Raw genomic sequence first — 57671 nt, 5'->3', positions numbered from 1 at the left:
TGCCCACGAGACTGGCGAGCGAAGCCATAGATCATTGACAGCCCCAGCCCGGTGCCCTGGCCGATGGGTTTGGTGGTGAAAAACGGATCGAACACACGGCCCATCAAGTGTTGCGGTATGCCGCAACCGTTGTCGCTGACACTCAGCTCTACGTAATCGCCCGGTGTCAGGGAGCCGTAGGCGGCGGTGAAGACACTGTCGAGGTGGCGATTGGTGGTTTCCACCCTGAGCGTGCCCCCCGTGGGCATCGCGTCGCGTGCATTGATTACCAGGTTGAGCAGGGCGCTTTCGAGTTGGTTCGGGTCGGCTTCGGCTGTCCACAACACCTCGCTCAAGCGCATGTCCAAGCTGATACTTTCGTTGATGCTGCGTTGCAGCAACTCGCCCATGGAAATGACCAACTGATTGATCTGCACGGGTTTGGAATCCAGCGATTGTCGACGGGAGAACGCCAACAGTCGGTGGGTAAGGCTGGCCGCACGGTTGGCGGAGGTCACGCCCAGGTCGATCAGGCTGTCCAGGTCATCCAGCTTGCCGCGGGACACGCGCCTGCGCAGCAATTCCAGGCTGCCGATAATTCCGGTGAGCATATTGTTGAAGTCATGGGCGATACCGCCGGTCAACTGGCCGACGGCTTCCATTTTCTGCGATTGGCGCAACGCTTCTTCGTTGTTGCGCAGTTGCGCAGTGCGTTCTTCCACTTGCTGTTCGAGGGTTTCCAGGGTGCGCTGCAAACGCAGTTCGCTCTGGCTCAAGTCGATCAGCCGGTCGCGCGCTTCGTATTGGCGTCGACGACCGCGCAGTGCAGTACTGACCAGACTGATAAGCGTCACAGGATGGAATGGGCGCTCAAGGAACGTGACGTTGCCCAGTAGCCCGCTCAAGTGTGAAGAGCCATTTTGTTCACTGCCGCCGTGATGGGTCATCAACACAATGGGCAGGTCCGACCAGGCCGGCTGTCGGTGCAGGAACTCCAGCAAAGGTTCCAGGTTCACGTCACGCAAGGCTTCAGCCGCAATGATGAGCAGGCCGGCACCCTCGTTCAGCGCTGCGCACAAATCCTCAAGACCGCCGGCAACCACACCTTGGTAACCGGCTTCATTGAGCATCATCAGCGCGAGTGAGCTGTCTCGCCCCAGGGGCGCAAGGATGATGGCTCGTTCGAAGGCAGAAGGAGGCGGGGTCACACGTCTTCTTCCTTGAGCAGGGGTGAACCGGCGCCCATGTAGGTCGGAATGCCGCGCAACACGCCCTGGAAATTATCCAGGGGTTGGCCTACGGTCATGCCGCGACTGCTGATACGGTATTCGCGTATGGTCGATTCGTGGGAACCGGTGCGTTTCTTGATAATGGAAATCGCGCGGCGGACCTTGCCCAGTGCTTCGAAATAACGCAGCAGGATAACGGTGTCGGCCAGGTAGGTGATGTCTACCGGGGTTTGCATATCGCCGACCAGGCCGTGCTGGGCAACGGTCATAAAGGTCGCAGCGCCGCGGCGGTTGAGATAGAGCAGCAGTTCGTGCATATGCAGGATCAGTGCATTTTCTTCCGGCATCGCCGCTTGATAACCATTGATGCTGTCAATTACCACCGTCTTGATGCCGCGTTCGTCCACACAACGTCGTACCCGATGGGAAAACTCACCCGGGGACAACTCGGCCGCGTCCACCTGTTCGATCAACAGATTGCCGGTCGCTTGCATAGCCTCCAGGTCAATACCCATGTTCCTCATGCGCTCGAACAGCAGACCCATCTCTTCGTCAAAGATGAACAGTGCCGCCTTTTCTCCGCGCTCTACGGCGGCGGCGGCAAAAATCATCGAGATCAAGGATTTGCCGGTACCGGCCGGACCGAGGATCAGACTGCTGGAGCCGGTCTCGACACCGCCGCCCATCAAGGCATCCAGTTCGGCAATGCCGCTGCTCATGGTTTGCCGTACATAGCCACCACGGTGCTCGGCCGCTACCAGACGCGGGAACACATGTACACCGTCTCCCATGATGGTGAAGTCGTGGAAGCCGCCCCGGTATTTCTGCCCGCGGTACTTCACGATTCGCACACGACGGCGTTCGGCGCCGTAGTCAGGGGTTAACTCTTCCAGGCGGATGACGCCGTGAGCCACGCTGTGCACGGTTTTGTCGAGAGACTCGGTGGTCAGGTCATCGAGCAGCAGTACCGTGGCGTCATAACGCACGAAGTAGTGCTTGATCGCCAGGATTTGCCGGCGATAGCGCAGCGAGCTTTGCGCCAGCAGACGGATCTCCGACAGGCTGTCGACTACCACGCGGGTCGGTTTGACGCGTTCCACCACTTCGAAAATCTGCCGGGTGGCTTCGCCCAGCTCCAGGTCGGAGGAATACAGCAAGCTCTGCTGATGCTCTGCATTGAGCAAGCTTTCGGGCGGGGTCAATTCGAAGATATGGATATTGTCGTCCAGGTCCCAACCGTGGGACTTGGCACCTTGGCGCAGTTCCCGCTCGGTTTCTGACAAGGTGATATACAGCGATTTTTCACCGTTTTTCGCCCCTGCCTGCAAGAAGTGCAGGGCGACGGTGGTTTTACCGGTGCCCGGCTCACCTTCAAGGAGAAACAAATGGCTACGTGATAGCCCGCCGGAAAGAATGTCATCAAGACCTTCGATGCCGGTGGCCGCCTTTTCACTTAAAAGCGCATTGGATGTAGACAAGAAGTGCCCTCAGGTCACGTACAAGTTGGGTGCACGCCGAAGGGGCGCGCCATATTCACTTGACCGTATCGGCATGTGGCGGTTCAACGTTTCTTAAGAATTGCAGTCGTGTAGGAGCGCGCAAGCTCGTTCCTACAGGCCTTGCTGTAAGGCTGGATCATCCGGGTTCTGCTGCTCCAACTGTGCCAGCAGCACCTGGACGTTCTGCAATTGGCCGCTCTCTTTCCAGTAATTGACCAGCAGTACACGTGCTTTGCGATTGGCCGGGTGGCGCTGAACGATCTCTTCCAACTGGCGCTGGGCCGCCTCCAGTTCATCCTGGTCGTGCAGTGTGGTGGCCAGGTCAAAGCGATAATCCTGGTTGTCCGGCTCAAGCTCCACCGCCTTGGACAGGCCGAGCAAGGCATAGGGGCGCTCGCCGTGGTGCAGCAACCACATGCCCAACGCGTGTTGCAGGTAGGCCGACTCCGGATGCGCCGCCAATTGCTGCGCCAGCAGTTGGCGCGACTCCTCGCTCTTGCCTTGCTTGTCCAGCAGTTCGATTTGCGCCACGCCTGCTTGCAGGTTGTCCGGTTCCAGGCGCATTGCCTGTTCCAGAGCGTCTTGCGCCGGTGCCAGCATCGCGCTGTGGATGTACAGGCGCGCCAGTTGGATCCAGCCTTCAGCGGTTTCGGGCTGGGCCTTGAGGGTTTTCACAAACTCGTCGAGTACCTGCTGCAAGGGGCCGAAATACAAGCCCAGGGTGTCCGGCGACAGACCGAGCAGGGCATTGGCCGCAGCAAAGCGCACAGCCTGTTCGGGATCATCCAGTACCGGACCGAGCAACAGGGTGCGCTGGCCGCTAGGTACCAGGCCGACGATGCTGTGGATCGCCGCTTCGCGAACCATTGCAGATTCATCGGCCAGGTCTTTATCCGCCAGCTTCAGCGCTTGGGGGCTGGGGTAATTGGGCAATTGGGCGTGCAGGGCGGCACGGCGCTCAGGCGACAGATCAGGCCGTCCCAACTGTTGGTACAACACGCGCGCAGCGCCCGGCTCACCGTTTTGGGCCTGTTTCAACGCCTTGGAATAACCGTGGGCAATGGCGGGCGCCACGGTGACTTGAGGGGGACGAGAGAAAAACCAAGTGATCGACACGATCAACAACAGGGCGCACAGGCCGATGATGGAGTTACGGCGTGACTTTGACATGCGGGCGTCCGAAAGCTGTGGTTGCTAGTGCAAAGCCATCAGCTTCGGTCAGTGCAGGGCCAGTGTCAAACCGGCGTCAGGTCAGCACGTACTCCACCGGTTGCGGCGCAGCAGGCAAGTCGACTTCACCGAGGGCCGCCAGGATCTCGCGCTCCAGGGTTCGCAGGATGGCATCGCACGGCAGGTCGTTTTCGTCAAAGCCAAACGGGTCTTCCAATTCATCGCCGATCGCATCCAGACCAAAGAAGGTGTAGCTGACGATTGCAGTGAACACCGGCGTCAACCAGCCCAGCGGTTCGGCCATGGCGAAGGGTAACAGGATGCAGAACAGGTAAATGGTGCGGTGTAGCAGCAAGGTGTAGGGGAAGGGCAGCGGGGTGGTCTTGATGCGCTCACAGGACGCCTGCACCTGGCTGAGGCCGACTAGCCGAGCTTCCAGCTGGGTGTAGCGCCATTCACTGATCACACCCTGCCGGGCCAGAACGCAAAACCGCGCACCGAGCATCTGCAGCACGCTGTCAGGCAAGTTGGGGTGGCTCGCGCGCACGGTAACCCAGGGCTGTATGGCGCGCACCTCATCTTCATGGCGCAAATGCGCGATCAAGCCATGGGCAAAACCGCATAGCTCACGCAACAGCCCGGCCCGCTCGGGGGTATCGCCGAGCACCTGGGTTTCACGAATCAGCGAGCGTACCTCGATGATCATTTGCCCCAGTTGCTTGCGGCCTTCCCACCAGCGGTCATAACAGGCGTTATTGCGAAAACTCATGAAAATCGACAACGACAAGCCCAGCAAGGTAAAGGGCGTAGCGTTGACCTTGGAAAAATAGGCGGGGTGCAGGGTTTCCACCAGCACGATGACTGAAGCCAGCAGCGTGACCAACAGGCTGCGCCAGGCAATGCGCTTGGCAATCGAGCCCTTGAGGGAAAACAGGATGCCCAGCAGGTTGGGCTTGGGGCGAACGATCATGGCAGGCTTCTGTGAGGGTGCAGGCATCAGGGTAGAAGCTGGCTTGCAGAGCGTCCAATCACTTGGATCGACCGTTTGATCGGTGGGACCAATGATCGGCGTAGCCGCCGATAGCAGGATTGGCCAAACCAGTCAGCCAAGTTGAAGGCTTTGACCATTGCCCCTGCAACGCTCTGGAGCGACTATTTCAGCCGATGTATCCAGTTAAAAAGTCCTGAAAATAAAAATACAGAAGGATTGAAACGATGCGTGAGTATTTGGCCGCCACCACCGATTTTGATTATCAGCGCACTGTCGATGCCGCACTGGCTGGCAACCTGCAGGCGCTCAATGCCTGCGTGGAGTGCTGTGACCGCCACGCGCTGCCAGGGCGCATCGCGTTGTTCTGGGAGGGTCGGGACGGGCGCAGCGCCACGTCGACCTTTACTGAATTGCAGGATCAGGCCGCACGCTTCGCCAATTTCCTCCTGGCCCAGGGCGTCAAGCGCGGCGACAAGGTGGCGGGCCTGCTGCCACGTACGGCCGAGTTGCTGGTGGTGGTGTTCGCAACCTGGCGCATCGGCGCGGTGTATCAGCCGCTGTTTACTGCCTTCGGCCCCAAGGCCATTGAACATCGCCTGACCAGCTCCGGCGCGGCGCTGGTGGTCACCGACGCGGTGAACCGCCCCAAGCTGGCCGAAGTCGCCGGCTGCCCGACCATTGTCACGGTCACCGGCGCCAAGGGCGAGGGCATCGTGCGTGGCGACTATAGCTTCTGGGCTGAGCTGCCCAACTACTCCAACGTCTGCGAGCCGGTGTTGCTGGGCGCGGAGGATCCGTTCCTGCTGATGTTCACTTCGGGCACCACCGGTCCCTCCAAAGCACTCTCGGTGCCGCTCAAAGCCATTGTCGCGTTCCAGGGCTATATGCGCGACGCCGTGGACTTGCGCCCTGAAGACGCGTTCTGGAACGTCGCCGACCCCGGTTGGGCCTATGGCATCTATTTCGGTGTGACCGGGCCGTTGTCCATGGGGCATCCGATTACCTTCTACGACGGCCCGTTCACCCTGGAAAGCACCTGCCGGGTCATCAATAAATACGCGATCACCAACCTGACCGGCTCGCCCACGGCGTATCGATTGCTGATTGCCGGCGGCGAGCAGTTCGCCCGTTCAATCAAGGGCAAGCTGCGCATCGTCAGCAGTGCCGGCGAGCCGTTGAACCCGGAGGTGATCCGCTGGTTCGCCGACAACCTGGAGGTGACCATCCACGACCACTACGGTCAGACCGAGCTGGGTATGGTCTTGTGCAATCACCACGGCCTGACGCATCCGGTGCATGTGGGCTCGGCGGGGTTCGCTTCGCCCGGGCACCGCATCGTGGTGCTGGATGACAACCACCAGGAACTGCCAGCCGGGCAGCCCGGCATTCTGGCCATCGACCGCGAGCAATCGCCGATGTGCTGGTTTGCCGGCTACGACGGTGTGAAGACCAAAGCCTTCGTCGGCAAGTACTACCTCAGTGGCGATACGGTGGAATTGAACCCCGACGGCAGTATCAGTTTTGTCGGGCGCAGCGATGACGTGATTACCACTTCCGGCTACCGCGTGGGGCCATTCGATGTCGAAAGCGCCCTGGTCGAACACCCGGCGGTGGTCGAGGCCGCCGTGGTCGGCAAACCATGCCCTGAGCGTACTGAACTGGTGAAAGCCTTCGTGGTGATCAGCGAGCAATACCGCGCCACCCCGGAACTGGCCGAAGAGCTGCGCCTGCATGTACGCCAGCGCCTGGCCGCCCATGCTTACCCACGGGAAATCGAATTTGTCAGCGACTTGCCCAAAACCCCGAGCGGCAAGCTGCAACGCTTCATTTTGCGCAATCAGGAAATAGCCAAGGCCCAGGCGGCCGTGGCTTGATCCCTTTCAAAGGAAACAACGATGCAGATTGAAAACAAGGTATTTCTGGTCAGCGGCGGTGCTTCTGGCCTCGGCGCGGCCACGGCTGACATGCTCATCGCGGCCGGCGCCAAAGTCATGCTGGTGGACTTGAACGCCGACGCCGTTGCCGCCAAGGCCACGCAACTGGGCGACAACGCTCGTAGCACCGTGGCAGATATCTGCCAGGAAGCCGCTGCCGAAACTGCCGTGAAGGCAGCGGTGGAGGCGTTTGGTGGTTTGCATGGCCTGATCAACTGCGCCGGTGTCGTGCGCGGCGAGAAAATCCTTGGCAAGAACGGCCCGCATGGGCTGGCCAGCTTTGCCCAGGTGATCAACGTCAATCTGATCGGCAGCTTCAACCTCTTGCGCCTGGCCGCTGCGGCGATCGCAGAAACCGAAGCGAATGCCGACGGCGAGCGCGGTGTGATCATCAATACCGCCTCGGTGGCGGCATTCGATGGGCAGATCGGCCAGGCCGCGTATGCCGCGTCCAAAGGTGCGATTGCCAGTTTGACCTTGCCCGCCGCTCGGGAACTGGCGCGTTTCGGCATCCGCGTGATGACCATCGCCCCGGGCATTTTCGAAACCCCGATGATGGCCGGCATGACTCCGGAAGTTCGCGACTCCCTGGCCGCTGGCGTGCCGTTTCCACCGCGCCTGGGCAAACCCGCCGAATATGCCGCGCTGGTGCGACATATCCTTGAAAACAGCATGCTCAATGGTGAGGTGATCCGTCTCGACGGTGCCTTGCGTATGGCCGCCAAGTAAGGAGTGCCTGTATGAACGACCCTATTGTGATTGTCAGCGCCGTGCGCACGCCCATGGGCGGGTTCCAGGGCGACCTCAAAAGCCTGACCGCACCGCAGCTGGGCGCCGCAGCGATTCGTGCCGCCGTTGAACGCGCCGGTATCGCCGCCGATGCGGTAGACGAGGTGCTGTTTGGCTGCGTACTGCCGGCCGGGCTCGGGCAGGCACCTGCACGCCAGGCGGCCCTGGGCGCCGGCCTGGACAAGTCCACCCGCTGCACCACCCTGAACAAGATGTGCGGCTCGGGCATGGAAGCAGCGATTCTCGCCCACGACTCATTGCGCGCCGGCAGCGTCGATGTGGTGATCGCCGGCGGCATGGAAAGCATGTCTAACGCACCGTACCTGCTGGATCGTGCGCGCAGCGGCTACCGCATGGGGCACGGCAAGGTGCTTGACCATATGTTTCTCGATGGCCTGGAGGATGCCTACGACAAGGGCCGCCTGATGGGCACCTTTGCCGAAGACTGCGCCGAGCACAACGGCTTTACCCGGGAAGCTCAGGATGCCTTCGCCATCGCGTCCCTGACGCGCGCGCAGGAGGCCATCATCCATGGCAGCTTCGCCAGCGAGATCGTCCCGGTGCAGGTCACCGTGGGTAAGGAACAAAAAACCATCCTGCACGATGAACAGCCGCCTAAAGCCAAGCTGGACAAGATCGCCAGCCTGAAGCCGGCGTTCCGTGAAGGCGGCACCGTCACCGCGGCCAATTCCAGCTCGATCTCCGACGGCGCCGCGGCATTGCTGCTGATGCGCGAGTCGGACGCCCTTAAACGTGGCCTCAAGCCGTTGGCGGTGATCCACGGGCACGCCGCGTTTGCCGATGAGCCGGGGCTGTTTCCGGTGGCGCCGGTGGGGGCGATACGCACGTTGATGAGCAAGACTGGCTGGCGCCTGGAAGACGTCGACCTGTTCGAAATCAACGAAGCCTTTGCCGTGGTCAGCCTGGTAACCATGAGCAAGCTTGCGATCCCTCACGACAAGGTCAACGTGCATGGTGGTGCCTGCGCCCTGGGCCATCCTATTGGTGCTTCGGGTGCGCGGATCCTGGTGACACTGCTCTCGGCCCTGCGCCAGAAGGGCCTCAAGCGTGGCGTCGCGGCCATTTGTATCGGCGGCGGTGAAGCCACGGCCATGGCCGTTGAATGCCTCTACTAAGGATGACTTATGCTGCCCAATGACGAACAACTGCAAATCAGCGACGCCGCCCGGCAATTTGCCCAGGAACGCTTGAAGCCGTTCGCCGCCGAATGGGATCGCGAGCATCGCTTTCCCAAGGAAGCCATCGCTGAAATGGCCGAACTGGGCTTTTTCGGCATGTTGGTGCCGGAACAGTGGGGCGGTTGCGACACCGGCTACCTGGCCTACGCCATGGCCCTGGAAGAAATCGCCGCAGGTGACGGCGCGTGCTCGACCATCATGAGTGTGCACAACTCGGTGGGCTGCGTGCCGATCCTCAAATTCGGCAATGACCAGCAAAAGGCCCAATTCCTCACGCCCCTGGCCAGTGGCACCATGCTCGGTGCCTTCGCATTGACCGAACCCCAGGCCGGTTCCGATGCCAGCAGCTTGAAGACCCGTGCACGCCTTGAAGGCGATCACTATGTGCTCAATGGCTGCAAACAGTTCATCACCTCCGGGCAAAACGCCGGGATCGTGATTGTGTTTGCCGTCACCGACCCGGCAGCGGGCAAGCGCGGGATCAGTGCCTTCATCGTACCCACTGACTCTGCGGGCTACACCGTGGCGCGAGTCGAAGACAAGCTCGGGCAACATGCTTCCGACACGTGCCAGATCCTGTTTGAAGACGTGAAGGTGCCCGTGGCCAACCGCCTGGGCGAGGAGGGCGAGGGTTACAAGATCGCCCTGGCCAACCTTGAGGGTGGCCGTGTCGGCATCGCTTCCCAGTCGGTGGGCATGGCCCGCGCCGCCTTCGAAGCAGCCCGCGACTATGCCCGTGAGCGGGAAAGCTTCGGCAAACCGTTGATCGAGCACCAGGCCGTCGCCTTTCGCCTGGCGGACATGGCCACGCAAATTGCCGTGGCCCGGCAGATGGTGCATTACGCCGCGGCCCTGCGTGACAGCGGCAAGCCGGCGTTGGTGGAGGCGTCCATGGCCAAGCTGTTTGCTTCGGAAATGGCCGAGAAAGTCTGTTCGGCCGCCTTGCAAACCCTGGGCGGTTACGGTTACCTGAGCGACTTCCCCTTGGAGCGGATCTACCGCGATGTGCGGGTCTGCCAGATTTACGAAGGCACCAGCGATATTCAACGCATGGTCATCTCACGCAATCTATAAGGAGCCGATACATGAGTTATGAAACCATCCTGCTTGACGTCCAGGGCCGCGTCGGGCTGATTACCCTCAACCGCCCGCAGGCGTTGAACGCCTTGAACGCGCAACTGGTCAGCGAACTGAACCAGGCGCTGGATAACCTGGAGGCCAACCCAGAGGTCGGCTGCATCGTGCTCACCGGCTCGAAAAAAGCCTTTGCGGCCGGCGCCGACATCAAGGAAATGGCCGAGCTGACTTACCCGCAGATCTACATGGACGACCTGTTCAGCGACAGTGACCGTGTGGCCAACCGCCGCAAGCCGATCATTGCGGCGGTGAATGGCTTTGCCCTCGGTGGCGGCTGTGAACTGGCGTTGATGTGCGACTTTATCCTGGCCGGTGACAGTGCCAGGTTCGGCCAGCCGGAAATCAATCTCGGCGTGCTGCCGGGCATGGGCGGCACCCAGCGCCTGACCCGCGCCGTGGGCAAGGCCAAGGCCATGGAAATGTGCCTGACCGGGCGCTTTATCGACGCCGTCGAAGCCGAGCGTTGCGGGATCGTGGCGCGTATCGTGCCGGCCGATGAGTTGCTGGAAGAAGCGCTGAAAGTCGCTGCCCTGATCGCCAGTAAGTCAGTGCCGATCAGCATGATGGTCAAGGAGAGCGTGAACCGCGCCTTTGAAGTCAGCCTGTCCGAAGGCGTGCGCTTTGAGCGCCGGGTGTTCCACGCGGCGTTTGCGACCCAGGATCAGAAGGAAGGCATGGCCGCATTCGTGGCCAAGCGGGCGCCGGAGTTCAAGGATAAGTAAAACACTGTGGGAGGGAGCAAGCCCCCTCCCACATTTGAACTGCAGCGTTTGACACAGTTTTTTGCAGTGTGTCAGTCAGAGCTGGTAGTGCTTGAGTTCCCTGGCAATCACCATCCGCTGAATCTCGCTGGTGCCTTCGTAAATCTGCGTGATCCGCGCATCCCGGTAGTAACGCTCCACCGGATAGTCTTCCAGATACCCATACCCCCCATGAATCTGCATCGCCTTGGAGCAGACCCGCTCGGCCATTTCCGAGGCAAACAGCTTGGCCTGGGAAGCTTCGGACAAGCATGGTTTGCCGGCACTGCGCAGGCGCGCAGCGTGGAGGATCAGCAAGCGTGCTGCATTCAGCTGCGTTTGCATGTCAGCCAACAGGTTGGCCACGCTCTGATGTTCGATGATCGCCTTGTCGAACTGCACGCGATCCCGGGCATAAGCCAGCGCTGCTTCAAAGGCGGCCCGGGCGATGCCCAAGGCCTGGGCGGCAATACCGATGCGCCCACCTTCCAGGTTGGACAGGGCGATTGCCAGGCCCTTGCCGCGCTCACCCAGCAGGTTGGCTTGCGGCACGCTGCATTGGTTGAGCGTAACGGCACAGGTGTCCGACGCACGGATGCCCATCTTGTGTTCGGTGCGGTCGACCACAAAACCCGGGGTGTCGGTAGGCACCAGAAACGCTGAAATACCCTTCTTGCCCAGTTCCGGATCGGTCACCGCAAACACGATGGCCAACCTGGCGCGCTTGCCGTTGCTGACAAATTGCTTGGCGCCGTTGATCACCCACTGGCCGTCTTTCAATTCGGCACGGGTGCGCAGGTTGTGGGCTTCGGAGCCGGCCTGAGGTTCGGTCAGGCAGAAGCAGCCGATGGCCTGGCCGCTGGCGAGTTCGGCCAGCCAAGTGTGTTTTTGCTCAGCTGTGCCGTAGTTGAGGATAGGCCCGCAACCCACTGAATTGTGGATACTCATCAAGGCGCCCGTGGCGCCGTCACCCGCGGAAATTTCCTCCACGGCCAGCGCGTAGGCCACGTAGTCCACATAGGTGCCGCCCCATTCTTCCGGGACCACCATGCCGAGCAGGCCCAGTTCGCCCATCTTCGCCACCAGCGCGTCGTCGATCCAGCCGGCTTTCTCCCAGGCTTGGGCATGGGGAGCAATTTCGCCACGGGCGAAGTCCCGCGCCATGTCGCGGATCATGATTTGTTCTTCTGTGTATTCAAGATCTTGCATGGCTTATTTCTCAATCTGCGCGAAGCTGTGGAAGAAGCTCTCGACGTGGCTGGCATCCAGCGCATTGAGCGTGGGCGGGTTCCAGCGCGGGGCTTTATCCTTGTCGATGATCAGGGCGCGAACGCCTTCAATCAGGTCGCCACGTTCGAACCATTGACGGTCCAGGTGCAGCTCCAGAGCAAAGCACTGTTCCAGCGGGAGGTGCCGACCACGACGCAGCATTTGCAAGGTCACGGCCATGGCCAGGGGCGAGCGGGTCTGCATCAGATGCGCGGTAGTCAACGCCCATTCGTGGGTGTCGGCGACCGTAACCGCCTGCAATTGCTCGACGATGCTAGGTACATCCGGCAGGGCGAAGAAGTGATCAATGACCGGGCGCAGGGCCGCCAGCGGCGCATCGGGCAATTGCTGCACCGCCAGTTTGGCGAGCACACCTTGCAAATCCTTGAGGGGGGAATCGCTCCATTGCAACTGGTCGAGCTTGTTGTCCAGGGCGGGGAGTCTGGCGCTGTCGATAGACCAGTCGGCCAGCCCGCAATACAGCGCATCGGCGGCACGTATCTGCACCCCGGTCACGCCAAGGTAAGTCCCCAGCTCACCGGGAATACGCGACAGGAAATAGCTGCCGCCTACATCAGGGAAGTAGCCGATAGCCACTTCCGGCATCGCCAGGCGACTGCGTTCAGTGACGACCCGCAGATCCGCGCCTTGTACCAGGCCCATGCCGCCGCCGAGGACGAAGCCGTCCATCAGTGCCACGACCGGTTTACGGTAATGGTGGATGGCCAGGTCAAGGGCATATTCCTCCACGAAGAAATCCTGGTGCAGGGTGTCGCCGTTCTTGAAACTGTCGTACAGCGAGCGGATATCGCCGCCAGCGCAGAAGGCTTTTTCGCCGGCGCCACGCAGCACCACGGCATAAACCTGCGGGTCATCCGCCCACGCCTGCAACTGCGCCGTCAACTGGCGGACCATGTCGAGGGTGATGGCATTCAAGCCGGCGGGGCGATTGAGGGTGAGGTGGCCGATATGGTTACGCACTTCACTCAGTACTTCCTGCTGAATATCGGCGTGGCTTGCTTCGGATGAAACCTGAGCAGTCATCACTAACTCCCTGCTTTTATTGTTCTTTATCAAGATGTTCGCGGGCGAACCTTCTCGCGATCCTACCAGTGCAAATTTGCCCAGTACAACCGGTAATCATGCAGGTCGTTTTTGCATTTATGCAGCAGGGATCAAGCCGCGCGGTTGGCCAGGACCTCACCGATACTGCGACGTCGTGCATGGCCTTCTGCTGCGTGGATCAGTTGTTCCAGCTCAGTGGGCTCGACATCGTAAAATTGCTCCATTTCGGCCAGCGCCAGCTTGAGGTCGGCCGCTGTAATCGATGGATCGCTCACGGGCTGAATGCCGAGGACGACAGGAGCAGGCTCGGCTGGCCCCTTGGGGTAACGTGTGCGCGTGGCATTGTTATAGAGCAGTGCGCATCCCAGCAGAGCGCCGGCACCCAGTATGACCGGCGCCAGTTCATACCAGCCCAGGGCGATGGACGCAGGGTCGGCCAGTACCAGGGTCATGGCCAGGCCACCGGCCGGTGGGTGCAGGCAACGCAGCCAACAAATCAGGATTACCGTCATGCCCGCCGCCAGGCACGCGCTACCCAGGGTTCGCCCCAGTACCCGTGCCACCAGCAATGCAACGATGCCGGCACACAGGTAACTGCCCATGATCGACCATGGCTGGGCCAGCGCTCCCGATGACACCGCAAACAGCAACACGGCCGAAGCGCCAAGGGGGCCGAGCAAATGCAGGGCGACCTCCATGCCGAATACCTGGGCGCAAGCCCAGACACTGAACATTGTGCCCAAAGCCATGCCGATGCCGGCACGACTCCATTCAGCGGGGCGGGTGTTGATTGCAGCGGGTAACCAGCGAGCGAGCATTTAAAGACGATCCATAAACGGCGGGCGAAAAAAAAGGCCTGCCTGGTTTCCCGGTGCAGCCCTTTGAACGTTCCAACATTTGGGGGAGGAACCCGTGCAGTGTGCCGAGGTTGGTCTGATCGCACCACTGCATATTAATGAAGGTTAAACGCAAATATTATGCAGTTAAAGGGTGTCTCCGAAGGTAATGGGGCCTGCCACAGTGGGCGCTGGTGTGCAGAGTTTGCCCAGCACCCGGTTATTGGCCTCTTCATTGAACAAGCGCTCATGCAGGTTTTCGCGCAATTTGGCGTCGTCGGCCAGTGGCCCCTTCAACGCCACCAGCGCGTCGCGCAATGCCATCAAACGATCCAGTCTTGGTAAAGGTACATTCAACAGTTCCTCTCGCACGGCATTGTCCTCTCAATGAAGTAAGCCATCGCGCTTGGGCAGCCTACAGCGTCCTTGTAGTTATGGCGTGCCTTGACCCAAGCGCTTTCGGGACAGCCCTGACGATCGGGTGGTAGATACTTAACGCACGTGGCAGCGAGTCTACCGTCGGGTTCCATGCACAGGAAGGGAAAGTGCACCAGCTATTACGCAAAGGAATGTAGGTGTTTTCTTGGTGCTTGTGATGAAAGACGCCTACTGGTTAAAGAGTCGGCGTTCTTTCTTACAATGCCCCTGGAAAAGTGCTCATGGCACCGTGGTTTTTACCAGATGCAACAATACGTAGGGGTTCTTGTCGAACTCGCCGGTCAGCGTGGGCGTGATCGAACGCAAGCGTGGATCGTCCAGCCCTTCGAAGTCGGCCTGGCTCATGACCAACCATGCCGGGGCCTGGATCGGCTTCAATTCAATGGGCAATTGGGTAAACAGCGGGACCTTGTCACAATCGAAGTTGACCATGAACTTGATGGCTTTCGCGTCTTTACCCAGCGCGTGCAGCACCACGGGCGCCGGTTGCTGCAGGACTTGAGCCTTGACGGCGAGGCTGAACGTGCGGGTGTCGTATAACCGACGCTCCAGGGGTTCGACCACGAGGATGTAGGTTGTCCAAAGGGCCAGCACTGCAGCCAGGGCCGGGCCATACGTACGCAGTCGGGACTTGAGCAGTGTCAGCAGCGCCAGGATCTGAAGCAGCCCAAGCACGGCGAAGATCACTTCGAGGTGGGCCAGCGGCTCCGGATAACGCCGCCGCGCCACTAGCAGGCCAATCACCAACAGCGTCGGCAATAGCGTCCAGACGCCCAGCATCAGGCCGCGCAGCCAGGCAAACAGTCGCCCCTGTGTCGCCTGGAACGGATACGCGGCAATGATCGCTGCCATCGGCAACATCGGCAGGATATAGCGCGCTTTTTTCGCCTGGGGCACCGACAGGCCCACCATCACCAGCACACCCGCGGCTGCGCAATACAACACCAGCTTCAATGCCGGATCCGGTGTGCGCCGCCCGCCGATCATGACCGCCACCAGTACCAATATTGCCAGCGGATAAGCCAGCGCGTAGTTACCCATGGAGCTGGTGAAGTAATACAGCACACCGCCGGAGCCTTCGCTGCCATCCATGCGCCCCAGGAACTGCATACGAATCACGTCATGCATGAAGTCTTCGCCGCCGCTGAGCTTGGCCAGCAGCAGCAACAGACCGACGCACGCCGCCAGCAGCGCCAACGCCAGCAGGCCGAAGCTGAACAGGCTGCGCCATTGGCGGTTGATCAGGTAATAGCTGCACAAAACGCCTGTGGGGATCACCAGGCCAATCGGCCCACGCAGTGCAAACCCGAGCAGCAGCAACACAAACACCCAATGCAAGCGCTTGGCAGCAGCGAAGTGATCATGGGCATAGCCCAGATAGAACACCGCCAGGGTCACGGCGGCGAGCATCTGGTCCAAGGAGACCGCGCGGGTTTCGCTGACAAAGGTGCTGCTGAGCAGCAACATTGCCAGGCTCAACAGCCCCCAGCGCGGGGAGTAGGGCGCAGTCAGGCGGTAGACCAGCATTACGATCACTGCTGACGCGACCGCGGTGGGCAGCCATGCCGTCAGGCTGGTGACCTGGCCCAATGGCAACGACAGCAGCCAGGTCAGCAGCGTTGAAGTCGCCAGGTAGTCGGCATACGGTTGGCCGTAGGTCGTGGGGAAGAAACCAGGCCCGTGGCGCAGCATTTCCTGGGCAAACACCACGAAGCGTGAATCAAAGCCAATAATTGCCTGGTGCCAGTTGCCGGCGATAAACAGCACCAGCGCCAAGAGCCCAAGCCCCAGTGAATGGCGGCGGATTGTGCTGCTCTGCATGGATGGGAAAGCCTTGTTCACCTAGCCGACATCCCTGACCTGTTCCACCCAATTTTGCTGGGGAATCGGCAACTCGCAGGAATCGCCACGGCCAATGGGGAAATACTTGAAGCCTTTGCGTGTCAGGCGTTCGCCGTCATACAGGTTGCGGCCATCGAAGATCACCGGGGTTTTCAAGCGCTGGTGAATCAGGTCGAAGTCCGGCGCCTTGAATTGTTGCCATTCGGTGCACACGATCAGCGCATCGGCGCCGCCCAGGGTGGACTCCGGGGTGCCCATCAGCATCAGGCGCGGGTCGTCGCCATAGATCCGCTGGGTTTCCTGCATGGCTTCCGGGTCGAAGGCGCGCACATTGGCACCGGCGGCCCACAAGGCTTCCATCAGCACGCGGCTGGGAGCGTCGCGCATGTCATCGGTGTTGGGCTTGAAGGCCAGGCCCCACAGGGCGAAGGTCTTGCCCTTCAGATTGCCTTTGAAGAACGCATTGATGCGCTCGAACAGCTTGCTCTTCTGGCGCTGGTTGATGGCTTCCACTGCTTCGAGCAGGTCGCTGGAGCAGTTGGCTTGCTTGGCGCTATGGATCAAGGCACGCATGTCTTTGGGGAAGCACGAGCCGCCGTAGCCACAGCCTGGGTAGATGAAGTGGTAGCCGATTCGCGAGTCGGCACCAATGCCCAGGCGCACCGATTCAATATCGGCGCCCAGGTGCTCGGCCAGTTCGGCAATCTGGTTGATGAAGCTGATCTTGGTGGCCAACATGCAGTTGGCGGCGTACTTGGTCAGTTCGGCGCTGCGCAGGTCCATAAAAATGATGCGGTCGTGGTTGCGATTGAACGGCGCGTACAGGTCGCGCATGACCTCACGTACTTCCTCGCGCTCGCAGCCAATGATGATGCGGTCCGGGCGGCGGCAGTCGGCAACGGCCGAGCCTTCCTTGAGGAATTCCGGGTTGGAGACAATATCGAACTCCAACTGACGGCCAGCGGCATTCAGGTTCTTTTCGATATGAGCGCGCAGGGTGTCACCGGTGCCGACCGGCACGGTGGATTTCTCCACCAGGATTACCGGCTGCACGCGGTGGCGGGACACGGCGTCACCCACCGACAGCACGTATTTCAGGTCGGCAGAGCCGTCTTCATCCGACGGCGTACCCACGGCGATGAACAACACTTCACCGTGCTCGACAGCGAGTTTTTCGTCGTAGGTAAAATGCAGGCGTCCGCTTTCCAGGTTGTCCTTGACCATCGCGGCCAGGCCCGGCTCGAAGATGGTCACGTGACCTTTCTGGAGCGACTCGACCTTGCTCTTGTCAACGTCCATGCAAATGACATCGTGACCGACTTCGGCTAATACAGTGGCCTGTACCAGACCAACGTAACCACTACCAAATACGCTGATTTTCATGGGGTATTCCTGGGACTTGAGGTGCATGCACGACGAGAGTTGATAACCAGTACGCCGAGGATGACCAAGGCCACCCCCAGGGTTTTTGAAAGCGAGAAAGCTTCGTTGAACACCGGCAGGCTGGCGGCCAGCAGATAGACCAACGCGTAGCTGATGCTGAGCAGCGAGTAGGCACGGCCCAGAGGCAAATGCTTGAGTGCGCCAAGCCAGCAGAGCATCGACAGCGCGTAGGCGATGATCGCCAGGATCACCACGCCCAGGGCGCTCAGGTCGATGCTGTTGTGGGCGAAGGCGGCCAGCCACTCGGTGGGCAAGGGCAGGCGCGTCATGCTCCAGCGCATGCCCAGTTGGGCGCCACTCACCAGGCCGACACTGCCCAGGGCCAGGGCGAAACCCTTTATGCGGCTCATACCTGGCGCCCCAGCAGCACGACGCCGGCAATCACCAGCCCCACACCCAGCCAGTGGCGGCCATCAATGGGTTCGTGAAATACAAAGCGCGCCATCAGCGTGACCAACACAAAATTCAGGCTGAGCATGGGGTATGCAATCCCCACTTCCAGGCGTTGCAATACCAGCAGCCACACCACCAGGCCCAGGCCCAGGCACACCAACGCTGACCATAACCACGGCGAGCGCAGCTTCAACGCCCAGCCTTGAGGCAGGTTCCGCCAGCTTTCCACGGCGAACTTTTGCGAGACCTGGCCCATGCAGGTGAGCAAGCAGGCTGTGAGCAACAGCAGCAGGGTGGTCATGGCGCGACCTGCGGGAAAATCAGGATCACGATCTTGCCTTGGGCATAACGCTTGCCGTCGGCGGGCAGCAGCGCGAGCTCTTCCTTTTCACCTTGGCTGTTGACGCGCATCACCACACCCACGGCGCCCGTGCGGCGGGTTTGCGCCATCCATGCCTGGATCGCGTTACGGTCGACCAGCCGATGGGCCGTGTCGGCGTAAGCCAGCCCGTACTTGACCTCGCCCGAGGTGTTGTAGAGCGTGATATCCGGTCGTTTGAGACGCCAGGACAGTGCAGAAGCAGCGCCCAGATCGTTGCTCAACAGGGCGACAGTGGGCTGTAATTCCTCGATGTGATCGATGATGAACTGGTCCGGGGTCTTGTTATAAACCACCGAATGGGGCAATGCCGCAGGCACCAAAACCACTAGTAGCCCACTGCCAATCAGAGGCGCGGCCCACAACGTCAAGGGCCGTGCCGCTTGCAGCAGGTTGACCACGATCCAACCGAACAGGAAGATGAACACCAGCACCAGGCTGAAGGTTTCCTCACCCGGCTCGTACACCGGTTTTTTCAACTGGAACCAGCTGAGGGCCAGCAATACCAGCACACCGATCGCCAGGTTCAGCCAGCCATTGATGCGCAGGACGCGACCGTGGCCTTGCTTGAGCTTGTCGCTCAAGGTCGAGCCCATCAGCAACGCCAGGGGCAGCATGCAAGGCATGATGTAGGAGGGCAACTTGCCCTTGGCCAGGCTGAAAAACGCCAGCGGCATCAACAGCCATAGCAGCAGGAATGCGGTTTTCGGCGCGCGCTTTTGCAGCCATGCCTGCTTGAGCGTGGACGGCAACAGGGCTACCCACGGTAGCGCGAACGCTACCAGCAGCGGCAGGTAATACCAGAACGGCTCAGCGTGCTGGGCATCTTCCCCGGCAAAGCGCTGGATGTGCTCGTGCCAGAAAAAGAAATGCCAGTAGTCCGGTTCTTGCAGGTGCACAGCCAATGCCCACGGCACGCTGACAGCAATTGCAACCACCACGGCCACGCCGCCAACCGTGCACAACTCACCCAGGCGTTTTTGCCAGAGGGCGTAGGGCAGGGCGATCAATACCGGTAGCAACCAGGCCAGGAAGCCCTTGGTCATGAAGCCCATGCCGCACGCGAAACCCAACAGCGCCCATGACCACAGTCGGCCGCGCCGCGTGCTGCTGTCAAAGCAGAACCACAACGCCACGCCGGTCAGGTTGACCCAGAAGGTGAACTGCGGGTCCAGGTTGGAATAACCACCGAGGGCCGCCACGCTGACGAAGCTCATGTACAGCAGGGTGCTGACCAGGCTTTTGTGCGGGTCGTTCCACAACCGGCGGGATACCAGGTAAACCAGCACAATGCTCAAGGCGCTGCTCAAGGCCGAGGCAAACCGCACGCCGAACAGGTTCTGCCCGAAAATCGCCTGGCCCAGCGCAATCATCCAGTAGCCCGCGGCGGGTTTTTCGAAGTAACGAATGCCCATGAAGTGCGGTGAGGCCCATTTGCCGGTCAGCAGCATTTCCTGGCTGATCTGCGCATAGCGGGTTTCATCGGGAATCCACAGGCCATGGGTGGCCAGCGGCAGCAGGTAAAACGCGGCAAACGCCAGCAGGAGCAGGGGCAAGGCCCAGCGACGAATCATGCCTGCTGTACTCCCAGCCAACCCTCGCGGCCGCTCAATGCGCCGCGCACCAGTTTTTGTTGGGGCAGGGTGGTTACATCTGCGGGCAGAAGATCACCCAAGGGTTTGAAATCAATGCCGCGCTGCCCTGCCTGGGCGAGCAACTGGCGAAAATCATTGGCCATCAGAATCCCTTCAACTTCTGCGTGGATTGTGTAGACGTTCAGCTTCGCTGCGCTGAACCGGTCCAGGATGAAGCGGTTGAAATCATTGGCAGCCACCACCGGCCCGACGACTTCGTCGAAGGTCGGCAGGTCCACCGGAATTTGTGGGGTGCCCGCACTGCCATCGGCCAGTGTCGGTCGAAACAGGCTGGTGCCCCGGCAATCACTGTTGTAGCGAAAATTGAAGCCTTGCTTGGCTTGCACCACACGTTCGTCGGCGCGCCACCCGGCGGCGGCTGAACAGTCCACGCGCTCGCCTAGAATGTCGCTCAAAGTCTGCACACCACGCCGAATCTGCTCGACCAGCTGTGCCTCGCTCCAACGCCCGGTATTGGCCTGCCAGCCATGGTGATCCCAGGCGTGCAGGCCGACTTCATGCCCGGCGGCCTTGGCCTGGCGCATCAGATGCCCCAGGTCGCGGCCGATCGGCTTGCCAGGCCAGGCGGTGCCGGCCAGCAAGATGTCCCAGCCATACAGGCCGGCGGCGTTGGAACGCAGCATCTTCCACAGAAACTGTGGCCGAATCAGGCGCCACAGATGGCGGCCCATGTTGTCCGGGCCGACACTGAAGAAGAACGTCGCCTTTACCCCGGCTTCATCCAGGGATTCGAGCAGCCGCGGCACACCTTCACGGGTGCCACGGTAGGTGTCGACGTCGATGCGAAGACCTGCCTGCATTACTTTTTATCCGCAATTTCAAGCATGGCTTCACGCAGGAAGAAATCGAGCGTGTTGCCGATGGTTTCGCTCATCTGCACGCTCGGCTCCCAGTTCAGCAGGCGCTTGGCGTTCTCGATGCTCGGCTTGCGGTGCGCCACGTCCTGGTAGCCCGTGCCATAGAACGCCTTGCTTTCGACGTCGCGGAAACCGGCGAACGGTGGGAAGTTGTGGCGCAGGGGGTGAGCCTCGAACTGACGCAGCAGTTCTTCACCCAACTGGCGGATGCTCGCTTCGTTTTCCGGGTTGCCGATGTTGATGATCTGGCTGTCGCACACGCCATTGTCGTTATCAATGATGCGCGCCAGCGCTTCGATACCGTCGGCAATGTCGGTGAAGCAACGCTTCTGCTCACCACCGTCGAACAGACGGATCGGCGTACCTTCCACCAGGTTCAGGATCAATTGGGTAATGGCGCGGGAGCTGCCGATACGCGCAGAGTCCAGGCGGTCCAGACGCGGGCCCATCCAGTTGAACGGACGGAACAGGGTGAACTTCAGGCCCTTGTCGCCGTAGGCCCAGATCACGCGGTCCAGCAGTTGCTTGGACACCGAGTAGATCCAGCGCTGCTTGTTGACCGGACCGACCACCAGGTTGGAGGTGTCTTCATCGAAATACTGGTCCTGGCACATGCCATAGACTTCGGAGGTCGAGGGGAAGATCACGCGCTTGTTGTACTTGACGCAGTAGCGCACCAGCTTGAGGTTTTCTTCGAAGTCCAGTTCGAACACACGCAGTGGGTTACGGGTGTATTCGATTGGCGTGGCGATGGCAACCAATGGCAGGACCACGTCGCATTTCTTGATGTGGTATTCGATCCACTCGGTGTGGATGCTGATATCGCCTTCCACATAATGGAAATTCGGGTGGCTGCGCAGACGCTCGATGGCGTCGGAGCCGATGTCCAGGCCATAGACTTCGTAACGGTCGTCACGCAGCAGGCGCTCGGACAGGTGGTTACCGATAAAGCCGTTTACGCCCAGGATCAACACGCGGGTACGACGTGGCTTGCGGCCAGACTCGGCGCCGCGCAGTACGGAGCCATCCACCAGGCCTAGTTCATCGGCCAGGGCCGGACCGGCCAGGTACAGGCCGTTTTCGTTACGCTGGCCAAACTTGATGACCAAGGAGTCTTCACCGCAGGCAATACGCAGCGGGTTGACGCTGATCACACGGCCTGGCGCCAAACCGTCGTTGCCCTTGACCACGTCGGCTTGCCATACGATCAGCTTGTGCTCGCCCACTGCGCAGAAGGCGCCCGGGTACGGCTGCGTCACCGCGCGCACCAGGTTGAACAGTTGTTCGGCAGGCTTTTTCCAGTCCAGCTTGCCATCGGCGGCAGTGCGGCGGCCAAAATAGGTGGCTTGACTTTCGTCCTGGGCGGTTTCGGTCAGCTTGCCCATGGCCAATTGTGGCAGCGCGTCGCGCAGCAAGGCTGTGGCCGCATCACGCAACTTGGCGTGCAGGCTCAGGCCGGTATCGGTGCGGTCGATGCTGACTTTCTGCTGGGCGAGGATGGCGCCGGCATCGGCACGCTTGACCATGCGGTGCAGGGTGACGCCGGTTTCGGTTTCGCCGTTGACCAACACCCAGTTGGCCGGGGCGCGGCCACGGTATTTAGGCAGCAACGAACCGTGCAGGTTGAACGCGCCTTTGCGAGCGGTGGCCAGCAGCGGTTCGCTCAGCAGGTTGCGGTAGTAGAAGGAGAAGATGTACTCCGGGTTCAACTTGGCGATGCGCTCGACCCACAGCGGGTGGTTGGCGTCTTCCGGGGCGTGCACCGGGATGCCATGGCGTGCGCAGAGCTGGGCGACGGAGCCGTAGAAATTGTTTTCCTTGGGGTCATCGGCATGGGTGAACACGGCAGCAATGTCGTAACCCGCACCGAGCAGGGCTTCAATGCCTGCACAGCCGATATCGTGGTAAGCGAAGACAACAGCTTTTGAACTCATGACTGAACCTGATCCGAAGGAGAAGTAGAAGTATGGGAAGACACCAGGCCGTCAACGACGACGACTGGAGTCGGTGCTGCCGGCTGGTTGCGCAGCACTTTTTCAATAAAGAAGCGCGGGCGGGCGCGTACATCGCTGTACATGCGGCCCAGGTATTCGCCCAGCAGGCCCATGCCGATGAACTGGCCACCGGTAAACACGAACAGCACCGCAAACAGCACGAACAGACCATCACCCGCCCAATCGGCGCCGAAGGCCAGGCGCATGACGATCAGCGCAAAGGCGAACAGCACGCCCAACGCCGCGAGGCTGAAACCGACGATGGACAGCAGGCGCAATGGTGTGGTGGTCATGCAGGTCAGCAGGTCGAACATCAAGCTGATCAGGCGCATGGCGCTGTATTTGGACTCGCCGTGCTCACGCTCGGCGTGGTGCACGAGGATTTCCGTGGTATGGCGGGCAAAGCCGTTGGCCAGGATCGGGATGAAGGTGCTGCGTTCACGGCAGGCGAGCATGGCGTCGACGATGGTGCGGCGGTAGGCACGCAACATGCAGCCGTAGTCGGTCATGGCCACGCCGGTAGAGCGCTGCACGGCCAGGTTGATCAAGCGCGACGGCCAGCGACGGAACGCTGAGTCCTGGCGGTTGTTACGCACCGTGGCGACCACGTCGTAGCCCAGGGCAGCTTGCTCCACCAGGCGCGGGATCTCTTCCGGCGGGTTCTGCAAGTCGGCGTCGAGGGTGATTACGACTTCGCCACGGCACTGTTCGAAGCCGGCCATGATCGCGGCGTGCTGGCCGTAGTTGCGGTTGAGGATCACCGCTACAACATGGCTGCCTTCTTCAGCGGCGGCGTCTTCGAGCAGTTGGGCCGAATTGTCGCGGCTACCGTCATCCACCAGGATGATTTCGTATTCGTAGGCCAGCTGCTTGCAGGCTGCTGTAGTACGACGCAGCAGCTCCGGCAGGCTCTCTTGTTCGTTGTAGACCGGGATAACGATCGACACGCAGTGAATAGGGTAGGGTTTCAAAGTTTCATGACCTCGGCTGGAGCAACTTGACGCGTGAAAACAGCAGCAATCATCGGGCAGAACTACAGCCCGCAGATGACAACGCGGCGCTAAAGATAAAGCGTAATCAACAGGTTAGTCGATAAACCACGGAATGCCCTGAAGTACTGCTTACAAGGTTAAGCGCAAATGTGTGCAACGAATATGAAAGGCGGATGAAAAACTCGTTTATTTGACAGGTAGACAGCTAGGGTTCAGCTAAGTAATCAAGGCGTTACATGTGCAGGCCGGATGGTCAGATCGGAACGCTGTGCCGGGCGTTTGGTTCAATCCGGGCGCTCCCGCTCGGCCAATGCCGGTGATTGAACAATCTTCTCTGCATTGGCGCTCAAGTGCCGGTAAAGTAAGCCATCTCTTGCCAGGGTACTCGGATGAATAGCGTGCAGCTTTTGCGCGGCCAGTTGCGGCCTGCGTTGATGGGATTATTGATGACGATGGCCTGTTTCACCAGCGTACGCGCCGATGAAGGGATCGCACTGACCAGCATTGAACAGGTGCCGGAAGGTGTGGAAGTGCCCGGCAAGCAAGTCGGTGCTTATACCTGGGATGACCTTCAGGGCAAGAACCTGCTGGTACTCGCCGAGCAGGTCAGCGAGCGGGAGGATGATGGCACCCAGTCGGCGTTTGTCTACGCAGCGCAGTACCTGCTCACGGGCGATCGCCCCAAGCGGGTCTGGATGCTGCACGACGACGTGCAACACTGCGAGTTCGACGCCAGCCTGCGCTTTGATCAGGCGGCCACCAAAGTCACCGACCTGCTGCGCGACGGCAATACCCAGGTCACGGTCGGTTATTCGCGCACCTGTACCAGTGATGTGAGCCCCAATGAGTTCAAGCTGATCATGCGGGTCGGCAAGTCCGGCAAGTATCGCCTGCGCGGCCTCGATCGCGTCGGCGCCAGTTGGTGGGACGAAGATGCCGGTGCCCTGCGCGGCATGCCCTTGCCCACTGACTGCAGCGTCGAGGCCCAACAGAAGTTGGTCAGCCAGTACAAGGAGCAGGGCACCGAACTGCCACTGCCAGGCTGCTATGGCGACGAGAAGGACTTTGCCAAGGCCCCGGCTGGCTACCTAACGTTTATGCGTGGGCATTGGTTTGCGCTGATGCAGCGACAGGACGCTGACTGGAGCCAGTCCCTGGCGCAACCGCAGGAACCGGCAGAGGAAGTCGAATTGGCGCCGTGATTTTGTGCCAGGGCCGCGCCTGGGTTAGACTCAGTCTTCGCCAACCCACTAAATACATCGATTAATCAATGAGTTGATTGATGTATTTAATCCAAAGGCTGATCCCTTGACCGAGACTATCCGCAACCCGCTGACCCTCTACCTCACTCGCCTGGCGCCCTCCAGCCAACTGACCATGCGCTACGTGCTGCAGGATGCCGCCGACCGCCTGGGTTTCGAAGACCTCAACCTCGAAGACATTGACTGGCATCTACTGCAACCCGAACACGTCGTCGCACTGGTGGCCGCATTGCGCGAGGACGGCTATGCGCCGAATACCTCATCGCTGTACGTGAATGCGGTACGAGGAGTGATGAATGAAGCGTGGCGCATGAGCTTGATCAGCCAGGATCACCTGTTGAAGATGCGCTCGGTCAAGGCTGCCGCCGGTACGCGCCTGGGGCAGGGCCGCAACCTGCGTCGTACACTGATCCGCGAGATGCTCGATGTATGCGCCGCCGATCCTCGGCCCCAGGGCCTGCGGGATGCCGCAGTGATCGGCCTGTTGTATGGCTCCGGGATGCGCAAGTCGGAGTCGGTCAATCTCGACCTCGAGCAGATCAATTTTGATCAGCGCAGCCTGCGGGTGATCGGCAAAGGTAATAAGGAACTGATCAAGTACGCGCCGGACTGGGCGTTCGCAAAACTGCGGGCGTGGCTTGAGTTTCGTCGTGAACAACTCAAGGAAGGTGAGCAGGACGACACCTTTCTGTTCAACCGTATCCGCCGGGGCAGCCACATCACGCGCGAACGCATTACCAAACATGCGATTTATTACATTGCTCGGCAGCGCGGTGATCAGGTGGGTGTGAAAATCATGCCCCATGATTTCCGCCGTTCGTTCATCACCCGAGTGATCGAAGAGCATGATTTGTCGATTGCCCAGAAATTGGCGCATCACACCAATATCCAGACCACCGCCAGCTACGACGTACGCGACGACAATGAGCGGCGCAGGGCAGTGGACCGCTTTGATCTGTGAGCTGGGCGGGGTAGGGCAAGCCTCAGGAGGAGGGCGGGACGCTTGAGGCCAGGTGCGCCGGCAACCGGCGCAAGGTCCACAACGTGGTGAGCATCGCGGCAAGCGCACATAGCGCAATGCCGATCAACATCGGTGCAGGAGTATGGTCGGCGAACACGCCCACCAGGGTCATCGAAACGGCCGCGGTAACCATCTGGATCGCGCCAAGCAAGGCAGACGCAGAGCCTGCCACCGCGCCATGATCTTCCAGCGACAGCACACCTGCCGCCGGCAGCAACAGGCCGAGAAAACCGAACCCGATAAACAGCAAGCCCATCATCAAGGGCAGCCTATCACCCCAGAATGTGGTGGCTGCCAACAGGGCCATGATCGTGGCTACTGTGACCACCGACCAACGAATAAGCGGCGCCAGACCAAACCGTGCGCTCAGGCGTGCGGTCAGTTGGCTCATGGCAAAAAACGAGGCGGCGTTGAGGGCAAAACACAGGCTGAACTGCGTCGGTGTCAGGCCGAAATATTCGATGTATACGAAGGGCGCGCTGCCGATAAATACAAAGAAGGTCGCAAGGCCAAACCCGCACACCACCGATAACCCGGTGAATACCGGGTCGCGCAACAGCGCTCCATAACTGCCGAATGCATTGCCCAGGGTCTTGCCCAAACGGCGTTCGGCCGGGTGGGTTTCCGGTAGTTGCACGATGGTCATGACCAGGCACAGCACGGCGACCACCGCCAGCACAGCAAATACTTCGCGCCAACTCCAGATCGAAATCACCAGGCTGCCGGCCAGCGGCGCGAGGATTGGCGAAACACTCATCACCAGCATCAGCAAAGCCATCAGGCGCGCTGCCTCATGGCCGGTGTACAGGTCGCGCACGATCGCCCGCGGGATCACCATCCCCGCACAGGCACCGAACGCCTGTATGGCACGAAATCCGATCAATACTTCGATCGTCGGCGCCAATGCGCAGCCGATACTGCCAACGGTAAAGATCACCAAACCCGCATAAATCGGCAGTTTGCGCCCGAACACATCGCTGATCGGCCCGTAGAACAACTGGCACACACCAATGACCATGAAGAACACGGTGAGGCTCATCTGCACCGCCGCCGGTGAGGCCCCAAGGCTTGCGCCCAGGGTTGGCAGCGCGGGCAGGTAGATGTCGATGGCAAACGGGCCGACGGCGGTGATCAAGCCCAGCAGCAGGGCGAGATGGGCGATACTTCTAGACATTTGGCAGGTCCGGCTGGAGCAAAGGACGGTCAGCTTAAGTGAAACGCGCAGATCCGCAAACTTAGGCTTCACTAACAAGGAGTTGTTGCCGATACAGCTAACAGTGAGCACTTGAACGGTTGGATTCCCAACCGACGGTCCTGGCACGGGGATACCAGCATGACGATCAAATTACGCTTGATGCTGTTGATTGGGACCGGATTGCTCACCGCCTTGATCATGAGCCTGGCCAGCTATTTGGGAAATACCCGGATGGGCGATGCGGTACAGGACAATGACGTCAGCATGACCGTGCTGCGTAATCACATGGAAGCCGACATGATGCACGACGCCCTGCGTGCCGACGTGCTGTCGGCCATGTTGGTGGGGCTAGGCAAAAGCACCAGCACACCGGCCCAGGTCAACAGCTCGCTCAAGGAACATGCCGAACACTTTCGCCAGGTGCTGGCGGACAACTTCAAGCAGCCGTTGGACGATGCAATCAAGGCGAGCCTGGAAAACATCAAGCCCAGCCTGGATACCTATATCAGCGCCGGTGAGCGTATCGTCGCGCTGGCCCTGGACAACCCCGAAGCCGCCCGTGGTGAGCTGGAGACCTTCAATGCCGCGTTCAGTCGGCTGGAAGATCAAATGGCGGCCTTGAGCGAACTGATCGAAAACAAGACTCAACTGACCAGTATCAGTACCCGACAAACCATCAGCCACGCCAATTGGACCCTGGCCGTGGTACTGATCGCCAGCCTGTTACTGCTGCTGGCACAAGGGCGCTGGGTGATCCTGAGCATCATGGGGCCACTGCGTACCGCCAGCCGCATTGCCGACAGCATTGCCCATGGCAACTTGAGCGAACCGATTATCGAGCCCAGAAATCACGATGAAGCCAGTGCGCTGATTCGCAGCCTGGCCACCATGCAGCGGGATTTGCGCGGCATGATTGAAGTGGTTCGCAGCAACGCCCACGGCGTCAATGGCATGAGCGAACAACTGAGCCAGGGTTGCCATGAAATCGCAGGCAGCAGTCAACAGCAAAGCGCCGCCGCCAGCACCATGGCCGCCGCCGCTAGCGAAATGACTGCCAGCATCGAGGAAATCACTCGCCACGCCCAACGCGCCCTCGACATGGCCAACCAGGCAGAAACCCTGGCCAAGGACGGCGGCCGCGTCATTCACCAGGTTGTCAGCGACATGGATGGCATTGCCCGTTCAGCGCAGCAATCGGCCCAAGTGATCCGCACACTGGACAAGGAGTCCGAGGCGATCTACAGCATTATTCAAGTGATCAAAGGCATCGCCGACCAGACCAACCTGCTGGCCCTCAACGCCGCCATCGAAGCCGCCCGTGCAGGTGAGCAGGGCCGCGGCTTTGCAGTCGTCGCCGATGAAGTACGCAGCCTGGCCGGACGCACCAGCGCATCCACGCAGGAGATCGCCAGTATGGTCGGGCGCATCCAGCTGAACACCCGGGAAGCGGTGACCAGCATGGAGGAGGGCGTTGCTCAAGTGGACAAGGGCATGGCCGTTACCGCCGAAGTGGAACGCGCCATTCGCGAGATCCTTCAGGCCACGCTCAGCACCACCGAATTGGTCAACGATATTTCCCGCACCATCAGCGAGCAAAGCCTGGCCAGCAATGAAATTGCTCACCAGGTGGAGATGATTGCAGGTATGTCGCAAAACAACAGCCGCGTGATTGGAGACACGGCGTCAACGACGGATGAATTGTCGAGTTTGGCGGGGAAGCTGTCGCAGTCGGTGGATCGGTTCAGGTTGTGAACCGACCTATCTATATATAACTCAACTAAATAGTCATTTAGTTTAGTTATAGTCAGTGGTTATATAATAAGGGCAGAGCTAGCTCATCCTTCACGCTAGTGTGGGTACGTGCACGATACTTTACATTTGAGCATCATAAAGGGACGGTCTATATGCGGGGAAGGCTTACGTCAGGTCTATGGGTGGCATGTTTCGTGATCAGTGCCACGGCGCTGGCGGATGAACTGCCGCGTAGCGAGCAGATAAAAGCTTTCCGCGCTGCTGGATTTAACCAAGAGACGTCGGAGTGCGAATTCGAGACAACAGGTAGCTACACGCCGGCAACCATGGAGCTGATCAAGGACCTGAACGGCGACGGTCGGCCGGATGCGTTGATTACCGAAGGCAGCACTGACTGTTATGGGCAAGCGGGTACTGGATTTTATCTAGTCAGCCAGCAGGCTGACGGTCACTGGAAACTCATGCTCAAAGAAAGCGGCGTCGCTGAGTTTCTCCCTGGCAAAGGCAGTAATGGTTGGCCTGATGTCGAGGTCGGCGGCCCGGGCTCTTGTTTCCCAGTACTGCGTTATGACGGGCAACGTTATCGATTTCACCACAGCGTTGGTGAACCGTGTGCTGACTCGCCGTAAATGCCCGGTGGCCCAAGGGTCAAACGGAGGCAGGTCAGCGAGGGCAACGATGGCTGCTTATGAATCTGGCGCGCGGTGGTCTAGGTCGCTTAGTGAAATGCGCCGAACAGAGCCCCTGAAGGATGGCTCATTGGTTCGCATAATGTATATTATGTTAAATAATGTATTATGTCGGATATGTTCATAAGCGACGTAAGTCACTGATTCGACGAATTCGTTATTACGCCTACTCTCCCAATGAGCCATGTCCATAGTGCTCATGACGAGTCCTCTTCAGGTCAACGACTACCGCTGCTCGGGCAAGCTGGTGACGCGCGCCGTTGCCCATGCTTGTTCGCTCATGTACGTCCAACTCAAACTCAGGCGCCGCGTTTTCAATACTGCGGCGGCGCATCTACGAGCGATCCAGGCTTTCTATAGCTACGCAAAAAGCCGATACCTGGATAAGGGCTGTGCGCTCAGACAAGGTGATGCTTGGCACCGAGTGAGGACTGCGCAGCTGAAACCCTCATCTTTGATCGTGACGGCGCCGTTGCTGGTATGCACAGATCTTCAAGATTCTGTCATCGTAATGGCTCTTCACAATTAACATAACTACCGTTGTGTTTAATTTTGAGGGCTGCTAGCATCGAAATTGCCACGTGGCATTTTCGAGGAGAAGGCTCTCATGCAACTCTCTGTGCGAAAGGCGTTCCTGGAAGACGGGGCCGTCCTGATCAAAGGTTTTCTGAACAAAGATCAATTGGCTGAGTGCCGGGCAGCCTATGACTGGGCAGTCGAGAATCACGGCCCTCATGCAACCCGAATGTTCGACGGGACTGAGCAACAGTCCCATGTTGACAATGCCAACCCCGTCGCCAAAGCCCGTCTTGAAGAACTCGTAACCTCCCTGCCCTTTGGCCAGCTGTTTGCGCAGCTCTGGGGCTCGGAAAACGTGTGGTACTTCGCCGAAGAGGTGTTTCTCAAAGCAGGTGGGCGCGGATCTCGCACGCTTTGGCATCAGGACACGTCTTATCTACCATGGGCCGGAAGCCACTGGGCCAATGCCTGGATCAGTTTTGAATCAGTGCCGAAGAAAAACGCTTTGGAAATCGTTCGAGGTTCGCACTAAGGACCACGCTACGACGGCACTACGTTTCGCGATCCTAACGATCCGACTCAACCGCTGCATGGCGGCGACGCACTGCCACGCCTGCCGGATATCGAGGCGCTGCGCCAAAACGATCCCGAATCATTCGACATCATTTCGTGGGCTACCGAGCCCGGCGATATCGTCTTGCTGCATCCGGGTTCACTGCATGGTGGCGCTCCGGTGGATGAAGCCTTCCCGGATCGTCACACCTTCGTTTTCCGTTTCTTTGGCGACGACGCCACCTTCCATCCTTTACCAGAAAACAGCGCGAGCGGTTACCCGCAGCAAGGCGTGCTGTTTACTGAAGAGCTGTCGACCCTGAAAGCGGGAGACGGCTTCCGCCACTCAACGTTCCGCCAATTAATATAAAAGGAGCATTGCCATGAACACTCAAGACCTGCAGCGCCAGTCCTTCAACCCTGGTCACACCCAGGCAATCTACGACAACTTCCACTTTTCCCAGGCAACACGCGTCGGCAACATGATCTGGGTGTCCGGCCAAGTCGGTATCGACGAGGCCATGGTTCCCGCCGAAGGCATCCAGGCGCAATCCCATCTGGCGTTTCAGTCTTTGCGGACCATCCTCGAAGCTGCCGGCGCAAGCCTGGCTGATGTCGTCGAGTTGATGACGTTTCATACCGATCTGCAGGGCGAAGTGCACGCCTTTGGACAGGTAAAGGACGAATACTTCCCTGAACGTTATCCAGCCTGGACCGCTGTCGGCATTTCACAACTGGCAATGCCGGGCTTGCGCGTGGAGGTTCGGGCCGTCGCGGTGATTGGCAGCGGTCGAATCTGAACGATTGCATGATCGCGACGTGCCAAGCCAAAATGGCGTTCGCAGCCGCCGCCGGCTCAACGCCTTCAACCAACGGAATCACTTTCTCTCATGAATGATGCTCAAGCGCCTTCCACGGATAGTCAGCACTCCATTGACAGTGATTCAGCGCCCGCCCCACGTCGCGGCCGTCCGGTAGGTAATCGTCTGGAAAAACGCGGTGAACTGTTGACTGCAGCGATTGAAGTCATTGCCCAGGAGGGTTATGCCGGGACGTCTCTGCGCAAAGTTGCCAGCCATGCCGGCTGCACCACGGGCGCCGTGACCTATTACTTTGCCAATAAAGAAGAAATGATCACGGCGGCGGCGCAGAGTCTGTTTGACGAGTTCGATCACTTGCTGGATGCCGATCAGGAAAAGGTCGATGTCAGGGCAATGATCGAGCAGTGGTTGAACCTGACTCAAGCCAACGACTCGGCGCGTTGGCTGGCCTTGTTTCAGATGCTCGCCCACGCAAGGCACGAACCGGTGTTTGCCGACGTAATCCAGAAACGTTACTCGCGCTTTCGCGAGAATCTCGCAAGCATTCTGGGCAAAGGACAAACCCAGGGCATCATTCGCAAAGACATTGCTGCCGATCTGCTCGCCGATCAGCTCAGCGCGCTGAGTGACGGCTGGATGATGATGTTGCCAATCGAGCCAGAGCGATTTGAAGCCAAACGCAGCAAGACCTTGATGGATGCGGTCATCACGCTGATCAGCCCCGCACGCTAAACCCTACCCTGCCCTCAGGCATCAAGAAGATTCGCTTCATTTGCGCAGCGAATCCTGCTTAATGGCGCCCGCCTTTCTCTCAACCCCTCGGTTAATCGTCATTGCGCCGATTTCACTTTGCTGAATTCCTGTTCCGTCATATATTTACATAGCATCTGTGATTATAAATAAAAGACGGAGGTGAAGATGGATGCGGACCTCGATGAACTGTCGACGCAATCACGACAGCGACGATTGTTATTGCAAGCGATCGGAGGCGCGGCCCTCGCCGGAGGGCTCGGTGTCACCGGGCGTGCGATGGCGCAAACCCAAGACACCTCGATATTGGATGTGGTAATCATTGGCGCAGGCCTGTCCGGGCTTACGTCTGCCAGAGACCTCCAGGCCGCTGGCTGCGAGTCGTTTGTCGTGCTTGAAGCCCGTGATCGCGTCGGTGGTCGAACACTTAACCATGACCTAGGTAATGGCGTGATCTGCGAGGCCGGTGGTCAATGGATCGGACCCGGCCAAACGTCAATCGCCGATCTGGCCAGACAGCTTGATGTCGTAACCTTCCCTACGTACTACAAGGGCAAGGCGGTCTATCTGATAGACGAGGTAAGAGTCCAAGAGGACGTCAGCGATGGTCCAAATTCCAATACTGACATCGTCGCAAAACTGAACAAACTCGCCGAAGGCGTCCCCAGCGAAGCGCCGTGGAAAGCCAAGGATGCGGTTGAGCTGGACAAACTCTCGATTGGCCAATGGCTGGCCGGGCAAGGCATTAGCAATGTCGACAAGATCGGCTTCAATATGTCCGTGAGCCTCACCTTCGGTACCACGCCGGCGGGCATGGGGCTCCTGCATTACCTGGCGATGATCAACTCCTCTGACTGCCGCCTCGAAAAGCTCGAAGGTGTCCAAGGCGGTGCGCAGGAATCACGTTTGGTAGGCGGCTCGCAAATCCTCAGTTTGAAGATGGCGCACGCTCTCGCAGATAAAGTCCGGTTGGCGTGTCCAGTGCGCAAGATTGTCGGTTGGGACCGTGATGTCGTCGAGTTGCATACCGATCAAGGCATCATGCGCACGCGGCAGGTGATTGCCGCGCTGAGCCCGGCGCTGTGCAATCAGATCGTCTTCGATCCCCCCCTGCCCTCCGGGCGTGCCGAGCTGCATCGGCATTGGCCGGCCCATGCACCGATGCGCAAGACCGTGCACGTCTATGAGCGCCCGTTCTGGCGCGACCAAGGCCTCAACGGCCAGATCGTGCAAGTGGAAGGTCCGCTGATCTGGGCCTTTGACAATTCGCCGGAGGACGGCAGCCTGGGTGTGCTCAGCGGCTTCGTCAGAACTGGCCAATTACCCCATGACCCCAAAACCGCGCAGGACACCTTGTCGGCGATCTACGCCAGCGCCATGGGCGAACAAGCCCTGCACCCGATTCAGTTTCATGATCTGGACTGGGGCAAGATCGACCCGTGGAGTTTGAGTTGTATTTCCCCCATGCCCCCCGGTTTCTGGACGCAATGGGGCGAGTATCTGACGCCGGCGGTCGGGCGCATGATCTGGTCGGGTACCGAGACTGCGCAGATCTGGGCCGGGGCAATGGACGGTGCAGTACGCGCCGGACATCGCGCGGCAATGGAAGCGCTCCAGGCGTTACTTCAACCTCGGAGGAACGCCTGATGAAGCGGATTATGATGGTTGGAGCCATCGTCGTGAGCGCAGCGTTGGCCGGATCAATTGCGATGTATGGACCGGAACTGTTAGCGGGCTATCGTTTCATGCAGGCCGTGGATCAGCACGACGCGGCATACCAGGCCAATGGCGGTGCGTGGCCACAGTTACAGGACACCTGCGCGCTTTGCCATGGCGCTAACGGTCAACCGCGCGACGCTCAATACGCAGCGCTTGCAGGGCAGACCGCAGCGTACATCGAAAACCAGTTGCACGCGTTTGCCGAAGGACGTCGCCACAGCGCACAGATGGAGCCACTGGCGGCCAATCTGACGGACGAGCAGATCAAACGTCTGGCCGCCTATTTTTCCGAACAGAAACCTGGTGTGACTGAAGTCCCGACGAAGGATGATGCGCTGGACCAGCGCGGTCAGCGTGTGGTCGCCGCCAACGGGTGTGCAGCCTGCCACGGCGAAAAACTCTCTGGCGGCCCCCTGGCTCCGCGTATCGCCGGACAAGGGCAGCTTTATCTGAGCGATCAACTGAGCGCTTTCAAGCGTGGCCAACGCACCGATCCGACGCAGGCCATGAATGCCATGGCGAGCACCCTGTCCGATGAAGACATCAAGGCCGTCGCGCATTATCTGGCCAAGCTGAACCCTTGATCCTGCACGGGCAAGGATGCCCCCCGCCCTCCTCTGCATCACGCAAAAAAGCCGCCAGATCGGCGGCTTCGAACACTTCAACTACCCCCTAGCGCGTTTGCAGAACTGCCATTGCGCCCTTCGCGCGCTCCAGCGCGCAATACGCGTAATACAGGTGCACCAGCAGATAAGCCCAGGTGGTCAGTGCAAGCACGTAGAAGTTCAGCAGTACATTGCTATCGTCGCCGGGGATCTTGTAGAAGTCGTAGATGCACGCAATGGTCAGTGAGGCGAGCATGCCAAACATCACACCGATCGCGTGCAGTGACTCGCCGACATTTGCCAGGCGTACCGCGAAATACACCAGGTAGACCGAAAACATCACCCACATCAGCACGTAGAAATACGGCAGAAGCGTGACCACAACCTTGGTCGAGATCAACGCGAGTGTGCCCAGCAGAGCGCCGGCAAACATCATGAGTTCCTTGCCTACGGAAGGCTTGTAGGCATGCGTCACCGCCATCAGCCCGAGCACGGTAATCAGCGGAATTCCGAAGGCTCTAGAGAACGCGTCGCAAAAGTATGAAATCAGGTACGCATGCTCCGATCCCGTCAGGAAAAAGACCAGGAAGTTTGTCGCGGAAAAGGCAACCACAAACCACTCCAGAGCCAGTAACAGGTTTCTCTTCTTCAGAAACCTGATGCCAAAGGTCAGACCGTTGGCAAGCAGCAAAAAACAGGCAAGGCACAGCACAATATTTCTCGGTTCCATAACGATAGCCTCGGTACAGCTGACAGAAAATTTGGTGGGTTAGCGGGATTGAGGAACCAGTGCAGCCAGGTAAGCCGCAATCGCTTGGCGCTCCTGCGCTGACAGCGCCGCGGCCATGGCTTGCATCGCGCCAGTGGGCTCAATGCGCTCGCCGCTGGCAAAAGCGTTGAGCTGGGCCAAAAGGTAGTCCTGGCCTTGTGTAGCCAGGCGCGGGAAGGCGTCGTGACCCATCAGCTCGGCACCATGACAGGCGGTGCAGCCTCGGGTTTGCACCAGTTGTTTGCCCTGATCCTTCAGCCCCTCGTCAGAGCTGACAGCCCCATGGGCACCGACCGATTGCCGGGCGTAGAACTTCGCCAGCAGATCAATTTCATCCGGGCTGAGGGTCATCGCCAACGGCCCCATGTTGGGCGCAAGCCGTTGTCCGCTCGCAAAATTGCGCAACTGGGCAGACAGATACGTGGCGGGTTGCCCGGCCAGGCTCGGATACGTCGAGTTCAGGGAGTTACCGTGGCTGCCATGGCAACCGGTGCAGGCATCGGTCAGATGGGGCCAGTTTCCGCGTTCGGCCTGGTAGGCCTCAGTGGAGGTGGTGATGTAACTCTGCAGCCGATACAGATCGAGCAGATCGCGGCCAAAAATCGCCAATAGCACCGCAATGACCACGATGACGCCAAGCGCTATGATTTTTTTCATTGCCGCCTCCTACACCCTACGTAATGCGTTGAGCACCTGTAAGGCGCTGTGGCGTCCGGCGCGCACGGCACCGTCCATGTAACCTGCCCAGATGTCAGCGGTTTCGGTGCCCGACCAGAACAGATTGCCGCAGGGCGGACGCAGTGCCTCGCCATGTGTCGACCAGAAACCGGGGGGAATCGGCGACACGCACGTAATGGTCCACGGGTCGGCATGCGCCCAGTCATGATCGTGATAGGAAACCGGCTCGAGCGCTGCGTCCCCCAGGGCACGCGCATAGATTTCGGTCTGCATACGCTTCGCGGCCTCTAGGTCGGTGGGGGCTGCGGCATTCAAAATGAACGCATTGATCACACCGATTTCGCCGTTTGGCGGCGAGTTGTCGTATGCCCAGATGACCGGCCCACCGACCTGAATGATATGGCCGTTCAAGCCTTTGTCGCGCCAGAAAGGCCGCGGGTAGACCATTGCGGTCTTGCGCGCCGGCGAGTGCGCCGGCCAGGCTCGCTGCAGGGCGGCGCGGGTTTCGGGCAGCGGTGGATCGTACTGCAGGCGTTGGCACAGTGCTGGATGAATCGCCATGATCACGCGCCGGGCGCGGATCTCGCCCTGATCCGTTTGCAGTCTGACGATGTCGCCGTTCCAGTCAGCAATTTTGCGCACCGGGCACGACAAGCGAACCTTGTCACCCAGCAATTGCGCCATTTTGCTGCTGAGAACCTGTGAACCGCCGACGACCCGCGTCCCTTGCGCGCTGTCCTTGATCGAGTCGAGCCGCATGTATTCGCTGCCGGCCGAATTGATCATCGACAGAAAATGCAGAAAGCCCATCTTCGCTGGTGTGACGCCGCAGGTCAGGAGAAAGCTGGCATTCCACCCTGCGCGGTCTTCCGGTTTGATGTTTTGCTGGGCCAGCCAGTCGCCTGCCGAGAGCTTGTCCAGTTCGGCCAGTCGGGGGGATTTCCATGGCGCGCCGCACGGCACATCACGCGACAGCTCGCTGAGTTTTGCCGAGACGCTTTCGTCGGTACCGAAGGTGCCTTTCAAATCGACGGCGACACGTCCATCGCCACCGAGGATCACGGTTTCCCCCTCATAGAAACTGGGAAAGGTGCCGACCTCAAGCTCACGGGCCAGGTCCGCTACGGCGGTTTGTCCGGGGCCGATCCACTGGCCTCCGGCCTCGGAGATATAGCCGGAACCCAAGTCATGATTTAGCGTGCGGCCACCGACACGATCACGCGCTTCAAGCACCAGCAGCGACTCGCAACCCGCCAGATGCAGATCACGAGCGGCGGTCAAACCAGCCAGGCCGGCACCGATGATCACCACATCAAACACATCGTCCGGGTTGTCTTTGAGCAGCGCATCGGCGGCAGTGGCCAGGCCAATGTTCAAACCGATCGATCCCACGGCGGCAGTGGCACCGGCCAGTTTAAGTAGGTGCCTGCGCTTCAAATCAGGAGGGGCGTCAGTGCTCATGTTCGTTGCCTCACATCACGTTATTGTTGAATTGAACGCCCGTGGCCGAGCGTGGGTGCGGCAGTAAAAAAGGGGTGACGAAAACGCAAACATTCGTTTGTCTTTCTGCAGGCGAACGCCTACCGGCCCCAGGACTTCAAGGTCAGCGTCATCATGCAAACTCAGCGTGTTGGTTCTATAAGCCTCAGCCGTCAGGCATGAGGGCGCGCAACTTTGCGGTTGGTGTATTCGTCCAGCAGATGTGCCCCTCCCAGCGCCACATTCACGGCGCACCACTGCAGCGGTTCGGGCAGGGTTTTCGGGGTTTTATGCCGCAACGCGGCGAGCAGCGGATGCTCGATACCGCCGATTCTTTCCGCCAGCAGGTGACCGATCAGCGACTGCGATGCGACGCCGTGTCCGGAGCAACCCGCGGTATAGAGAATGTTGTGGTGCGACCCGGTTTCGCCCACCACCGGCAACGCGTCGTAGGCCATGCTGACGTAACCACTCCAGCACGCTTGAATGCCGACACCGCGTAACGTCGGGAAACGCACGCCAAGGTTGTCTTGCAACGCGCGGTAGGTCACCTCATCGGGAATGTTCGGGGTTTTCGAGCCGTAGGCATAACCCAGCCGTTTAGTGGTCATCAGCAGCGTATTGCGTGCGGTCAGGCGATGGCTTTCCATCACCAGGTGCGGCGTGGTCAACCCTTCCCGCCCTGCCCAGCCCAGCGATGCCAACTGCTGTGGTGTCAATGGCTCGGTTTCGACCGCCGACACTCGAAATGGAACGACTTTGTCGCGCAGAAGACCGAGTTGCGGCGTATAGGCATTGGTGGCCAGCACCACTATCGGCGCGCTCGCCTGCCCGCGTGGCGTCCGGCAGGTGATCGTCGACCCGTCGGAGTACGACTCAAGCTTGGTGTTTTCATACAGCCTCACTCCCGCCTGAAGTGCAGCGCGGCGCAGGCCCATCACATATTTGCCAGGGTCCAGCGTACCGCCGTGGCGTTGCAGGCAGCCAAACAGAAAGGCCGATGGAATCCCCCGCGCGCGCATTTGTGCCTGATCCAGAAACTCGGTTTGCGAACCCAATTCGTGGCCCACGGTCATGCTTTTGCGCAGCCTTTTCTCCTGCGACGGATGGATGCCCGCCCTGATGATGCCCGATGCGTTGTAGTCGCAGTCGATCTCCAATTCGCGTAAGCGACCTCCGACGTAGGCGACAGCTTCGTCATAGAATTTGACGATTTTTTGCGCTTTTTCCTTGCCAACACGTTTCAAGAATAACTCGAACTCAATGCCGATGCTGCCGCCCAGATAGCCGGCATTCCGCCCGCTGGCGCCGAAACCGGCAAACGCCTGCTCCAGCACCACAACCTTGGCCCCCAACGCCGTCAGTTCCAGGGCGGTGGACAGCCCGGCGAAACCGCCACCGATCACGATGACGTCCGCGCTGACATCGCCCTCAAGCTCGGGTTGCAGATCAGCCGGAGTTTCGACCCAGCCACCCAGCCGACGGAAATGCCCGCCGGCGAAGTGGCTTTCCAGCTCTCGTGATTGGTAGGTCATGGACATGTGATGTGCTCCTATCGACTCAGGATGTGAATAGCGACGGCTGCTTCCTCTACACCTTGCAGACCGCCACCGTTTTCCTGGATGGCATGCCGCGCACCGGGTACCTGGCGTGCACCGGCCTCCCCGCGCAACTGGGTGGTCAGCTCGTACAACTGACCGATCCCTGTCGCACCCAGCGGATGGCCCTTGGATTCCAGGCCGCCAGAGGGATTGATCGGCAGGCGACCACCCAGGGTGAAATCGCCGCGTTCGGCACACACCCCACCCTCCCCCAGCGGCGCAAGCCCGAGGTTTTCCGCCTGGATGATTTCGCCCATGGCCGAGGCGTCGTGCACTTCGGCCACGTGCATGTCCTGCGGGCCAAGGCCGGCGATTTCGTAGGCTTCACGCGCTGCCAACAGGCTGACGTGCTTGTGCGGCTCGTCGAGCCCACGCAGGGTGAAGCTGCGGATCACGCTGGCGGCGATCCGCACACAACGTTTCGGGTCGGCACCAATGCGTTTCAATCCCGCCTCGGTACAGAGAATCGCGGCGGCCGCGCCGTCGGATAACGGCGCACACATCGGCAGCGTGATCGGATAAGTGATCGGCTGCGCGGCGAGCACTTCTTCGATGGTGAAGGTCTTGCGAAATTGCGAATACGGGTTGTGCACCGAGTGTTGATGGTTCTTGGCGCACACCGCTGCAATCTGTCGCTGAGTGGTGCCGTAGGTCTTCATGTGCCAGCGACACATGGCGGCATAGATGGCCATGAACTTGCTGTATGGACGATCGGATTCCGAGCCCGGCGGCACCACGATGCCCTCGCCCATTTTCACCAGCGTCGCGTAGTTTTCCTCGGCGGTGGAAACGTCCCAGCCGGTTTCGAACAGGGCCAGCGCCCGCGCCTTGTCCGGCACGTTCATTTTCTCCGCGCCCAACGCCAGGGCTACGTCGGTAGCCCCCGAGCGCAAGCTCTGCACTGCCAGATGAACCGCGGTACTGCCCGAGGCGCAGGCGTTTTCGACGTTGTACACCGGCACCCCTTCGAGGCCGATCTTGCTGCACAGCACCTGCCCGGGAATCGACAGTTGCCCTTGCAGATGACCGTTGGTGATCCCGGCGTAGAACACCGCACCGATATCGGCGCGCAGGGCACCGGAATCGGCGAGTGCGCCTTGCAAGGCCTCCAGCGCCAGATCCTGAAGGCTTCGGTCCAAGTGGCGACCGAACTCGGTCATGGCAATGCCGGCGATGTAAATAGGTTCCATCAGATCATTTCCCTCAGATACGCCGCTCAACGTTTTGCCAGTAATGGGCACGCAGATCTTTTTTCAGTACTTTGCCGACCGGGCTGCGTGGCAATGCATCAATGAAATCCACGGTTTTCGGCGACTTGACCGAACCGAGCCGGGTCTTGCACAGCTCGATCAACTCCTCAGCAGTGACGGTATGCCCGGCGCTCAACTCGACCACGGCCTTCACGCCCTCGCCCCATTGCTCATCTGGCACACCGATGACGGCGCAGTCCTGCACCGCCGGATGACTCCACAGCACTTGCTCGACTTCACTGGGATAAACGTTAAATCCGCCGGAGATGATCATGTCTTTCTTGCGGTCGGTAATGTGCAGGTAGCCGTGCACATCGAAATGGCCGATGTCGCCGGTGTGCAGCCAGCCATCGACGATGGTTTCTGCGGTTTTCTGCGGATCCTTGTAGTAGCCCTTCATCACCAGATCGCCGCGCACACAGATTTCTCCGGTTTGGCCCTGGCCGAGAATGTCTCCGGCGTCGCTGAGAATTTCCACCCGAACCAGCGGATTAGGACGGCCTACCGATGACAAACGCTCGTCCGTTGCAAGACGTCCACCGTGCAAATGTTCGGCGGGCGGCAGGTTGGAAATCGAGGCCGGCGCTTCCGTCTGACCGTAACCGCCGGCCATTACCGGGCCAAAGGTCTCGATGGCTTGCTTGAGCTTGTCCACCGACATCGGTGCCGCGCCGTACAGGAAATACTTCAACGAGCTGAAATCGACCTTCTGCGCCAGATCCGGAACATCCAGCAGTCGATAGATAACCGTCGGCGGTAGAAAGGTCTCGGTGACCTTGTATTTCGGAATCATTGCCAGCATCAGTGCAGGATCCGGCTTAGTAATGATCACCACGGTGCCTCCGCGCGAGGTGCACGGCAGGGACAGCGTGCCGGCGGTATGCGTCATCGGCGCCGCCGCCAGGTTGACCGGCGGATGCTCATCGGCATATGGGAAATTGATCATAAAGTGCGCGCAGAACGTTTGGATGCTGCGATGAGTGTTCATCACCCCTTTCGGCAGCCCCGTGGTGCCGCCGGTTGGCGAGAGCGCCACGACATCATCGAGTTGATACTCGACCTTCGGTGCCGTGGCCGGCTGATCCGCGATCCAGGACTTTAGCGACGGCGCCCCGGGCAAGTGCTCGTCAATGCAGATCCACAACCGGATTTTCGGCAGGCTCGAACGCAACGCGTCGACGATCGGCGCGAACTCTCGTTGAAAAAACAGCACCTCGCAGTCGAAGGCATCGAGCACGTGACGGTTCTCTTCGGCGCTGTTGCGTGCGCCGATGGGAATCCAGCACAGGTTGGCGCGCCAGAGCCCCAGGGTGCAGGTCCAGGCCACCGCATCGTTGGCCGACCAGACTGCGCCCTTGGTGCCGCCGGGCAGGTCGGCGGCTAACAGCGCGTTGGCGATCCGGCTAGACAGGTTGCGGACTTCGGTGAAGGTGAACACCCGATCGTCCTGGATGTACGCCGCGCCGTGCGGATTGATCCGCCAGCCACGGTCGAAGAAATCAATAATCGCCATGTTATTCACTTCACAGTTGAGTAACGGTTGCGCGGGCCAGGCCACGCTGCTCGAGGAAGCCCAGCAGATAGCGATGACCGAAGGCTTTCGAGGCCGAGGCGAAACCGGTTCTGGCGGTGTCGTTATTCAACAGTTTGACCACGGCTGCGGCGTGCAAGGCCCCGGTGGCGATGTAAGGCGTGATGCCATGCACGGTGGCACGCACGGCCGTCAGTTGACCACGACCGATTGCGAAGTCAACGGTGCGTTGCAGAGTGCTGCGTTCACGCGGTGGCATGCTCGGGGTGGTCGATTGCACGAGGCTCTGGATCACCGCGTCCTGCTGTTCTTTGGGCAGGTGCTTGTATTCGGCTTCCCACTTCTCACCCAGGCCGTGGACCATTTTCATCACCGGGTTGTCGTAGAAGCCGACACAGGACATGCAACTGCGTACCCGGCCATCCTCTTCGTAAAATACCGGTAGTGAAGTGCCGCCCCAAGGCAGGCAGAACACAGCTTCCAGCAGATCAGGACAAACCACGTTGAAGCTTGTGTTCGGCGCATAAGGCACCAGTTCCTTCTCCCACAGGTAGGCGCCGGGGTAACGGACGCCCTCGAAAATGGTCGCCGTTGAACCGACAGTCACCCCAGCGGCACCGGTGCGTGGGCCGCGGGTCAGTGTCGCGGTTTCCAGCGAATCGACGCCCGGTGTTTCCAGGGCCAATTCGGCGGCGATCTCGGCGTAGGTGTACATGTACGCCAGCGATGGCGACAGCAGCAGCCCGGCCTGGCGATACAGCTCGCCGAACTGATCACGCAAGGCTCGAATGTGCGCCTGCTCTCCGGCTGGATCCAGATAATGGCAGCCAGCTCTCAAGGCCGCTTCTACGGCAGTCAGGCCAAAATTGATGAACGGGCCGACCGTGTTGCACACCACGCGCGCACCTTTGAAAACCGAGACCAGCGCGTCGACCTCGTGGGCGCATTCAATGATTTCGTAAGTGGCCGACTCCAGGCCGACGACGCGTTGTGCCATCATTTCCTGAGCACGGGCGGCGTTGCGAGCGACGGCGGTGAACGGGATGTGCTGGTCGATCAACCAGTCCATGATCAGCATGCCGGTGTAACCACTGGCGCCATAGACAACGACAGGATATTTGGCCATCGGGATTTACCTCATTTGTTATTGTTGGATGAGTGATGTCGGGTGAATGCAGAATCAGTTGTTAGCCCAGCCTTCGGCGTACAGCTGCTGGGCGAGCAGCCCCAGGCGCATGGTCAGGACCCGGTTTTCGCCGTCCTCGATCAATGACGACTGGGTGTCACGCAAGAGTTTTTCGATCGGGTATTCACGGGTGGTGCCATTGCCACCGAACAGGCGGAAAGCTTCCTGCACAACGGCCATCGCCTCTTCGGTCACCGTGACTTTGGCGGAGGCGGTGGCGTACGGATGGGTTTGCGGCGACAGGCGCGCGAAGCTCAGCGAACGTCGGGCGACCGCACGGGCCGTTTCGACCCGACGCAACATGTCACCCAGGCGCAGACGGGTCATCTGGTGGTCGATCAATGGGTGCCCGCCCTGGCGGCGCTCATGGCAGTACTGCAGGGCCATTTCGAAGGCGGCTCGTGCGACACCGGTAAACACCTGGCCCATGTGGGTGCCAGCGAACGACCAGGAAGAACTGACGGCGCCGTAGTAGTTGTCGCGCTCGGCGATAGCAAAGCGCCGAGGCACTCGTACGCTGTCGAAGTAGATTTCGCCTTGAGGCAAGGATCGCTGCCCGATTTTGTCCAGCGGCTTGCCTTTGGACACGCCCTTCAGATCAAGCGGAATAATCAGCGCAATCCCGTGCGGCCGGCCGTTCTCATCGTAAAAACCGTCACCGTAATCGGCGCAGATCAAGCCCAGTGCCACCTGGGCAATGACGCCGTTGGAGACCCACGCCGAGCTTTGGCCGTTGAGGATGACTTCATCGCCAACCACCTTGGCGGTCAGGTTGCCGATATTGCCGGGCTTGCCCGCTGGCCAGTCCCGCGTCATGTCGAAGATCTGGTTGTCGCTGCCACGGTCGGGTTGGGTGGCCATCCAGCAGCCGATCCGGCCCTGGCAGAGTTCGACCAGCTCGGCATTGCCGGCGGCAACGGCCATTTGCAGAGGGAAACCGGCGCAGCCCAAAGAGATCGCCAGCCCGGCGTCGCCCCAGCCGAGTTCTTCACCGATCAGCGATTCGATTCGCACCGCCATGTCCGGCGGCAACTGTGCCAACAGCGCCGGGTCGAGGCCGAGCTTGGCGAACTCGGCAAACAGCGAGTAGTAAGGCGAGCCAGGGGCAACCACCTCTTCGGCGGTCATGCGGTCCAGTTCGCGACCCAATGGTCGCAACACTTCTTTGGCGAAGCGGTGCACGGAGGCCTGAATCGCAGCCTCCTCTTCCGTCAGCGGGGTTTCGAAACCGGTGAGTCCAGCGGCTGGCAGGGTGAGTGTCGACTTGAGCGAGATCATCAAAGTACCTCCATCGAGAGTGGCAGCCGCTGCGCTTGCAGCGTGCTGCGTCTTGTTATTTGCCATCGACTCTAACAAGCAAAATTAATTAACGAAACATTCGTTATGTTTATTATTTTGCACCTATAGAAACTCATTCAGGCATGGAAATTCGGCCGGAAATCAGCAGTTTGTTTGAGAAAAATCGCGCTGAACTGCCAGGAAACCGGCATGGCGCCCGCCTCCCGACATCCTCGCGGGTATCAGCGCTGAGAAACGACGCCTCTACGGGAAAAGACGATCGGCGAGCCATCCCCGTTCAGCAGTGTCGCCGTGAGCGAAACCCCGTCGCCGCTGGGTTGTTCATGGAAACTTTGGCCACCGTCGTCGCTGCGCACGATCAAACCGTCCAGACCTACGGCGATGACTGTTTGCCCGGAAACATCAATGGCAGTGACCGAGCTCTTGCTTTGCAGCGACACGCGCTGCCAACGTGCGCCGTCGGCGGAGCCGTGCAGCAACGTGCCGCGTTGCCCGCCCACCAGCAGCGAGCCGTCGCCCAGCACCGCCCCCGTCCACAGCGTGCCGCTGTAACCGGTATCCACATAGCGCCAGTGCTTGCCCTGATCGTCTGAGCGCAATAACTGGCCGCGTTCGGCGGTGGCGTACAAGCACCCTTCCCCATCGGCAAACAGCCCCATTAGGTTTAGGTCGGCCCGCTTCGAACCCGGCGGAGCTTCGAGTCGCTGCTCGGTCCAGTGCTTGCCGCCGTCATCGGTGGTCAGCACCAGCGACCACAGCCCCACCGCCACCCCTTGCTGCGGATTGAAAAAGTGCACGGCAAACAGTGGCCGATCTTCTGCACTGGAAAGGCGCTGCACCTGCCAGGTATCGCCGCCGTCAATAGTGGCCAGAATCGCCCCCCAGTGACCAACGGCCCAACCCTGACGGGCATCGACGAAGGACACCCCCGTCAGAGGGGTGGCCAACGGCACGGATGTCGCTTGACGGAAATGCCCACCGTGATCATCCGACAACAGCACCACGCCGTGATCGCCGACGGCAACGGTTCGCTCCCCGGCCCGGGCAACGCTCAACAGCGTCGCGGCATTGGCGCTGGCCGTTTGTGTAGCCGGTACAGCCGACAAGGACGAAGCCTGCAATAACGCCGGCAACATCAGAACCAGTAAAGGCATCAGGTTTCGCATGGCTGTCTCCTCAATGCACCAGTGAGCCGATCAGGCGCACTGGGCGCCGCCGCGGGAATGTCCGCTCCAGCCATACTGCGAAGGCTGGGAGAACGGTCATCGCCATGATCATGTTGACCAGAAACATGAAGGCCAACAGCTTGCCCATGTCTGCCTGAAACTTCAGATCGGAAAACGCCCAGGTGGCGACGCCCGCCGCCAGGGTGATAGCAGTAAAAATCGTAGCGACGCCGACCTCCAGCAACGCGTGCTCGACGGCTTTGGTAATCGGCTGTCCGAGGGCCTGGTGCAGCTGCAGACGGTTGTAGATGTAGAACGCGTAATCGACGCCGATGCCGACCGCCAGCACCATGACCGGCAAGGTGGCGATGGTCAGGCCGATCTGCAGCTCCTTCATGAACCAGTAGCCGATGAAGGTCCCCAGAGTCAGCGGCAGGCAGCAGACCAGCACGGCGCGCCAATCGCGGTAGACGACAAACACCAGCAGCGCGATAGCGCCGTAGACGTAAAGCATCATCGGCAACTCGCTGCGTTCCACTTCTTCGTTGATCGCCGCGATCACGCCGGCGTTACCGGACGCCAGACGTACACTCACCCCGGGCTGAGTGAATTGGCTGCGCAAAGCCTTGGCCGCGGTGATCACCCGGTGAATGGTGGTTGCCTTGTGATCGGCGAGAAACAAATGCACCGCGGTCATACTGCAATCAGGCCGCATCATGCCGGGCACGCGAGCCACCTCGGCGGCCATCGACGAGTAGTTGGTCGGGTCGATGGGCACCGCGTTCATTTTCGGGTTGCCCTCGTTATAGCCCTCGTTGAACTGGCGCAGGCTGTTGGAAAACGAGGTCACCGAGACCACACCAGGCACACCTTGCATGGCCCAGACAAAACGGTCCTGATATTGGCCGAGAGCGACGTTCTCGCAGTCGTTCGCACCGCCATCGACCCTGACCTCGAAGACCACACTGAGCCAGTCCAGACCAATGTCGTAATTGCTGGCGATCGACAGCGCATCCCGATTGAAGCGCGCATCCTCGCGCAGTTCCGGGGCTCCGGCCTGTAAAGAACCGACGACTCGATCATGGCTTTGCCACGCCGCCGTGACAAAGATCAGCACGGCCATACCCAGCACCCAGCGCACGTTGTGCCATTCGCTCAAACGGGCGAGACCGTGCAACCATCGGGCACGGCGCTGGCGAGAAACTTCCTCGGCTGCGGCGTAACCGTCCTGCACCCTGAGCATCGAGGCCAGCACGGGCAGCATCACCAGATTGGTGACGATCTTGAACGCCACCCCGAGTGAAGCGGTGATTGCCAGTTCCCGCACCATGGGTATCGGGATCAACAGCAACGTCACGAACGATACGAATGCGGTGACCAACGCCAGTGTGCCGGGAATCAGCAACCCACTGAAACTGGCACGCGCCGCGCCCTCCACCGACTTGCCGCAGGCGATCTCGCGAATGATGAAGTTGATCTGCTGCACGCCATGGGATACCCCTATGGCAAACACCAGAAACGGTACCAGCACCGCCAACGGATCGAGGCCATAGCCGAGCAGACGCAAAGCGCCGAACTGCCAGATCAGCGAAACCAGCGAGCAACCCACCGCCAGCAAGGTGAAACGCAGCGAATGGCAGTACCAGAACACCGCAGCCGCTGTTAGCAACAAGGCCAGCAGACAGAACTCGAAAACCGCCGAAGCGCCCACGGCAATGTCCCCGATCTGCTTGGCGAAGCCGATGATCTGGATCTCGAAATCCATGTCCTCGAACTGACCGCGAATCTGCTGCTCCAGGACCTGGTTGTAAGCCACATAGTCCAGGCGCTGGCCGTTAGTATCGAACTCGTTGAGGTCGACCGTGATCATCGCGCTGCTTTGGTCGCGAGCCACCAGCGTTCCGATAAAACCACCCTGCGCCGTCGAGTTGGCGATCATGGCTATGCTCGTATCATCGAGACTTTCCGGCGTTACCGTCCCTGGTACCAGCGGGTCGGCACGAAAGCCCTCTTCGGTGATTTCATTGACGAACGCGTTGGGCGTCCACAACGAACGCACACTGCTGCGCGACACGTTGGGCAGAAAGATCAGCGCCTGGGTGACGTCATACAGACGCTTGAGCCCTGCCTGGCTCCAGATCGTCCCTTGGCGAGCCTTGACCACCACCGTCAACCGATTCGCGCCGAGCAAGTCATTGCGATAGGTCTCAAAGGTCTCGATGTATTCATGGCCGATGGGCAACTGCTTTTCAAACCCGGCTTCCATGCGCAACTGCACGGCAAACCAAGCCATGCCCAAGGTGAACAGCGCCAGGCTCGCCAACGTCAGCATGCGGTGCGAGAACAGCCATTGTTCGATGCGCGGTAACACGCCGCGCGAAGTGCTTTGCTCAAGGTTCAGGGAACTGTTCACGGCGCGCCTCACAGGGTTCGGGAAACCACAAGGCCAACGTAATCGCGATCACGCAGCAGTTGATCGTAAGGGGTCTTGCCGCCCATGAACTTTGCGTAGTTGGCCGAGATCTGCCAGCTCGCCGGATTGCGCACGAAATTGAGGTACAGGTTCATGCTGCTGGCGTCTTCGGTGAAGGTGGCCGACAGGTTCGGGGTGCGTCCGTTGATCGAGCGCGAGTAGAACACTCCCGGCGTGACCTGCCAGCCAGGAATGAGCGTGTTGTCATAGGTCAGGCTCAAATCGAGGCTGACGCCAGAGGAGGTTTTGTTACCCTTGGCGCTCGGCGCGATGGCCGGGTCCAGTTGCCAGGTATTAAGGCCGGCGGCGATGGGTTCTCCGGCGTAGTCGTTATGCAGGCCCGGGTATTTCACGACCACCAGTTCGCTCAACAAGGTTCCGGTGCTGGCACCGGTGAATTCAAGCAAGGTCGGCGAGTTGGACGGCGTCATGCTGTAGATGCCGGTCAGGTGCCATTGCAGTTTCTTTGCGTCTTTCCAGCATTTGCCACCGTTGGCGGCGCAGGCGTCGATGACCGGGTTGAGCGGTACCGCATCCTTGGGACGATAGGACAACTCGGTGCCCAGTGCCCAGTCGCCGACCGGCATATTGGCGCTGATGCCGTACATCATGCGGTCTTCCGGATATTCCCAGGTCGGCGCCGCGGCGAAGGTTTGCGGATCCACCTGCACGCTCAGTGACGGCAGTTTGTCGTGATAACGCATCACGTACAGGCCCAGGTTGAGATCGGTGTTGTCAGGCTGCCAGCGCAGCGACACGCCCCATTGGCCGCTGTTGCGCGCCTCTTTTTCATCGTACCCGTAGGTACCCCTGCCCTCGCCCAGCGCATGGGTGGTGGACCAATAGCTGCCCACTGGCGGCAACTCACTTTTGTTCCAATTGAACTGCCAATACGCCTCGATATTCACCCCGGCACCAAGCCCCGACGCCAGGCTCAACATCGGGGCCGGCAGCAAGGCTTCCTTGAGCTGGGTACCGGGACGCGACAATGCCATGACATCGTAAGCGTTGGTGTTGTTGATGCCGCCAGCAGCGAACAGACTCTCGCCCCAGTTGATCACCTGATTACCCAGGCGAGCGCGAACACGTTGGTCACCGACATCGAAACTCTTGCTCACCCACAGATCCAGCAGACGCGCCTTGAACTCCAGATCGTCTCGGGCGCCACTGGTGAGGCCGTCGCTACCGACACCTTCAGGCCGGTTAGCCGATAGCGCACCGCTGGTGTCGGTCGCGGCAAAGTCGCGAATCCAGCTACCGCGCGCCATGAACGTGTAGTCTTCGGGAAACTTCAGCACCAGTTCATGGATGCCTTTTATGTAATTGGTGAACAGGTCGCCCCGGTCGTAGTTCAAGTCGCCCTGGTCACCAACACCGGCGCTGGGCGCCAGACAGCCGCTGGGTGGATTGTGCCCGCCGGGGCCGCTGGTGATAAGGTTGCAGCCGCGCGACTCGGTGCGCAGCCCCATGCCCACGGCGAGGGTGGAGTCGAATGAGCCGCGAATGTTTTCGGTTTCAAAGGTGAACGCAATGGCAAACGGGGTTGCACACGCGATGACAAGACCTGAGGTTCTACTGACTATTTTTTTCATGTCTGTTCCCGAAAGCCGCTATCAGCGTTCGCTGGTGGCGCGCAGGTTGTCGGAGGTGTAGAAGTCGCGTTTCAGGCGCGGATTGCTCGCCCCGTCGGTCAGCCAGCGATGGTCGTTCTTGCCGGTGCCAATGGAGGTCATGTCGTACAGGTAGCGACCGTCAACCAGGTTGTATTGCGCCTGGGCTTCCATGTCGCAGGTGCCGGTCTCGTACACCGGGATCGTGTAACCCTCGCGGACCTTCCAGATTTGCCCCTGCTTGTCGTAGTCCACCGCCATCAGCGCGTTCCAGCTGTCTTCGTCGATGTAGAACAGACGCTTCGGCGCCTGATGGCGCATGCCTTGGCGGACGGTCGCCTCGACCACCCACACGCGGTGCAGCTCATAGCGACGTGATTCGGGAGCGATGAAGTCGCGCTTGGCCACCTCCTCGATCTTCGCCGAGTTGTCGTAGGCCCCGAACGAGTTGTAGGGCACAAGCATTTCCTGCTTGCCCAGCAGCTTCCAGTCGAAGCGGTCCATGGGACCGAAGAACACGTTGGATTCATCGATGGTGTATTGATTGTCCAGACCGATTTGCGGTGCATCGTAGGAATACGCCGGCATGCGCCGCACGCGGCGCTGGCCCGGGAAGTAATAGAACGTGGTGGCTTGCTCGCCCGCCTTGGTCGTGACCACCCCGGCTTGTCCGGCCAGTGCGGCGGGGTCGGTGTAGCTGAAGTAAGTGGCGACTTCCAGACGATCGAATGACGAGAACAGCGCGCTGCCCTTCACGCCCCATGGTGTGTACATGAACCAGTCGCTGGAGGTTCGCAGCCAATCTTCACTGCCCTTGCGTGGCGAAATTCCGGAAACGGTTTTCGACATATCGAAGCCAACGCCGCGATAGCGCATTTTCATGTTCCACATCACCTCGGCGCCCGAGACTGGAAATGGAAACGGAATGCCCGGCACGTAGGCTTCCTGCAACGCTAGGCCGTCGCCGTCGAGCTTGGCGAAACCAACGTTCTTCTTGGTGTTGTCCGCGACGAAATCCGGCACGCCGCAACTGCGCCGCGTCGGGTACACGTCCATGCGGTAGCCCGGAATCTTCTTGAACATTTCCACCTGCCCAGGTGAAAGCTTGCTGGCGTACTTCGCGACATTGCCCGAGTCGATACTGAACAGCGGTTTGTCATCCTTGAATTTCCATTGCTGGCCGCGCACCTGGCCGTGGCTCCAACTGCCACCTTGAGGACCGGGCGCTGTCCAGGCGGGAATCACCCCGTCGGCGCTGGCGGCGGCCTCGCCTCCCAGCGGCGTCAGTTTGCTGCCGAGCAATGCAGGATCCTTGTCTGCCGCCTGTGCCGTACAGAAAAACGCTGAGGCGGCGACGGCTGCGACTAGGTGCCGGATTACGACGCCGGTAGAAAAATTGTTATGGGGGCGCTCAATCACTGTGTTCATGGGAGGGATCCTCGTGGGCCTTGATCAGCAACGGGGTCGTCTTTACGGTGGCAACCCGTTGCCTGCGCTAACCTAATCAACTGACTTGATCAAATGACCAAGTCGAGTAATCAAAGCAAGCCCGGTGCCAAGATCCACAGAGCGGGAATTAGTCGTTTCTTATCAATCGATTGCGCGATCGCGGGGTATACAGCGCGATAAAACTGCCGGAGGATGTTTCCGTTTGTTTCGCCGAAACGCACCCATTCGGGAAATAACGAAACAGTTGTTACCATTATTGGTGCAGCCGTTGCACACCCCCTTTCCATTCATGACGCGTGGCGATTTGTTGCTGTAGGATCCGCAAGCGTCGACATCGCCCTTGTCGTTATGGGGCGCCAGGAATAAAGGAGAATGCTGAACTATGGCCAGAATGGGCGCTGAATTACGCCGGCAGGATTTCGTCGAAGCAACGATCAGAGTGATCGCCGAGCATGGCGTAGCCAATGCCACGACCCGCCGTATTGCGGCGCAAGCCGGCTGTCCGTTGGCTTCGTTGCATTACGTGTTCCATACCAAGAACGACCTGTTTTATGCGGTCTACGAATCGCTGTTCAGCCTGCCACCGCAAGCGCTGGAACAGGTACCGGCCGGGGCCACTGCTGCGGCGACGGCAGCCGAAGTTCTGCGGCAGTTGATCATCTGGTTCATCGGTCATCCGGATGCGGCCAGGGCGCAGACCGAGTTGTTCTTCTGGGCAATGCGCAATGACCCGCAAATGGCCAGCAAGATTTACTCGGTGGCCATTGAAGCCACCGAGCAGGCGCTGCAGCGTGCCATGGGAACTGAGTTGAGCGAAGCGTTTTTAAAGGCGACCAGCCGCTTGCTGATCCAACTGGTAGACGGGCTGACCATTGCCTGGTCGGCCCACGGTGATCTGGATCGATTGCGAGCCGAAACCGAGACTGCTTGCACTGCGCTGGCCTTGTTGGTGGCCAGTCACTGAGTCGATCCTTGCCCAGACGCCGCATGGGGATCAGATCGCGACAGGCTTTTTACAGTTCATGACATTCGAACGGTGCGCAACGCCGATCCCGTGATGAACAAAAACTGTCTCAGATGAAGTCATTTGCTCTATTTCGGTGGTTTTCGTTGCAGTAATGAGCTTTTCCTGCACAATTCGGCGGATTGAAATTCGATTCGAGACCGACTGATGACCCTGACTCCTCAAGACGAACGACTCATCAAGGCGCTGGCCTTGGCCATCGTTGATCGCCCTCGGGCGACACTCAAGGAACTGGCTGAAGCGGCTGGCGTCAGCAAGGCTACGCTGCATCGCTTTTGCGGCACCCGTGACAACCTGGTGCAGATGATGGAAAGCCACGGTGAGACGGTGCTGAACCAGATCACCACCACCACCGACCTGTTGCACGGCGAGCCGGTACAGGCGTTGCGCAGTTTGATCAACGAGCATCTCGCGCATCGGGAAATGCTGGTTTTCCTGCTCTTTCAGTACCGCCCCGACACGTTTGCGGTCAATGGTGAGGGCGACCGCTGGCAGACTTATGCTGACGCTCTGGATGCTTTTTTTCTGCGTGGCCAGCAACTGGGCGCGTTTCGCATCGATGTCACCGCCGCGGTTTTCACGGAGCTGTTCCTGACCATGATTTTCGGCATGGTTGATGCCGAGCGCCGTGGGCGCGCGGCCAGTGCCAACTCGGCCAATGTGCTGGAACAGATGTTCCTGCATGGCGCGGCCGGCGCAGCGAGTGTGTTGTAAGCCTTACTCGATTTCCTAAAAAAAAGCCCCGAGACCTTTCGGTCTACGGGGCAAAGGCGGTTGGATGCGCCAACCAAAGGAGCTCTTGTCAGGCGTTATCTAACGGTTGTCGGCGTGGACCAACCTCCGCCCAGCGAACGAAACAGATCGACCAGAGCAATCTGGCGTTGCGTGCTGACCTCGATAAACGTTGTTTCGTTGACGAAACTGGTGCGCTGCGCATCGAGATAACGCAGGTGGCTGTCGACACCGCCTTCATATCGGGCCTTGGCCAGACTCAGGGTTTCAGTGCTGGTATTGGCCAGTGCGCGGCGCGCGGCCTCCTCCCGGCGCAAGGTGTCGGTGGCAGCCAATGCATCGGCGACCTCGCGGAACGCCGTCTGAATCGTGCCTTCGTAGGCCGCCACAGCTGAATCCTTGCGGGCTTCGGCCAGGCTCAGCCCGGCACTGTTGCGACCAGCATCGAACAACGGCAGCGAGAGGTTCGGTACGAAACTCCAGGAGCGCGAACCGCCGTCGAACAGACCGGACATCTGCGCGCTGGAAGTACCAAAGCTGCCGGTCAGGCTGATACGCGGAAAGAACGCCGCCCGTGCCGCGCCGATATCGGCATTGCGCGCTTGCAGTCGATGCTCGGCCGCAAGAATATCCGGCCGGCGCTCGATCAGCGTCGACGTGGTGTCCGCAGCGATGTCTTGCACCAGCATCGGCTGCGTCGTCAGCCGCTCGGGAATCACCTTGCCCGCGTCCTTTGTGCCCAGCAGCAAAACCAGCGCGTTGAACGCCTGCTGCTTCTCGCGCAGATTGCGTTCCTGTTCGGCCCGCGCCTGTTCCACCAGCCCCAGAGCTTCCTGATAATCCAGCGCAGTCGCCGTGCCGCTGGAGCGGCGCTGACTGATCAGCGCGAACGAGTATTCGCGGCTGCTCAGGGTTTGTTGGGTCAACTCCAGCCGACGCTGGGCGCCGTCGTGAACCAGATAGGCCTGGCTGACTTCAGCGATCAGCGCGATCTGCGCGGCGCGGGCTGCTTCTTCGGTGGCCAGGTATTCCTGCAGCGCAGAGTCACTGAGGCTCTTTACCCGGCCAAACAGATCCAGCTCGTATTCGGGCAGCGACAGACCGACCTGATACTGGCTGGTCACCCCTGCCCGGCCGTCACTGGCCAGGTCCGACGGCAAGCGCTGGCGATTGCCGGACGCGCTTGCATTCAGCCCCGGAACCCGATCGGCCCGCTGAATGCGGTACTGCGCCCGGGCCTGCTCGATGTCCAAAAGGGTCTGGCGCAACGAGCGGTTGTTATCCAGCGCAACACCCACCAGACGGCGCAGGTCGGGATCGACGATGAACGACTGCCACGCCAACTGGTTGATCGGAGCGCCCTGTTTCAACGACTCGCCCGCCCAGTTGTCCGCAATCGGTGCGACGGGCCGCTCATAGGTCGGCGCCAACGAGCAACCTGCCAACAACATGGCGATCACCAGCGTAGAAAATCCTGAAATACGCATGTGTCACTCCTGAGCCAAAGCGGGTTGTTCAATGGGAGCCGGTTTACTGCGCAACATCGACAGCACCCAGACAAAACAGATCGGTACAAACAACACACCCAGCAGTGTCGCGCTGAGCATGCCGCCGATCACACCGGTACCGATTGCCCGCTGACTTGCAGCCCCTGCCCCGGTCGCCAGTGCTAGCGGCACCACGCCGAGGATGAAGGCCATGGAGGTCATCACGATTGGCCGGAAGCGCAGCCGTGCGGCCTCGATCGCGGCGTCGCGCAGGCTGTAACCTTTCTCCCAGAGTTCCTTGGCGAACTCGACGATCAGAATCGCGTTCTTCGCCGCCAGACCGATGATGGTGATCAAACCGACCTTGAAGTACACGTCGTTAGGCATGCCGGCGACCATCACCGCGAGTACCGCACCGATGGCGCCGATTGGCACAATCAGCATCACGGTCAACGGAATCGCCCAGCTCTCGTACAGCGCCACCAGCAGCAGGAACACCACCAGAATGGCCAGCGCAAACAGTTGCGTGGCCTGACCGCTGGAGACCTTCTCCTGGTAGGACAAACCGGTCCACTCGTAGCTGAAACCGGCCGGCAACTGCGCGGCGATACGCTCCATTTCCGCCATGGCTTCACCGGTGCTGTAGCCCGGCCCGGCATCACCGACGATGCGCACCGACGGATAACCGTTGTAGCGCACTACCTGCACCGGACCTTCCTCCCAATGCGTGGTGACGAAGGCACTGAGCGGCACCAGATCGCCTGCGGTGTTGTGTACGTACAGTTTGAGCACGCTCTCCGGAGTCATTCGGTCGCCCTGCTCGGCCTGCACCACCACGCGCTGCTGGCGGCCGGCGTTGGTGAAGTCGTTGATCACCTCCGAACCGAAAGCAGCAGACAACGCACTGCTGATCGATTCAAAACTCACCCCCAGGGTGCGCGCCTTGTCACGGTCGATCACCACGCGCAGTTGAGGCGACTCCGCCAAGCCTTCCATCATCGCGTAGAGGATTTTCGGGTTGCCGTTGGCCTGACCAAGCACCTGATCACGAGCAGCGAGCAACGCTTCCCGGCCCAGGCCGGCACGATCCTGCAGGCGTAGGGCGAAACCACCGGAGTTGCCCAGACCGTCAATCGGCGGCGGTGGCACGGCCATCACCGCACCGTCGTTGGCCACGGCAAATTGCTCGTTCAGCGCATTGACTTCTGCCATGGCCGATTGATCTTCGCCACGCTCCGACCAGTCCTTGAACACCGGGAATGCCAGCGCTGCGTTATCGCCCATCCCGGAGAAGCTGAAGCCGGACACCAGGAACGTCGACTGAACCGCGTCACGGGTAGCCAGGTAACGCTCCAGTTGTTCGCCAGTCGATTCGGTACGGGTACGGGTCGCGCCCGGCGGCAGCTGGACGTCGACGATCATGTAGCCCTGGTCCTCCACCGGCACAAACGATTCCGGCAGGCGCAGGTAGAAGTAACCGAGCATGGCGATAATGCCCAGGTACACCAACATCATCCGGCCGGAACGCGCCACCAGCCCATTGTTAAGGACTGAATAGCGATCGGTGAGCTTGGCAAAGCCACGGTTGAAGGCGCCGAAGAAGCCGCGCTTTTCATGGTGCCCTTGTGGAATCGGCTTGAGCAGCGTGGCGCATAGCGCCGGGGTGAACGTCAGCGCGAGGAACCCGGAGAACAGAATCGACACCGCCAGCGATACCGAGAATTGCTGGTAGATCACACCGACCGAGCCGGACATGAATGCCAGCGGCATGAACACCGCCGACAGCACCAGGGTGATACCGATGATCGCGCCCGATACCTGCCCCATCGCTTTCACCGTGGCGTCGACCGGCGACAAGCCCTCCTCGGCCATGATCCGTTCGACGTTCTCCACCACGACAATGGCGTCGTCCACCAGAATGCCGATGGCGAGCACCATGCCGAACATGGTCATCATGTTCACCGAGAAGCCCAGCACGTACATCATCAGCAGCGTGCCCAGCAGACACACCGGTACCACGATCGACGGAATCAAGGTGTAGCGGATGTTCTGGAGGAACAGGAACATCACTAGGAAGACCAGGACCATCGCTTCGATCAGGGTATGAATCACCTTCTCGATCGCGACATCAACGAAACGCGAGGTGTCGTAAGGAACGGAATATTCCACATCATCCGGGAAGTAGGCCGACAGTTCGGCCAGGCGCTGCTTGACCGCAGTTGCGGTCTGGATCGCGTTGGCGCCCGGCGACAACTGGATCGCCGCTGCCACGGCGGGTCTGCCATTCAGGCGCGAGTTGAAGTTGTAACTTTCCTGACCGATTTCCACACGGGCGACGTCGCCCAGTTTGACCGTCGAACCGTCCTCGTTGGCACGCAGGACAATACGAGAGAATTCTTCCGGATTATCCAGCGTACCTTTCACCGCCAGGGTGGCGGTCAGTTCCTGCTGGCTGCTGGTCGGCGTACTGCCGAAGCTGCCAGCCGGCACTTGCACGTTCTGGCCACGGATGGCCGCGCTGACGTCGTCGATGGATAGCCCGTAGCCCACCAGTTTCTGCGGGTCGAGCCAGACGCGCATCGCCGCTTCAGAGGAGAAGAACTGCAGCTTGCCGACGCCCGGAACCCGGCGTAGCTCGTTGTTGATATTGCGCGCGGCGTAGTCGCCCAGTGCGGTGGTGTCACTGTGCTGGGTGCCTTCCTTATAGTTCAGCGCATAGATCAGCAGGAAACCAGCACTGGTCTGCTCCACCTCCAGACCTTGGGTCAGCACGGCTTGCGGCATCCGCGCTTCGGCTTTTTTCAGGCGGTTTTGCACGTCAACCTGAGCGAGCTGCGGATCAGTGCCCGGCTGGAACGTCACCGCAATCTCGGCGATACCGTTGGAGTTGTTGGTCGACTCGAAATACAGCAGGTTCTTCGCACCGTTGAGCGACTCTTCGATCACGCTGGTGACCGAGTCCACCAGCACCTTCGCAGAGGCACCGGGATAGGTCGCCGTCACCTTGATCTGCGGCGGCGCGACGTTGGGGTACTGCGCTACCGGCAGCATCGGAATGACCAGCAGACCGGCCAGAGAAATGAACAGCGCTACCACCCAGGCGAAGTTCGGGCGTTTGATAAAAAACAGAGACATCGGAATATCCTCGCGGCGACGGCGCCCTTACTGGTGCGACTCAGGCGACTGAGCCTGGGCTTGGGGCTGGGCGGGTACGACCATGGC

General features: G+C 60.0%; 49 protein-coding genes (2 of these 49 running past the window's edge). 17 read left to right on the top strand and 32 right to left on the bottom strand.

The genetic code is table 11. The features are described from left to right. The 4 genes from E4O98_RS17845 to E4O98_RS17830 all read right to left on the bottom strand — a co-directional run. On the bottom strand, nucleotides 1–1112 hold the 5' portion of the coding sequence (locus E4O98_RS17845) for an ATP-binding protein (protein WP_248135961.1). It extends 484 nt beyond the left edge of the window; the window shows 1112 of its 1596 coding nt (coding positions 1–1112); its start codon is at nucleotides 1110–1112; its stop codon lies off the left edge, out of view. 71 nt (nucleotides 1113–1183) lie between these two features. Further along, complete coding sequence (locus E4O98_RS17840; RefSeq protein WP_223018322.1) at nucleotides 1184–2686, bottom strand: ATPase domain-containing protein; 1503 nt, start codon at nucleotides 2684–2686, stop codon at nucleotides 1184–1186. Between the two features lie 132 nt (nucleotides 2687–2818). Continuing rightward, nucleotides 2819–3877 carry a tetratricopeptide repeat protein gene (locus tag E4O98_RS17835; protein WP_032875361.1) on the bottom strand — a complete coding sequence of 353 codons (1059 nt, stop codon included), beginning with the start codon at nucleotides 3875–3877 and terminating at the stop codon, nucleotides 2819–2821. Between the two features lie 76 nt (nucleotides 3878–3953). Next, nucleotides 3954–4847 (bottom strand): bestrophin family protein, encoded by an 894-nt coding sequence (locus tag E4O98_RS17830; RefSeq protein WP_032875358.1) that lies wholly within the window; start codon nucleotides 4845–4847, stop codon nucleotides 3954–3956. 245 nt (nucleotides 4848–5092) lie between these two features. Here E4O98_RS17830 and E4O98_RS17825 point away from each other — a divergent pair, with 245 nt between their 5' ends. The 5 genes from E4O98_RS17825 to E4O98_RS17805 are packed head-to-tail and all read left to right on the top strand — an operon-like array spanning nucleotide 5093 to nucleotide 10649. Beyond that, complete coding sequence (locus E4O98_RS17825; protein ID WP_148853338.1) at nucleotides 5093–6742, top strand: AMP-binding protein; 1650 nt, start codon at nucleotides 5093–5095, stop codon at nucleotides 6740–6742. Between the two features lie 21 nt (nucleotides 6743–6763). Next, the gene (locus tag E4O98_RS17820; RefSeq protein WP_005788301.1) at nucleotides 6764–7531 is read left to right on the top strand and encodes an SDR family NAD(P)-dependent oxidoreductase; all 768 of its coding nucleotides are present in this window, start codon (nucleotides 6764–6766) and stop codon (nucleotides 7529–7531) included. Nucleotides 7532–7542: 11 nt separating this feature from the next. Then, a complete protein-coding gene (locus tag E4O98_RS17815) occupies nucleotides 7543–8727 on the top strand; it encodes an acetyl-CoA C-acyltransferase (protein ID WP_248135814.1) in 1185 nt (394 codons plus the stop codon). Between the two features lie 9 nt (nucleotides 8728–8736). Further along, nucleotides 8737–9864 (top strand): acyl-CoA dehydrogenase, encoded by a 1128-nt coding sequence (locus E4O98_RS17810; RefSeq protein WP_032875350.1) that lies wholly within the window; start codon nucleotides 8737–8739, stop codon nucleotides 9862–9864. An 11-nt stretch (nucleotides 9865–9875) separates the two neighbouring features. After that, nucleotides 9876–10649: an enoyl-CoA hydratase gene (locus E4O98_RS17805; protein ID WP_103735162.1), complete on the top strand. Its 774-nt coding sequence runs from the start codon at nucleotides 9876–9878 to the stop codon at nucleotides 10647–10649. Nucleotides 10650–10724: 75 nt separating this feature from the next. Here the strand turns inward: E4O98_RS17805 and E4O98_RS17800 are convergent, their stop codons facing one another. The 12 genes from E4O98_RS17800 to arnC form a co-directional block, all read right to left on the bottom strand. Beyond that, on the bottom strand, nucleotides 10725–11876 hold the full coding sequence (locus tag E4O98_RS17800; protein ID WP_005788309.1) for an acyl-CoA dehydrogenase family protein: 1152 nt from the start codon (nucleotides 11874–11876) through the stop codon (nucleotides 10725–10727). A gap of 3 nt (nucleotides 11877–11879) precedes the next feature. Beyond that, nucleotides 11880–12980: an enoyl-CoA hydratase/isomerase family protein gene (locus tag E4O98_RS17795; protein WP_005788310.1), complete on the bottom strand. Its 1101-nt coding sequence runs from the start codon at nucleotides 12978–12980 to the stop codon at nucleotides 11880–11882. Nucleotides 12981–13111: 131 nt separating this feature from the next. Continuing rightward, nucleotides 13112–13819: an HPP family protein gene (locus E4O98_RS17790; protein ID WP_248135813.1), complete on the bottom strand. Its 708-nt coding sequence runs from the start codon at nucleotides 13817–13819 to the stop codon at nucleotides 13112–13114. Between the two features lie 165 nt (nucleotides 13820–13984). After that, a complete protein-coding gene (locus tag E4O98_RS17785; RefSeq protein WP_256584644.1) occupies nucleotides 13985–14173 on the bottom strand; it encodes a type VI secretion system contractile sheath small subunit in 189 nt (62 codons plus the stop codon). Nucleotides 14174–14494: 321 nt separating this feature from the next. Continuing rightward, a complete protein-coding gene (locus tag E4O98_RS17780) occupies nucleotides 14495–16117 on the bottom strand; it encodes a phospholipid carrier-dependent glycosyltransferase (protein ID WP_223018319.1) in 1623 nt (540 codons plus the stop codon). Next, entirely contained in the window at nucleotides 16118–17500 is a 1383-nt protein-coding gene (locus tag E4O98_RS17775; RefSeq protein WP_032875337.1) for a UDP-glucose/GDP-mannose dehydrogenase family protein, read from the bottom strand. Continuing rightward, entirely contained in the window at nucleotides 17497–17910 is a 414-nt protein-coding gene (gene arnF / locus E4O98_RS17770) for a 4-amino-4-deoxy-L-arabinose-phosphoundecaprenol flippase subunit ArnF (protein ID WP_078821367.1), read from the bottom strand. The genes E4O98_RS17775 and arnF overlap by 4 nt, the downstream gene beginning before the upstream one ends. After that, complete coding sequence (gene arnE, locus E4O98_RS17765; RefSeq protein WP_103735166.1) at nucleotides 17907–18254, bottom strand: 4-amino-4-deoxy-L-arabinose-phosphoundecaprenol flippase subunit ArnE; 348 nt, start codon at nucleotides 18252–18254, stop codon at nucleotides 17907–17909. Before arnE ends, arnF begins: the two co-directional genes overlap by 4 nt. Beyond that, a complete protein-coding gene (gene arnT / locus E4O98_RS17760) occupies nucleotides 18251–19906 on the bottom strand; it encodes a lipid IV(A) 4-amino-4-deoxy-L-arabinosyltransferase (RefSeq protein ID WP_248135812.1) in 1656 nt (551 codons plus the stop codon). Before arnT ends, arnE begins: the two co-directional genes overlap by 4 nt. Further along, a complete protein-coding gene (gene arnD, locus E4O98_RS17755; protein WP_032875325.1) occupies nucleotides 19903–20787 on the bottom strand; it encodes a 4-deoxy-4-formamido-L-arabinose-phosphoundecaprenol deformylase in 885 nt (294 codons plus the stop codon). The genes arnT and arnD overlap by 4 nt, the downstream gene beginning before the upstream one ends. Then, the gene (gene arnA / locus E4O98_RS17750) at nucleotides 20787–22778 is read right to left on the bottom strand and encodes a bifunctional UDP-4-amino-4-deoxy-L-arabinose formyltransferase/UDP-glucuronic acid oxidase ArnA (RefSeq protein WP_248135811.1); all 1992 of its coding nucleotides are present in this window, start codon (nucleotides 22776–22778) and stop codon (nucleotides 20787–20789) included. The genes arnD and arnA overlap by 1 nt, the downstream gene beginning before the upstream one ends. Beyond that, complete coding sequence (arnC, locus tag E4O98_RS17745; RefSeq protein ID WP_005788328.1) at nucleotides 22775–23809, bottom strand: undecaprenyl-phosphate 4-deoxy-4-formamido-L-arabinose transferase; 1035 nt, start codon at nucleotides 23807–23809, stop codon at nucleotides 22775–22777. The genes arnA and arnC overlap by 4 nt, the downstream gene beginning before the upstream one ends. 410 nt (nucleotides 23810–24219) lie before the next feature. Between arnC and E4O98_RS17740 the strand changes: the two genes are divergently transcribed. Further along, nucleotides 24220–25032 (top strand): hypothetical protein, encoded by an 813-nt coding sequence (locus E4O98_RS17740; RefSeq protein WP_248135810.1) that lies wholly within the window; start codon nucleotides 24220–24222, stop codon nucleotides 25030–25032. 106 nt (nucleotides 25033–25138) lie between these two features. After that, nucleotides 25139–26053 (top strand): tyrosine-type recombinase/integrase, encoded by a 915-nt coding sequence (locus tag E4O98_RS17735; RefSeq protein WP_103735172.1) that lies wholly within the window; start codon nucleotides 25139–25141, stop codon nucleotides 26051–26053. 22 nt (nucleotides 26054–26075) lie between these two features. On the opposite strand, the gene E4O98_RS17730 is transcribed toward E4O98_RS17735, so the two are convergent. Next, nucleotides 26076–27287: a multidrug effflux MFS transporter gene (locus tag E4O98_RS17730; protein ID WP_248135809.1), complete on the bottom strand. Its 1212-nt coding sequence runs from the start codon at nucleotides 27285–27287 to the stop codon at nucleotides 26076–26078. 159 nt (nucleotides 27288–27446) lie between these two features. Between E4O98_RS17730 and E4O98_RS17725 the strand changes: the two genes are divergently transcribed. From E4O98_RS17725 to E4O98_RS17690, 8 genes are all read left to right on the top strand, one after another. Then, the gene (locus E4O98_RS17725) at nucleotides 27447–29060 is read left to right on the top strand and encodes a methyl-accepting chemotaxis protein (protein WP_248091321.1); all 1614 of its coding nucleotides are present in this window, start codon (nucleotides 27447–27449) and stop codon (nucleotides 29058–29060) included. Nucleotides 29061–29254: 194 nt separating this feature from the next. Beyond that, the gene (locus tag E4O98_RS17720) at nucleotides 29255–29689 is read left to right on the top strand and encodes a hypothetical protein (RefSeq protein ID WP_248135808.1); all 435 of its coding nucleotides are present in this window, start codon (nucleotides 29255–29257) and stop codon (nucleotides 29687–29689) included. Nucleotides 29690–30356: 667 nt separating this feature from the next. After that, on the top strand, nucleotides 30357–30800 hold the full coding sequence (locus E4O98_RS17715; protein ID WP_248135807.1) for a phytanoyl-CoA dioxygenase family protein: 444 nt from the start codon (nucleotides 30357–30359) through the stop codon (nucleotides 30798–30800). A 201-nt stretch (nucleotides 30801–31001) separates the two neighbouring features. Then, the gene (locus tag E4O98_RS17710; RefSeq protein WP_248135806.1) at nucleotides 31002–31190 is read left to right on the top strand and encodes a hypothetical protein; all 189 of its coding nucleotides are present in this window, start codon (nucleotides 31002–31004) and stop codon (nucleotides 31188–31190) included. 13 nt (nucleotides 31191–31203) lie between these two features. Beyond that, nucleotides 31204–31620 (top strand): RidA family protein, encoded by a 417-nt coding sequence (locus E4O98_RS17705; RefSeq protein WP_248135805.1) that lies wholly within the window; start codon nucleotides 31204–31206, stop codon nucleotides 31618–31620. 90 nt (nucleotides 31621–31710) lie between these two features. Further along, complete coding sequence (locus E4O98_RS17700; protein ID WP_198715793.1) at nucleotides 31711–32373, top strand: TetR/AcrR family transcriptional regulator; 663 nt, start codon at nucleotides 31711–31713, stop codon at nucleotides 32371–32373. 186 nt (nucleotides 32374–32559) lie between these two features. Then, entirely contained in the window at nucleotides 32560–34038 is a 1479-nt protein-coding gene (locus tag E4O98_RS17695) for an FAD-dependent oxidoreductase (protein ID WP_223018314.1), read from the top strand. Further along, a complete protein-coding gene (locus tag E4O98_RS17690) occupies nucleotides 34038–34694 on the top strand; it encodes a c-type cytochrome (RefSeq protein ID WP_248135804.1) in 657 nt (218 codons plus the stop codon). The genes E4O98_RS17695 and E4O98_RS17690 overlap by 1 nt, the downstream gene beginning before the upstream one ends. 88 nt (nucleotides 34695–34782) lie before the next feature. Here the strand turns inward: E4O98_RS17690 and E4O98_RS17685 are convergent, their stop codons facing one another. From E4O98_RS17685 to E4O98_RS17630, 12 genes are all read right to left on the bottom strand, one after another. Then, nucleotides 34783–35445 carry a hypothetical protein gene (locus E4O98_RS17685; protein WP_223018312.1) on the bottom strand — a complete coding sequence of 221 codons (663 nt, stop codon included), beginning with the start codon at nucleotides 35443–35445 and terminating at the stop codon, nucleotides 34783–34785. 39 nt (nucleotides 35446–35484) lie between these two features. Continuing rightward, nucleotides 35485–36141, bottom strand: coding sequence for a c-type cytochrome (locus tag E4O98_RS17680; RefSeq protein WP_248135803.1), 657 nt, complete (start codon nucleotides 36139–36141; stop codon nucleotides 35485–35487). Nucleotides 36142–36150: 9 nt separating this feature from the next. Continuing rightward, the gene (locus E4O98_RS17675; protein ID WP_248135802.1) at nucleotides 36151–37623 is read right to left on the bottom strand and encodes an FAD-dependent oxidoreductase; all 1473 of its coding nucleotides are present in this window, start codon (nucleotides 37621–37623) and stop codon (nucleotides 36151–36153) included. Nucleotides 37624–37814: 191 nt separating this feature from the next. After that, nucleotides 37815–39182 (bottom strand): FAD-binding oxidoreductase, encoded by a 1368-nt coding sequence (locus E4O98_RS17670; RefSeq protein ID WP_248135801.1) that lies wholly within the window; start codon nucleotides 39180–39182, stop codon nucleotides 37815–37817. 11 nt (nucleotides 39183–39193) lie between these two features. Beyond that, nucleotides 39194–40432: a thiolase family protein gene (locus E4O98_RS17665; RefSeq protein WP_248135800.1), complete on the bottom strand. Its 1239-nt coding sequence runs from the start codon at nucleotides 40430–40432 to the stop codon at nucleotides 39194–39196. Nucleotides 40433–40445: 13 nt separating this feature from the next. After that, nucleotides 40446–42005, bottom strand: a complete 1560-nt coding sequence (locus E4O98_RS17660; RefSeq protein ID WP_054896437.1) for an AMP-binding protein — start codon at nucleotides 42003–42005, stop codon at nucleotides 40446–40448. A 10-nt stretch (nucleotides 42006–42015) separates the two neighbouring features. Continuing rightward, complete coding sequence (locus E4O98_RS17655; RefSeq protein WP_248135799.1) at nucleotides 42016–43149, bottom strand: DUF5938 domain-containing protein; 1134 nt, start codon at nucleotides 43147–43149, stop codon at nucleotides 42016–42018. A 54-nt stretch (nucleotides 43150–43203) separates the two neighbouring features. Continuing rightward, the gene (locus E4O98_RS17650; protein WP_223018306.1) at nucleotides 43204–44487 is read right to left on the bottom strand and encodes an acyl-CoA dehydrogenase family protein; all 1284 of its coding nucleotides are present in this window, start codon (nucleotides 44485–44487) and stop codon (nucleotides 43204–43206) included. Between the two features lie 242 nt (nucleotides 44488–44729). After that, on the bottom strand, nucleotides 44730–45674 hold the full coding sequence (locus E4O98_RS17645) for a YCF48-related protein (RefSeq protein WP_248135798.1): 945 nt from the start codon (nucleotides 45672–45674) through the stop codon (nucleotides 44730–44732). 10 nt (nucleotides 45675–45684) lie between these two features. Continuing rightward, nucleotides 45685–48087: an efflux RND transporter permease subunit gene (locus E4O98_RS17640; protein WP_248135797.1), complete on the bottom strand. Its 2403-nt coding sequence runs from the start codon at nucleotides 48085–48087 to the stop codon at nucleotides 45685–45687. 8 nt (nucleotides 48088–48095) lie between these two features. Further along, on the bottom strand, nucleotides 48096–49739 hold the full coding sequence (locus E4O98_RS17635) for a DUF1302 domain-containing protein (protein WP_248135796.1): 1644 nt from the start codon (nucleotides 49737–49739) through the stop codon (nucleotides 48096–48098). 21 nt (nucleotides 49740–49760) lie between these two features. Beyond that, nucleotides 49761–51185 carry a DUF1329 domain-containing protein gene (locus E4O98_RS17630; protein ID WP_248135795.1) on the bottom strand — a complete coding sequence of 475 codons (1425 nt, stop codon included), beginning with the start codon at nucleotides 51183–51185 and terminating at the stop codon, nucleotides 49761–49763. A gap of 403 nt (nucleotides 51186–51588) precedes the next feature. Between E4O98_RS17630 and E4O98_RS17625 the strand changes: the two genes are divergently transcribed. Both E4O98_RS17625 and E4O98_RS17620 read left to right on the top strand, forming a co-directional pair. Further along, the gene (locus E4O98_RS17625; RefSeq protein WP_248135794.1) at nucleotides 51589–52170 is read left to right on the top strand and encodes a TetR/AcrR family transcriptional regulator; all 582 of its coding nucleotides are present in this window, start codon (nucleotides 51589–51591) and stop codon (nucleotides 52168–52170) included. A gap of 207 nt (nucleotides 52171–52377) precedes the next feature. Continuing rightward, on the top strand, nucleotides 52378–52944 hold the full coding sequence (locus E4O98_RS17620) for a transcriptional regulator (RefSeq protein ID WP_223018302.1): 567 nt from the start codon (nucleotides 52378–52380) through the stop codon (nucleotides 52942–52944). Nucleotides 52945–53039: 95 nt separating this feature from the next. Here the strand turns inward: E4O98_RS17620 and E4O98_RS17615 are convergent, their stop codons facing one another. The 3 genes in view from E4O98_RS17615 to E4O98_RS17605 are tightly spaced (at most 27 nt apart) and all read right to left on the bottom strand, a layout consistent with a single transcriptional unit that may run on beyond the window. Then, nucleotides 53040–54449, bottom strand: coding sequence for an efflux transporter outer membrane subunit (locus E4O98_RS17615; protein WP_248135793.1), 1410 nt, complete (start codon nucleotides 54447–54449; stop codon nucleotides 53040–53042). Nucleotides 54450–54452: 3 nt separating this feature from the next. After that, complete coding sequence (locus tag E4O98_RS17610) at nucleotides 54453–57584, bottom strand: efflux RND transporter permease subunit (protein ID WP_223018300.1); 3132 nt, start codon at nucleotides 57582–57584, stop codon at nucleotides 54453–54455. A gap of 27 nt (nucleotides 57585–57611) precedes the next feature. Continuing rightward, nucleotides 57612–57671: the end of a MexC family multidrug efflux RND transporter periplasmic adaptor subunit gene (locus E4O98_RS17605; RefSeq protein WP_223018299.1), read on the bottom strand. Its footprint extends 1098 nt past the window's final position; the window shows 60 of its 1158 coding nt (coding positions 1099–1158); its start codon lies beyond the right edge, outside the window; it ends in the stop codon at nucleotides 57612–57614.

Source organism: Pseudomonas sp. W2Jun17, assembly GCF_023127795.1.
Lineage (GTDB): Bacteria > Pseudomonadota > Gammaproteobacteria > Pseudomonadales > Pseudomonadaceae > Aquipseudomonas > Aquipseudomonas synxantha_A.
This window is presented reverse-complemented; position numbering and strand designations above follow the sequence as displayed.

Coding starts and splice junctions, on each gene's coding strand:
- E4O98_RS17625 (WP_248135794.1), top strand. CDS start 51,589: ATGGCCAGAATGGGCGCTGAATTACGCCGGCAGGATTTCGTCGAAGCA.
- E4O98_RS17670 (WP_248135801.1), bottom strand. CDS start 39,182: ATGTCCATGACCTACCAATCACGAGAGCTGGAAAGCCACTTCGCCGGC.
- E4O98_RS17635 (WP_248135796.1), bottom strand. CDS start 49,739: ATGAAAAAAATAGTCAGTAGAACCTCAGGTCTTGTCATCGCGTGTGCA.
- E4O98_RS17690 (WP_248135804.1), top strand. CDS start 34,038: ATGAAGCGGATTATGATGGTTGGAGCCATCGTCGTGAGCGCAGCGTTG.
- E4O98_RS17705 (WP_248135805.1), top strand. CDS start 31,204: ATGAACACTCAAGACCTGCAGCGCCAGTCCTTCAACCCTGGTCACACC.
- E4O98_RS17825 (WP_148853338.1), top strand. CDS start 5,093: ATGCGTGAGTATTTGGCCGCCACCACCGATTTTGATTATCAGCGCACT.
- arnE (WP_103735166.1), bottom strand. CDS start 18,254: ATGACCACCCTGCTGCTGTTGCTCACAGCCTGCTTGCTCACCTGCATG.
- E4O98_RS17615 (WP_248135793.1), bottom strand. CDS start 54,449: ATGCGTATTTCAGGATTTTCTACGCTGGTGATCGCCATGTTGTTGGCA.
- E4O98_RS17730 (WP_248135809.1), bottom strand. CDS start 27,287: ATGTCTAGAAGTATCGCCCATCTCGCCCTGCTGCTGGGCTTGATCACC.
- E4O98_RS17650 (WP_223018306.1), bottom strand. CDS start 44,487: ATGATCTCGCTCAAGTCGACACTCACCCTGCCAGCCGCTGGACTCACC.
- E4O98_RS17790 (WP_248135813.1), bottom strand. CDS start 13,819: ATGCTCGCTCGCTGGTTACCCGCTGCAATCAACACCCGCCCCGCTGAA.
- E4O98_RS17665 (WP_248135800.1), bottom strand. CDS start 40,432: ATGGAACCTATTTACATCGCCGGCATTGCCATGACCGAGTTCGGTCGC.
- E4O98_RS17740 (WP_248135810.1), top strand. CDS start 24,220: ATGAATAGCGTGCAGCTTTTGCGCGGCCAGTTGCGGCCTGCGTTGATG.
- E4O98_RS17815 (WP_248135814.1), top strand. CDS start 7,543: ATGAACGACCCTATTGTGATTGTCAGCGCCGTGCGCACGCCCATGGGC.
- E4O98_RS17660 (WP_054896437.1), bottom strand. CDS start 42,005: ATGGCGATTATTGATTTCTTCGACCGTGGCTGGCGGATCAATCCGCAC.
- E4O98_RS17645 (WP_248135798.1), bottom strand. CDS start 45,674: ATGCGAAACCTGATGCCTTTACTGGTTCTGATGTTGCCGGCGTTATTG.
- E4O98_RS17620 (WP_223018302.1), top strand. CDS start 52,378: ATGACCCTGACTCCTCAAGACGAACGACTCATCAAGGCGCTGGCCTTG.
- E4O98_RS17715 (WP_248135807.1), top strand. CDS start 30,357: ATGCAACTCTCTGTGCGAAAGGCGTTCCTGGAAGACGGGGCCGTCCTG.
- E4O98_RS17610 (WP_223018300.1), bottom strand. CDS start 57,584: ATGTCTCTGTTTTTTATCAAACGCCCGAACTTCGCCTGGGTGGTAGCG.
- E4O98_RS17810 (WP_032875350.1), top strand. CDS start 8,737: ATGCTGCCCAATGACGAACAACTGCAAATCAGCGACGCCGCCCGGCAA.
- E4O98_RS17680 (WP_248135803.1), bottom strand. CDS start 36,141: ATGAAAAAAATCATAGCGCTTGGCGTCATCGTGGTCATTGCGGTGCTA.
- E4O98_RS17685 (WP_223018312.1), bottom strand. CDS start 35,445: ATGGAACCGAGAAATATTGTGCTGTGCCTTGCCTGTTTTTTGCTGCTT.
- E4O98_RS17775 (WP_032875337.1), bottom strand. CDS start 17,500: ATGAAAATCAGCGTATTTGGTAGTGGTTACGTTGGTCTGGTACAGGCC.
- E4O98_RS17630 (WP_248135795.1), bottom strand. CDS start 51,185: ATGAACACAGTGATTGAGCGCCCCCATAACAATTTTTCTACCGGCGTC.
- E4O98_RS17805 (WP_103735162.1), top strand. CDS start 9,876: ATGAGTTATGAAACCATCCTGCTTGACGTCCAGGGCCGCGTCGGGCTG.
- E4O98_RS17835 (WP_032875361.1), bottom strand. CDS start 3,877: ATGTCAAAGTCACGCCGTAACTCCATCATCGGCCTGTGCGCCCTGTTG.
- E4O98_RS17800 (WP_005788309.1), bottom strand. CDS start 11,876: ATGCAAGATCTTGAATACACAGAAGAACAAATCATGATCCGCGACATG.
- arnT (WP_248135812.1), bottom strand. CDS start 19,906: ATGATTCGTCGCTGGGCCTTGCCCCTGCTCCTGCTGGCGTTTGCCGCG.
- arnF (WP_078821367.1), bottom strand. CDS start 17,910: ATGAGCCGCATAAAGGGTTTCGCCCTGGCCCTGGGCAGTGTCGGCCTG.
- E4O98_RS17675 (WP_248135802.1), bottom strand. CDS start 37,623: ATGAGCACTGACGCCCCTCCTGATTTGAAGCGCAGGCACCTACTTAAA.
- arnA (WP_248135811.1), bottom strand. CDS start 22,778: ATGAGTTCAAAAGCTGTTGTCTTCGCTTACCACGATATCGGCTGTGCA.
- E4O98_RS17700 (WP_198715793.1), top strand. CDS start 31,711: ATGAATGATGCTCAAGCGCCTTCCACGGATAGTCAGCACTCCATTGAC.
- E4O98_RS17695 (WP_223018314.1), top strand. CDS start 32,560: ATGGATGCGGACCTCGATGAACTGTCGACGCAATCACGACAGCGACGA.
- E4O98_RS17725 (WP_248091321.1), top strand. CDS start 27,447: ATGACGATCAAATTACGCTTGATGCTGTTGATTGGGACCGGATTGCTC.
- E4O98_RS17830 (WP_032875358.1), bottom strand. CDS start 4,847: ATGATCGTTCGCCCCAAGCCCAACCTGCTGGGCATCCTGTTTTCCCTC.
- E4O98_RS17820 (WP_005788301.1), top strand. CDS start 6,764: ATGCAGATTGAAAACAAGGTATTTCTGGTCAGCGGCGGTGCTTCTGGC.
- E4O98_RS17655 (WP_248135799.1), bottom strand. CDS start 43,149: ATGGCCAAATATCCTGTCGTTGTCTATGGCGCCAGTGGTTACACCGGC.
- arnD (WP_032875325.1), bottom strand. CDS start 20,787: ATGCAGGCAGGTCTTCGCATCGACGTCGACACCTACCGTGGCACCCGT.
- E4O98_RS17795 (WP_005788310.1), bottom strand. CDS start 12,980: ATGACTGCTCAGGTTTCATCCGAAGCAAGCCACGCCGATATTCAGCAG.